Source organism: Thalassobaculum litoreum DSM 18839, from assembly GCF_900102465.1.
Classification (GTDB): domain Bacteria; phylum Pseudomonadota; class Alphaproteobacteria; order Thalassobaculales; family Thalassobaculaceae; genus Thalassobaculum; species Thalassobaculum litoreum.
In genome coordinates, this window is sequence record NZ_FNBW01000011.1 from 113,270 (window position 1) to 170,940 (window position 57,671).

At 63.6% G+C, this 57,671-nt stretch carries 45 protein-coding genes and 1 pseudogene (2 of these 46 running past the window's edge); 22 read left to right on the forward strand and 24 right to left on the reverse strand.

The annotated features are described in order from the left end of the window. Together BLS34_RS17715 and BLS34_RS17720 are read right to left on the reverse strand one after the other, a co-directional pair. Positions 1-125: the 5' portion of an ABC transporter permease gene (locus tag BLS34_RS17715; RefSeq protein ID WP_028792918.1), read on the reverse strand. It extends 820 nt beyond the left edge of the window; the window shows 125 of its 945 coding nt (coding positions 1-125); the start codon lies at positions 123-125; its stop codon lies beyond the left edge, outside the window. A 33-nt stretch (positions 126-158) separates the two neighbouring features. Next, positions 159-1,721 carry an ABC transporter substrate-binding protein gene (locus BLS34_RS17720; RefSeq protein WP_093152427.1) on the reverse strand — a complete coding sequence of 521 codons (1,563 nt, stop codon included), beginning with the start codon at positions 1,719-1,721 and terminating at the stop codon, positions 159-161. 195 nt (positions 1,722-1,916) lie between these two features. Here BLS34_RS17720 and BLS34_RS17725 point away from each other — a divergent pair, with 195 nt between their 5' ends. Both BLS34_RS17725 and BLS34_RS17730 read left to right on the forward strand, forming a co-directional pair. Beyond that, on the forward strand, positions 1,917-3,131 hold the full coding sequence (locus BLS34_RS17725; protein WP_281241215.1) for a Zn-dependent hydrolase: 1,215 nt from the start codon (positions 1,917-1,919) through the stop codon (positions 3,129-3,131). A gap of 116 nt (positions 3,132-3,247) precedes the next feature. Beyond that, positions 3,248-3,856, forward strand: coding sequence for a tetratricopeptide repeat protein (locus BLS34_RS17730; protein WP_093152431.1), 609 nt, complete (start codon positions 3,248-3,250; stop codon positions 3,854-3,856). On the opposite strand, the gene BLS34_RS17735 is transcribed toward BLS34_RS17730, so the two are convergent. The 6 genes from BLS34_RS17735 to BLS34_RS17760 all read right to left on the reverse strand — a co-directional run bounded on the left by BLS34_RS17735 (position 3,832) and on the right by BLS34_RS17760 (position 9,931). Next, entirely contained in the window at positions 3,832-4,542 is a 711-nt protein-coding gene (locus BLS34_RS17735) for a hypothetical protein (protein WP_093152433.1), read from the reverse strand. The genes BLS34_RS17730 and BLS34_RS17735 overlap by 25 nt on opposite strands. Then, positions 4,543-5,382 (reverse strand): ABC transporter permease, encoded by an 840-nt coding sequence (locus BLS34_RS17740; RefSeq protein WP_028792922.1) that lies wholly within the window; start codon positions 5,380-5,382, stop codon positions 4,543-4,545. Then, positions 5,379-6,581: an ABC transporter permease gene (locus BLS34_RS17745; protein ID WP_093152436.1), complete on the reverse strand. Its 1,203-nt coding sequence runs from the start codon at positions 6,579-6,581 to the stop codon at positions 5,379-5,381. The genes BLS34_RS17740 and BLS34_RS17745 overlap by 4 nt, the downstream gene beginning before the upstream one ends. Beyond that, a complete protein-coding gene (locus tag BLS34_RS17750; RefSeq protein WP_093152438.1) occupies positions 6,574-7,665 on the reverse strand; it encodes an ABC transporter ATP-binding protein in 1,092 nt (363 codons plus the stop codon). Before BLS34_RS17750 ends, BLS34_RS17745 begins: the two co-directional genes overlap by 8 nt. Before the next feature lie 68 nt (positions 7,666-7,733). After that, positions 7,734-8,846 (reverse strand): extracellular solute-binding protein, encoded by a 1,113-nt coding sequence (locus BLS34_RS17755; RefSeq protein WP_093152440.1) that lies wholly within the window; start codon positions 8,844-8,846, stop codon positions 7,734-7,736. A gap of 311 nt (positions 8,847-9,157) precedes the next feature. After that, the gene (locus BLS34_RS17760) at positions 9,158-9,931 is read right to left on the reverse strand and encodes a PRC-barrel domain-containing protein (RefSeq protein WP_093152442.1); all 774 of its coding nucleotides are present in this window, start codon (positions 9,929-9,931) and stop codon (positions 9,158-9,160) included. Between the two features lie 621 nt (positions 9,932-10,552). Here BLS34_RS17760 and BLS34_RS17765 point away from each other — a divergent pair. The 3 genes from BLS34_RS17765 (at position 10,553) to BLS34_RS17775 (ending at position 14,382) form a co-directional block, all read left to right on the forward strand. After that, positions 10,553-10,933 carry a c-type cytochrome gene (locus BLS34_RS17765; protein WP_093152444.1) on the forward strand — a complete coding sequence of 127 codons (381 nt, stop codon included), beginning with the start codon at positions 10,553-10,555 and terminating at the stop codon, positions 10,931-10,933. 25 nt (positions 10,934-10,958) lie between these two features. Then, the gene (locus BLS34_RS17770) at positions 10,959-12,581 is read left to right on the forward strand and encodes an alpha-glucosidase family protein (RefSeq protein ID WP_093152446.1); all 1,623 of its coding nucleotides are present in this window, start codon (positions 10,959-10,961) and stop codon (positions 12,579-12,581) included. A 97-nt stretch (positions 12,582-12,678) separates the two neighbouring features. Continuing rightward, positions 12,679-14,382 (forward strand): alpha-amylase family glycosyl hydrolase, encoded by a 1,704-nt coding sequence (locus BLS34_RS17775; RefSeq protein WP_175474277.1) that lies wholly within the window; start codon positions 12,679-12,681, stop codon positions 14,380-14,382. Positions 14,383-14,524: 142 nt separating this feature from the next. Here BLS34_RS17775 and BLS34_RS17780 read toward each other — a convergent pair whose 3' ends face one another. From BLS34_RS17780 to BLS34_RS17795, 4 genes are all read right to left on the reverse strand, one after another. After that, positions 14,525-15,520: a tripartite tricarboxylate transporter substrate binding protein gene (locus BLS34_RS17780; protein ID WP_028792929.1), complete on the reverse strand. Its 996-nt coding sequence runs from the start codon at positions 15,518-15,520 to the stop codon at positions 14,525-14,527. Positions 15,521-15,626: 106 nt separating this feature from the next. Further along, positions 15,627-17,186 carry a tripartite tricarboxylate transporter permease gene (locus tag BLS34_RS17785; RefSeq protein WP_093152451.1) on the reverse strand — a complete coding sequence of 520 codons (1,560 nt, stop codon included), beginning with the start codon at positions 17,184-17,186 and terminating at the stop codon, positions 15,627-15,629. Positions 17,187-17,210: 24 nt separating this feature from the next. Continuing rightward, complete coding sequence (locus BLS34_RS17790; protein ID WP_028792931.1) at positions 17,211-17,660, reverse strand: tripartite tricarboxylate transporter TctB family protein; 450 nt, start codon at positions 17,658-17,660, stop codon at positions 17,211-17,213. 359 nt (positions 17,661-18,019) lie between these two features. Then, entirely contained in the window at positions 18,020-18,433 is a 414-nt protein-coding gene (locus BLS34_RS17795; RefSeq protein WP_028792932.1) for a carboxymuconolactone decarboxylase family protein, read from the reverse strand. Between the two features lie 299 nt (positions 18,434-18,732). On the opposite strand from BLS34_RS17795, the gene BLS34_RS17800 reads away from it, so the two are divergent. Both BLS34_RS17800 and BLS34_RS17805 read left to right on the forward strand, forming a co-directional pair. After that, the gene (locus BLS34_RS17800; RefSeq protein WP_093152454.1) at positions 18,733-19,419 is read left to right on the forward strand and encodes a GntR family transcriptional regulator; all 687 of its coding nucleotides are present in this window, start codon (positions 18,733-18,735) and stop codon (positions 19,417-19,419) included. A gap of 105 nt (positions 19,420-19,524) precedes the next feature. Next, complete coding sequence (locus tag BLS34_RS17805; protein WP_093152456.1) at positions 19,525-20,340, forward strand: N-acyl homoserine lactonase family protein; 816 nt, start codon at positions 19,525-19,527, stop codon at positions 20,338-20,340. 269 nt (positions 20,341-20,609) lie between these two features. Here BLS34_RS17805 and ehuD read toward each other — a convergent pair whose 3' ends face one another. From ehuD to ehuA, 4 genes are all read right to left on the reverse strand, one after another. Then, the gene (gene ehuD / locus BLS34_RS17810; RefSeq protein WP_093152458.1) at positions 20,610-21,266 is read right to left on the reverse strand and encodes an ectoine/hydroxyectoine ABC transporter permease subunit EhuD; all 657 of its coding nucleotides are present in this window, start codon (positions 21,264-21,266) and stop codon (positions 20,610-20,612) included. A 2-nt stretch (positions 21,267-21,268) separates the two neighbouring features. After that, positions 21,269-21,937, reverse strand: a complete 669-nt coding sequence (gene ehuC / locus BLS34_RS17815) for an ectoine/hydroxyectoine ABC transporter permease subunit EhuC (protein ID WP_038013088.1) — start codon at positions 21,935-21,937, stop codon at positions 21,269-21,271. 79 nt (positions 21,938-22,016) lie between these two features. Further along, a complete protein-coding gene (gene ehuB / locus BLS34_RS17820; protein ID WP_093152462.1) occupies positions 22,017-22,868 on the reverse strand; it encodes an ectoine/hydroxyectoine ABC transporter substrate-binding protein EhuB in 852 nt (283 codons plus the stop codon). Between the two features lie 59 nt (positions 22,869-22,927). Then, entirely contained in the window at positions 22,928-23,755 is an 828-nt protein-coding gene (ehuA, locus tag BLS34_RS17825) for an ectoine/hydroxyectoine ABC transporter ATP-binding protein EhuA (RefSeq protein WP_281169148.1), read from the reverse strand. Positions 23,756-24,001: 246 nt separating this feature from the next. Here ehuA and BLS34_RS17830 point away from each other — a divergent pair, with 246 nt between their 5' ends. Beyond that, a complete protein-coding gene (locus tag BLS34_RS17830) occupies positions 24,002-24,517 on the forward strand; it encodes an Lrp/AsnC family transcriptional regulator (RefSeq protein ID WP_093152464.1) in 516 nt (171 codons plus the stop codon). Here the strand turns inward: BLS34_RS17830 and BLS34_RS17835 are convergent. Both BLS34_RS17835 and BLS34_RS17840 read right to left on the reverse strand, forming a co-directional pair. Further along, on the reverse strand, positions 24,483-25,538 hold the full coding sequence (locus BLS34_RS17835; protein ID WP_093152467.1) for a diaminopropionate ammonia-lyase: 1,056 nt from the start codon (positions 25,536-25,538) through the stop codon (positions 24,483-24,485). The genes BLS34_RS17830 and BLS34_RS17835 overlap by 35 nt on opposite strands. Before the next feature lie 397 nt (positions 25,539-25,935). Next, entirely contained in the window at positions 25,936-26,682 is a 747-nt protein-coding gene (locus BLS34_RS17840; protein ID WP_051243695.1) for a GntR family transcriptional regulator, read from the reverse strand. A gap of 247 nt (positions 26,683-26,929) precedes the next feature. Here BLS34_RS17840 and BLS34_RS17845 point away from each other — a divergent pair, with 247 nt between their 5' ends. The 6 genes from BLS34_RS17845 to BLS34_RS17870 all read left to right on the forward strand — a co-directional run bounded on the left by BLS34_RS17845 (position 26,930) and on the right by BLS34_RS17870 (position 36,876). Beyond that, on the forward strand, positions 26,930-27,853 hold the full coding sequence (locus BLS34_RS17845) for a TauD/TfdA dioxygenase family protein (protein ID WP_028792939.1): 924 nt from the start codon (positions 26,930-26,932) through the stop codon (positions 27,851-27,853). A 243-nt stretch (positions 27,854-28,096) separates the two neighbouring features. Then, entirely contained in the window at positions 28,097-29,503 is a 1,407-nt protein-coding gene (locus BLS34_RS17850) for a tripartite tricarboxylate transporter TctB family protein (protein ID WP_175474278.1), read from the forward strand. Then, entirely contained in the window at positions 29,500-30,993 is a 1,494-nt protein-coding gene (locus BLS34_RS17855) for a tripartite tricarboxylate transporter permease (protein ID WP_028792941.1), read from the forward strand. Before BLS34_RS17850 ends, BLS34_RS17855 begins: the two co-directional genes overlap by 4 nt. A 12-nt stretch (positions 30,994-31,005) precedes the next feature. Continuing rightward, positions 31,006-31,977 carry a Bug family tripartite tricarboxylate transporter substrate binding protein gene (locus BLS34_RS17860; RefSeq protein WP_093152471.1) on the forward strand — a complete coding sequence of 324 codons (972 nt, stop codon included), beginning with the start codon at positions 31,006-31,008 and terminating at the stop codon, positions 31,975-31,977. A 331-nt stretch (positions 31,978-32,308) separates the two neighbouring features. Continuing rightward, complete coding sequence (locus BLS34_RS17865) at positions 32,309-35,782, forward strand: response regulator (RefSeq protein WP_093152474.1); 3,474 nt, start codon at positions 32,309-32,311, stop codon at positions 35,780-35,782. Then, entirely contained in the window at positions 35,779-36,876 is a 1,098-nt protein-coding gene (locus tag BLS34_RS17870) for an HD-GYP domain-containing protein (RefSeq protein WP_028792943.1), read from the forward strand. Before BLS34_RS17865 ends, BLS34_RS17870 begins: the two co-directional genes overlap by 4 nt. Positions 36,877-37,236: 360 nt before the next feature. Here the strand turns inward: BLS34_RS17870 and BLS34_RS17875 are convergent, their stop codons facing one another. Next, on the reverse strand, positions 37,237-38,130 hold the full coding sequence (locus tag BLS34_RS17875; protein ID WP_245565542.1) for a LysR family transcriptional regulator: 894 nt from the start codon (positions 38,128-38,130) through the stop codon (positions 37,237-37,239). Positions 38,131-38,270: 140 nt separating this feature from the next. Here BLS34_RS17875 and BLS34_RS17880 point away from each other — a divergent pair, with 140 nt between their 5' ends. Further along, positions 38,271-38,723: a (2Fe-2S)-binding protein gene (locus tag BLS34_RS17880; RefSeq protein ID WP_093152476.1), complete on the forward strand. Its 453-nt coding sequence runs from the start codon at positions 38,271-38,273 to the stop codon at positions 38,721-38,723. Positions 38,724-38,725: 2 nt separating this feature from the next. Beyond that, positions 38,726-40,918, forward strand: coding sequence for a xanthine dehydrogenase family protein molybdopterin-binding subunit (locus tag BLS34_RS17885; protein ID WP_175474279.1), 2,193 nt, complete (start codon positions 38,726-38,728; stop codon positions 40,916-40,918). A 190-nt stretch (positions 40,919-41,108) separates the two neighbouring features. Here BLS34_RS17885 and BLS34_RS17890 read toward each other — a convergent pair whose 3' ends face one another. Beyond that, positions 41,109-41,393 (reverse strand): HigA family addiction module antitoxin, encoded by a 285-nt coding sequence (locus BLS34_RS17890; RefSeq protein WP_093152480.1) that lies wholly within the window; start codon positions 41,391-41,393, stop codon positions 41,109-41,111. Between the two features lie 9 nt (positions 41,394-41,402). Then, a pseudogene (locus BLS34_RS17895) lies at positions 41,403-41,558 on the reverse strand (type II toxin-antitoxin system RelE/ParE family toxin); the annotation flags it as partial. Between the two features lie 220 nt (positions 41,559-41,778). On the opposite strand from BLS34_RS17895, the gene BLS34_RS17900 reads away from it, so the two are divergent. The 6 genes from BLS34_RS17900 (at position 41,779) to BLS34_RS17930 (ending at position 49,430) form a co-directional block, all read left to right on the forward strand. Next, positions 41,779-43,575, forward strand: coding sequence for a thiamine pyrophosphate-binding protein (locus BLS34_RS17900; RefSeq protein WP_093152483.1), 1,797 nt, complete (start codon positions 41,779-41,781; stop codon positions 43,573-43,575). Positions 43,576-43,584: 9 nt separating this feature from the next. Beyond that, positions 43,585-44,283, forward strand: a complete 699-nt coding sequence (locus BLS34_RS17905; protein WP_028792949.1) for a GntR family transcriptional regulator — start codon at positions 43,585-43,587, stop codon at positions 44,281-44,283. Between the two features lie 442 nt (positions 44,284-44,725). Beyond that, complete coding sequence (locus BLS34_RS17910) at positions 44,726-45,898, forward strand: tyrosine-type recombinase/integrase (protein WP_093152554.1); 1,173 nt, start codon at positions 44,726-44,728, stop codon at positions 45,896-45,898. Next, positions 45,864-46,808 carry a hypothetical protein gene (locus BLS34_RS17915; RefSeq protein WP_093152485.1) on the forward strand — a complete coding sequence of 315 codons (945 nt, stop codon included), beginning with the start codon at positions 45,864-45,866 and terminating at the stop codon, positions 46,806-46,808. The genes BLS34_RS17910 and BLS34_RS17915 overlap by 35 nt, the downstream gene beginning before the upstream one ends. A 356-nt stretch (positions 46,809-47,164) precedes the next feature. Beyond that, positions 47,165-48,043 (forward strand): bifunctional DNA primase/polymerase, encoded by an 879-nt coding sequence (locus BLS34_RS17925; RefSeq protein WP_093152490.1) that lies wholly within the window; start codon positions 47,165-47,167, stop codon positions 48,041-48,043. After that, positions 48,036-49,430, forward strand: a complete 1,395-nt coding sequence (locus BLS34_RS17930; RefSeq protein ID WP_093152492.1) for a phage/plasmid primase, P4 family — start codon at positions 48,036-48,038, stop codon at positions 49,428-49,430. Before BLS34_RS17925 ends, BLS34_RS17930 begins: the two co-directional genes overlap by 8 nt. A gap of 625 nt (positions 49,431-50,055) precedes the next feature. Here BLS34_RS17930 and BLS34_RS26690 read toward each other — a convergent pair. The 3 genes from BLS34_RS26690 to BLS34_RS25955 form a co-directional block, all read right to left on the reverse strand. Further along, positions 50,056-52,389 carry a YecA family protein gene (locus tag BLS34_RS26690; protein WP_093152495.1) on the reverse strand — a complete coding sequence of 778 codons (2,334 nt, stop codon included), beginning with the start codon at positions 52,387-52,389 and terminating at the stop codon, positions 50,056-50,058. 432 nt (positions 52,390-52,821) lie between these two features. After that, the gene (locus BLS34_RS17940; protein WP_093152556.1) at positions 52,822-56,760 is read right to left on the reverse strand and encodes a CHAT domain-containing protein; all 3,939 of its coding nucleotides are present in this window, start codon (positions 56,758-56,760) and stop codon (positions 52,822-52,824) included. Positions 56,761-57,099: 339 nt separating this feature from the next. Beyond that, positions 57,100-57,671, reverse strand: the 3' portion of a protein-coding gene (locus BLS34_RS25955; protein ID WP_215906150.1) for an MEDS domain-containing protein. It continues 367 nt past the right edge of the window; the window shows 572 of its 939 coding nt (coding positions 368-939); the start codon falls outside the window, past its right edge — the gene reads right to left on this strand; it ends in the stop codon at positions 57,100-57,102.

A 57,671-nucleotide genomic window follows, 5' to 3' on the forward strand; every position in this document is an offset into this window, starting at 1 on the left:
TAGCTGCCGAGGATGGCGGTCGCCGGGTCGCCGGGGATGGCGGCCATCATCGCGAAGACGATGACCGACAGGCCGAGCAGGATCGGGACGGTGGCGAGCAGCCGTTTGCCGATATAGAGCCACATCGCCCCGATCCTCCTCTCGTTGGGTGCGAACGGTCAGTTCTTGGTGACACCGTCCAGCAGCAGGAAGAACGACGGCTGCAGCTCGAAGCCCTCGACCCGGGTGCTGGTCACCGCGTTCTGCTTCCAGTTGGCGATGAAGGCCCAGGGCGCATCCTCATGGACGATCTCCTGCATCTCCTTGTAGAGCCTGGCCCGCTCCGCCTGGTCGGTCGCCTTGCGGGCGTCCTCCAGCAGGGTGTCCACCTCCGGATTTGAATAGTAGCCCGAATTGAAGCCGCCCTTGTCCGGGAAGGCGTCGGTGCGCAGGGCGAGATACGGCAGGGTGTCCGGATCGTTGGTCATCCAGGCCATCTCCGCCATGTCGGCCTTGCCCTCCAGCCCCGGGTTCACCTTGCCCAGGAAGGTGTTCCACTCGTAGGTCTCGATGGTGACGTCGAGGCCGACCTCGGCCAGATCCGCCTGGATGGCGGAGCCCATGGCGATCGGGTCGAGCATGCCGGACCCGCCCTCGGTGACGTAGAAGGTCAGGCTGGCGCCCTCGGCTCCGGCCTCCTTCAGCAGCGCCTTCGCCTTCTCCGGGTCGTGCGGATAGGGCTCCAGCGCCTCGTTATAGGCCCAGGCGAAGGCCGGCGGGGTCGGACCGGCGGCGATCGCCGCGGTGCCCTGCAGCACGTTCTCCACCAGCGCCTTCTTGTCGATCGCGTAGTTCACCGCCTGGCGCACCTTCCTGTCGGCCATCGGGCCTTCCTTGGCGTTCAGGATCAGGAACCACAGATGCGGGCCGGCCTGCTCGAACACGGTGTAGGAGGCATCGTCGGCGAAGGTCGACAGATTGTCCGGCGGCACCTCCACCATCACGTCGATCCCACCGGACAGCATCTCGGCGACCCGGGTGTTGGCGTCGGTGATCGGGCGGAAGACGACGGCCTTCAGATCCGGCGCCCCGCCCCAGTAGTCCGGATTGGCCTCGACCACGACCTTGGCGTTGGACTCCCACTCGACGAACTTGAAGGGACCGGTGCCCGACGGGTTGCGGCCGAAATCCTCGCCATGCTCCTCTACCGCGGCCGGCGAGACGATCAGCCCCGTCGGATAGGCCAGATTGGACAGGAACGGCGCATAAGGCTCCTTCAGCCGGAAGACGACGGTCTTGGGATCGGGCGCCTCGACGCTGTCGACCGAGCCGAAGAAGAAGCTCAGCGGAAACGGCCCGGTATCGTGGAACGGATGGGACTCGTCGAGCATGCGGTCGAAGTTGAACTTCACCGCCTCGGCGTCGAGCGCCGATCCGTCATGGAAGGTCACGCCGTCGCGCAGCGTGAAGGTATAGACCGTGCCGTCGTCGCTGACCGTCCAGCTTTCGGCCAGTGCCGGCTCGACCTCCAACGAGCCCGGCTTGTAGCGCACCAGGCCGTCATAGACGTTCATCAGGATCCGGAAGTCGTTGACCGCCGTGACCGCGTGCGGGTCCAGCGATTTCGGCTCGGCGATCTGCGCGACGATCAGGACCCCCGGGGGAGTCTGCGCCGCCGCGGTCGCGCCGAACGCCCCGAAGGCGGCAGCCACGACCAGCATCCGTCGAATGAGTGAGAACATCGGAAACTCCCCTGTCGTCACCGCGCTCCGAGACGCGGCTTGGATGATCCAGGTTGGACTGTGGTTAATTATTCATGATAAATTTATCTTCGTCAAAAATTGATCCTAATAAACCGATGCCTCGGTGATCATCGGACGGGAGGCGAAGCCCAATTGGCTGACTCAGAAGCAGAAATTGAAATTCCACCACTCGAGGTGGATCTCTCCCGATTGCAGGCGGATGTAGATGCGGTGAATGCGCTCGGCGTCGCGCCGGGGCGTGCGGGGATAAACCGGGTCAGTTTCTCCGATGCCGACATGGCAGGGCGGCGCTGGCTGATGACACGGATGGCCGATGCCGGTCTCGCCACGTGGATGGATTGCATCGGCAACGTGTTCGGGCGCTGGGACGTCAGCGACGGCCCGGCGGTCATGGTCGGCTCGCATCTGGACACGGTGGTCATGGGCGGCCCGCTCGACGGCACCCTCGGCGTCTGCGCCGGGCTGGAGGCGGTGCGGACCCTGCAGGACGCCGGACTGACCCCCAGGCGGTCGATCGTCGTGGTCTCCACCGCCGACGAGGAAGGCCGTTTCGGTGGCATGCTCGGCAGTCAGGCGATCTGCGGCGAGGTCGGGCCGGACTGGATCGCGGCCGCCGCCGACAGCGACGGCAACCGACTCAGCGATGCCTTGAGCACCCAGGGCCTCGATCCGACCGGTCCTGTGGCCTGGAGCCCGGAGAGCATCGCGGCCTTTCTGGAGCTGCATATCGAACAGGGCCCGGTCCTGGAGCGCGCCGGCGAGGCCATCGGCCTGGTCGATGCCGTCTCCGGGGTCTTCAACTGGACGGTGACCCTGACCGGTGAGGCCAATCACTCCGGCACCACGCCCATGGACCATCGGCGCGACGCCTTCCGCGGGCTGGCGGATTTCGGCCACGCGATCGACCGGATCATCGCCGAGGCGGGCGGCGAACAGAGCCGGCTGACGGTCGGCAAGGCCACCCTGTCGCCCAACTTCCCCCATAGCGTCGCCGGCACCGCCAGCTTCTCCATCATCGGCCGGGACGCCGACGAGAGCGTCATGGAGGCGCTGGCCGAGGCCTGCCGGTCCAGTCTGGCGGCGGCGGCCGAGCGTCACGGGCTGGGACTGGATATCGTCAAGCACAGCTGGCTGAAACCGACCCGCCTGGACGCCGGGATCCATCAGCGTCTGTGCCGGCTCTGCGACCGGATGGACGTGCCCTACCGGACACTGCCCTCCGGGGCCGGCCACGACGCCCAGACCTTCGCGCGACACGTCCCGGCCGGGCTGGTCTTCGTTCCCTCGGCCGGCGGCATCAGCCATGCCCCGAACGAGCACACCGAGTGGGAGAGCATCCGCCCCGGCGCCAATCTGCTGGCACAGGCGGTCGCCGACCTCGCCCTGTGAGGCATCGGGCGAGAGCCAGGCGGCGGTCGGCTTTCGCACGCCCTGACCGCGCTTGATCGGACCGCCGGCCGCAAGGCAGAGTACGGCGGACCCCGCTCAGGACAGGCAACGCCCCCATGCCGATGGACCCCCAGACGCTCACCACCCTCCAGGCCCGCGCCCAGGCCGCCCTGGGTCGGGCCGACTGGCCGGCGGCCGACGCGGCGCTGACCGGACTGCTGGGAGCGGCACCGGGCTCGGCCAGCCTGCTCTACAACCGCGGGCTGGTGCGCAAGCGCCTCGGCAACCCGACCGACGCCCTTGCCGATCTGGAGGCGGCGCTGGCGATCGAGCCGCAGCACGCCAACGCCCGGTTCGAGCGGGCATCGACCCTGCTCGACATCGGCGAGTTGGAGGCGGCGGCGGAAGGCTTCGCCGCCTATCTGGCGCTGGTGCCCGACGACGACGATGCCCTGCTCAATCTCGGCCGTCTGCAGCTTCGGCTCGGTCGGCCGCATGCGGCGTCCGACACCCTGGCCCGGATCGAGGGCGACGCGCCGACCGTGGTGCTGGCCCGGGCGGAGGCACTGCGGGATCGCGGCGATGTCCACGGATGCCGGCGGCTGCTGGCGGAACTGGACGGGCACGGGGCGGAGATCGACGCCGCCCGGCTCAAGGTGGCGACCCAGGGTGCCGCCGGGCGGATCAGCCTCGACCCGGCTCAGCTTTTCGCGCCGCCGCGATAGCGCTTGCGGTACAGGCCGGGCTCGGCCTGCAGTGCGTCCTGCACGTCGAGATGGTCGGCGAGCCGGTCCGGCGCCATCTCCCCGATCTCCAGTTCCAGGGCGTCGCGCGGGACAGGGAAGCCCTGGGCGACGGGCGTGCCGGCCGGCAGCGTGCCTTCGAAGTCGGGGTCGCTCCAGACCGCCGGGAAGTGCACGGCGCCGTCGCGCCAGGCATCGCAGTCGACCAGACCGGAGACCGTTCGGAACGGCAGGTCGAGCCGGTTGACCGGATGCACGAACAGCATCGACCAGCCCTCGGGCAGCTCGACGGTCCAGAAGTTGGTGAACTTCACGATGAACTGGCCGGGACGCTCCAGCCCGGGAAACCCGGTCGCCTGCTCCGGCAGATGCACGCCCACGGGCGCGCGGCTCGGCCGTGCCCGCGCATGAGGCGGCAGGTTCCAGTCCCAGGACAGCGCGCCGCCCGCGACAGCAAGATCGGCGGCGAGCGGGAACAGGATGCCGCCCTGCATGGCGTCGATGAAAGGCGGGCACTGCTTGACGGTTCGGACCGGCGCGTCGGACAGCAGCGGGGCCGCCGCCTCCGCCGGCATCGTGCGCAGCCAGTCCGGCAGGGCTGTTCGGGCCAGCCTGGGTTGCGGCAGGTGGTCGGCATATCCCGGCAGGCAACGCAGGGCGATCCGCATTCAGCGCTTCCGCCGCTTCAGCAGCACATGGGTGACGGCGGCGGCGATGGTGATGGCGACGAAGATCACGCCGATGGCGTTGATCATCGGCGACAGGCCGAAACGCATGCGCGCGCCGATCTCGGTGACCAGGGTCCAGTCGCCGCCGATGGCGAAGAAGGTGGTGTTGTAGTTCTCGATCGACTGCAGGAAGGCGATCACGCAGGCCGTGGCGATGGTCGGCATCAGGAACGGCAGGGTGATGCGGCGGAACACCAGCACGGGCGAGGCTCCCAGGTCCAGCGCCGCCTCTTCCAGAACGCGGTCCTGGCGCTGCAGGCGGGCCATGAACAGGAGCATGCAGTATGACGCGATGAAGGTGGTCTGCGCCACCATGGCCGTGAACAGCCCGGCCTGGACGCCGAAATAGTCCCGCCAGAAGATCATGGTGGTCACGCCGAGCACGATCCCCGGCATCAGGATCGGCGAGACCAGCACCGTGTACAGCACAGTCGTGCCGCGCGACTGCAGCCGGGTCAGGATGAAGGCGCCGGACAGCCCGAGCGGGATGGCGAAGACGATCACCCCGAGCGCGATCGCCAGGGAATTCAGCAGCCCCTGCACGAAGCGCGCATCGCCCGGCAGCTCGACGAACCAGCGCAAGGTGAAGCCCTGCCAGTCGGTCACCGACGGGGTCGGCGCCGCGTTGAAGGCGGCGGCCACCATGAACAGCAGCGGCAGGAACATGTAGGCGAAGAACAGCACCAGATAGCCGCTCATCACCGCGCCGGCCCAGTCGGTTTCGCGCTTCGGCGCGAGGCGCGGGGCCACGATCGTCGTGTTGTCCGTCGCCGCCGTCATTTCGCGATATCCCGGATGCCGACCTTGAAGATCGCCATGTTGACGAGGATGAAGGCCACGCAGGCGACCAGCAGCGCCACCGAATAGGCCGAACCCTGGTTCCAGCTATCCGCCTCGAAGAAGCGCCGGTAGATGAGCTGGGAGAACCAGTCCGGATGCAGGCCGCGGCCGACGATCTCCGGGGCGGCGATCGATCCGGCCGAGAGCATGAAGGTCATGATCGAGCCGACGGCGATGCCGGGCTTGGCGTGCGGGATCACCACGCGGGTATGGATCTTCCAGACCGACGCGCCCAGGTCGCGGGCCGCCTCGATCTGGTTCTTATCCAGGGTGTCGATGGTGTTGTAGATCGGGAACACCATGAACAGCACATAGGCGTAGATCATCACCGTGAAGACGGCGCCGTTGGAGGCGACGAAGCGGAAGCCCTCGCCGGCGTCCATGCTGATGATGCCCAGCGCATCGAACAGCCAGTTTAGGATGCCCTGCTTCTCCAGGATCATCACCCAGGAGAAGATCCGCAGCAGTTCGTTGATGGCATAAGGGATGACCAGGCCGACCATCAGCAGGGTCAGCTTCTCCTCCGACTGCATGGTCGCCGCGGCATAGGCGACCGGATAGCAGATCAGGAAGCACAGCACGGTGACGCAGAGCGCATAGAGCAGCGTCATCACGAAGATCTCGACATGCACCGCGCTCATGGTGGTGAAGTTGTCGAGCGAGTAGCTCTCCTTCATCCCGGCCTCGCCGGAAGAGGTGTCCTCCTGGGCCTCAAGCTCGGCGATCTGGGCGTTCAGCTCGCCGATCCTGGCTTCCGCCCCGACCCGTTCGGCCGCTGAGAGGCCGCCGCCGGCCCCGCCCGGCGAGGGGGTCAGTCCCGGTGAGGGCGTCAACCCTGGTGAGGGAGTAAGACTGGGCGCCGGAGTGGGGCTCGGGGTCAGCGAGGGCGACGGGAGTCCGGAACCGCCACCGCTCCCCTCGCCCGCCTTCAGGCGCTGCTCCAGCTTGAATTTCTCGGTGTAGAGCCGGTCGATCTCCAGGGCCAGCATGGCGGTCTCGCCGCCGCGATCCTCGTAGATGAAGGCACGCTCGATCATGCGGATCTGCGGCACCAGGATCAGCCCGACGATCCAGGCGACGATCAGCCCGACGAACAGCGCCGTCAGACCCCGTCCATAGGTGCGGACCAGTTCACTCACGGGCCAGCTCCCCCGTCGGCATCACCACCGCGTCGCCATGGTCGAAGCCGACCGTCTGGATCCCGGTGAACTCCTGCCCGGCCGTGCCGGAATTGGTCAGATGCAGCGCCAGGCTGTGACTGCCGGCGCGCACGAACAGGTTCACGAACGGCCCCTCCAGGTCGCGGCGCTCGACTTCGGCCTCGATCCGGTTGGCCGGGTCGCCGGTACCGTTGGCGATCCGCATCCGTTCCGGTCGCACGAAGATCATGGCGTCGGTGCCGTCGCTCAGGCCCCGGTTGTCGACGCCGAACAGCCGTCCCAACGGCGTCTCAAGGCAGGCATAGCCGTTCTCGCGCCCGACCACCCGGCCGCGCAGCACGTTCTGCTCGCCGACGAAGGTGGCGACGAAGGGGGTAGCCGGGGCGTTGTAGATGTCGGCCGCGGGGCCGACCTGCTCGATCCGGCCGAGATTCATCACCGCGACCCGGTCGGACATGGTCAGCGCCTCGCCCTGGTCGTGGGTGATATAGATGAAGGTGACGCCGGTCTTGCACTGGATCGCCTTGAGCTCGGCGCGCATGTGCTGGCGCAGCTTCAGATCCAGAGCGGACAGCGGCTCGTCGAGCAGCAGCACCGCCGGCTCGACCGCGAGGGCGCGAGCGACGGCGACGCGCTGACGCTGACCGCCGGAGAGTTCGGTCGGTTTCTTGTCGCCCTGGCCGGTCAGCGCCACCAACTCGAGCAGTTCGTCGGCCCGCTTGCGCCTGGCGGCCTTGCCGACGCCGCGCGCTTCGAGCCCGAAGGCCACGTTCTCCCACACCGTCATCAGCGGGAACAGCGCCAGGTTCTGGAAGATCAGGGCGGTCGGTCGCCGGTTCGGGCCGATGCCGTTCATCTCCTGGCCGCCGATCGCCACCCGGCCCCGGGTCGGGTCGATGAAGCCGGAGATCATCCGCAGGATCGTCGTCTTGCCGCAGCCGGACGGCCCCAGGATCGAGAAGAACTCGCCAGCATGGATGTCGAGATCGGTGTCGTGAACGGCGGTGAAACCGTTCGGATAGGTCATGCTCACGCCCTTGAGGGCGACGTCCTGCCCGTGCATCGCTGCGGCCCCACTCAAAGAGGACGCCCGGGGCCGACACGCGGCCCCGGGCGAGGATGGCAACGCGATCAGGCGTTGGTGATCTTGTCGACGTATTCCTGGCGCAGCGGCGCGAACCACGGGGTATCGGCCTGCCACCACCACAGGTTGGCGAGGTTCTGCGCGTTGTAGACCTCGTTGAACTGGGCCTTGTACTCCGGGCCCGCGTGCTCGGCGGCACCGGCGACGGCGGAGTTGTAGCCGGTGTTCTTGGAGAACAGCCCGGCCATCTTCGGGTCCAGCATGGCGTTGATGAAGGCATAGGCCTGCTCGATGTTCGCCGCACCGGACGGAACGCCCATGGAATCCATCCAGGTGATGCCGCCTTCGGTCGGCATCCGGTACTTCCACTTGGCGTCCTCGCGGTTCAGCAGGAGGCCGGTGGTGTCCCAGGTCTGGCCGATATTGGCGCCGGCCTGCTTGAAGGCGTTGGTCGCCTCGGTCGCGTTGTTCCAGAACGCCGCGACCTTGTCCTTGTTGGCGATGATGTAGGCGGCGCAGGCGTCCCACACGCGACGGGCGTCCTCTTCGGACTTGTAGACGTCGAGCATGCGGTTCGACTTGATCTCACCCTTGGCGTCCAGATACAGGCCGACGCCCATGATGACCGACTTCTGCCGGAACGCGGACTTCGCGCCGTCCTGGAACAGCGAGCCGTAGGAGACCTCGTCGAGCGGCATCGCGTTGCTGTCGAAGGTCACCGCCTCGGTGCCCCAGTCGAACGGCAGCAGCATGCGGTCGCCACGATAGGTGGCGCCCAGCGAGACGCTGTCGCGGACCATGGACGGGATCAGCTTGTCCATCTCGACCTTGGACTCGTCGAGCGGCTGCAGCAGACCGTCGGGATAGTAGTTCGGACCGTTGGTCACGGACGGGAAGATCACGTCGAAGCCCTTGCCGCCGGCGGCCTTCAGCTTCTGTTCGGCCTCGTCGTTGGACCCGAAGGTGGACAGGTTGATCGTGATGCCCGTGTCCTTCTGGAACTTCTCGATCATGTTGGCCTGGATGTAGTCACCCCAGGCGAAGACGTTGACGGTGCCGGAGGACGCCAGAGCGTCCTGGGTTTTGAGGATCGCGGGCGCGGCGAGCGCGACACCGGCGATCGCGGTGCTTTTCAGCAGCGAACGGCGGGAGATCGTCATAACGGATGGCTTCCTCGAAAATATCTGCCCCTGACCGAACCGGGCGGCTCGATCCGGGAGATTCCTAGCGCCAATCGGCAACCGAACCGTTTCAACTCGGAGACGGTTTGGTGACAGTTGGCGTCAGAGCCGACCCGGATCGGCCGGGCAGAGCCCCGCGCCCGCCGCAGGGCCGCGGATCAGCCATGGACCTTATCGGGGTCCGGCCGTCCTCGATCATCGCGACGAGGCTGAGCAGGTGCCCGTTCGCCCGCCTCGGACGCTTGACGATTTCGCCATGGGCTGCATGCCGGTGAGCGGTGACGGCGCCGTCACATCCAGTAGTATTTCAAGGCATAGTGGTCGTGCAGCGCCGCCTCGACATCGCGGGTCAGCGGCCCCGGCTGGTCGGGGTCGTAGGCCGGGCTGTTCTTTACCTGCTCCCGGGTCAAGCTCACGCTGGCCGAGCGATCGGCCCAAGTGATGTCGCTTGCCGATGCCGGCGAGATCAGTACCTTGCGTCCGCCCGGCAGCCAGTTGCGCGTATCCACCACGAAGTAGCGGATCACCCAGGCAATCTCGTCCACCATGAAGTCCTCGACATGGCCGATTTCGCCATCGGTGGCCTGGATGTCATAGCCCTCCACCTCGTCGGCGCTGCGCAGATTGGGGTCGCCGCGCCCTTCCGCCTCTTCCCGGACCCGGCTTGGCGGCGCATCGTGGCCCGGCAGGACATCTTCGGTCAGCGGCACGGCCGGCGCTCCCATCACGCCGGCGGGATACACCTCCCAGTACGGTTGCCAGCCGTAGTGGCCGTGCAACGCGACCTCCTCCTGGCGCGAGACCGGCCGGTCGGTCTCCACGCCGGGCGCGTCCTCCACCTGCTGGCGGGTCATCTCGACCGCCACACTGGCGCCGCCGATATTCACGCCGGCGATCGACTGGGGAGAGATCAGCACCTTGCGGCCGAACAGCCATCCGGTATCGACGACGAGGTAGCGCACCGACCAGGTATGATCGTCGAAGAACAGGTTGCTGACCTTTCCCAGCGATCCGTCGGTGGCGGCGATGTCGTATCCCTTCAGTTCACTCAATTTGAGAGCCATTTGTCCTCTCCGCGTTCTGTTCCGCGCGACCCTGAGGCAGGCCCGTGAGAGCCGACCCGGGGGCAGACCCCGGTGCGCTCCAGCGGACCGCGGAGGCCGCGCATGTGTTTCGGACAGGCCGTTGCGGTCTTGCTGACGACCGTCGGAGAGCCTTACCGGCCTGTAGCGGCCCAGGTGGATATTGAAGCCCTCGGCGACGCCCGACCTGCAAGCGTCCCGTCCGATTTTCGGGGAAACGTCGTGCCGAAGCCGTGGTTCCAAGACCCGGCCGCCGATGGCCGCAGCCGCCGTTCACATCGGCACAAGAGGAGCCGTGGCAGAGCCAGTCGGCGAAGCCCGCCGCCAGCCACAGCGGGATCACACCTTAGATCAGGATCAGGGCCGCGGGATCGGACAGCAAGACAGTCCTCAGTTTCGATGATGCGCCGCCGCTGAAGGCACAACGGGGGATCGCCCCCCGGCTGCATACGGGTGGCCGCGTTCTTCGGATTCTCCCGGAACCGACTTCCGTCCGTGCCGTTTCCCTTTCATGAAAACCGGGAGATCCGATCATGCAAATGCTGCGTCGATCGTTCCTTCTCGGGGTCTCCGCTCTGGCCCTCGCCGCGGGGGCTCAGGCGCGTGAGTATCGAGGAGGCGGATCGCGAGGACGGCAACCGACCGGACGACACGGTCATGCGGCTCGGCTCGGAGATCTACGCCACCCAGTGCGCGGCCTGCCATGGTCCGGAGGGCAAGGGGGTGCCGGGAATGTTCGCGACCCTGGCCGGTTCGTCCCTCGTTCACGCCCGCAATCCGACGACCCTGATCCGGCTAGTGCTCGACGGCGCCCGGGCGGTGCCGACGGACCGGTACCCGACCCCGGTCGCCATGCCGGCCTTCGACTGGAAGCTCAGCGATGCCGAACTGGCCGCAACGCCGAGCTATGTGCGGAACGCCTTCGGCAACGACGCCGAGGCGGTGTCCGAAGAGGCTGTCGCGGACATCCGCGGCGGCGAGTGAATGAGTTTGCACGATTGAGGACCCGATGACGGAACGAGAACGTGCCGAGGACTGGTGGAAGGGCGCGATCATCTACCAGATCTATCCGCGCAGCTTCCTGGACACGACACGCAACGGGATCGGCGACCTGCGGGGCATCACCGGGAAGCTGGACTATGTCGCCTCGCTCGGTGTCGACGCGATCTGGATCTCGCCCTTCGTCAAATCCCCGATGCTCGATTTCGGCTACGACGTATCCGACTATCTCGCGGTGGACCCGCTGTTCGGCGATCTGCAGGACTTCCGCGAGTTGCTCAACGGCGCCCACGACCGGGGCCTGCGGGTGATCATGGACCAGGTGCTGTCGCACACGTCCAGCCATCACCCCTGGTTCCTTGAAAGCCGCGAGTCCCGGGACAACCCGAAGGCCGACTGGTACGTCTGGGCCGACAGCCGCGACGACGGCACCCCGCCGAACAACTGGTTATCGGTGTTCGGCGGATCGTCCTGGCAGTGGGAACCGCGGCGCGGGCAGTATTATCTGCACAATTTCCTGCGCGAGCAGCCCGACCTGAACTTCCACAATCCAGAGGTTCAAGAAGCGATGCTGGCGGTGTGCCGGTTCTGGCTCGATCTCGGCGTGGACGGCTTCCGACTCGATGTCTGCACCTTCTACGCCCACGATCAGCAGCTGCGGGACAATCCGCCCAACCCCGAGGTGCCGGAAGGCGAGGCGTTCGAGTTCAACCCGTATTCCAAGCAGCTTCACGTCCACGACATCGTCCGGCCGGAGACCGTCACCTTCCTGGAGAGGCTGCGGGCGCTCTGCGACGGTTACGGCGATCGTGTGCTGCTGGGCGAGTTGAACCAGAGCGACGCGGTGAACACGCACCGGGAGTACACCGCGGTCAGGCGCCTGCAGCTCGCCTATGGCTACTGGCTGCTCGGCGCCCACGAAATCCCGCCGTCCCTGCTGCGCAGCGTCGCGCAGGATCTCGGACATGGCGCCGAGAGCGGCTGGCCGTGCTGGGCGCTGGACAACCACGACTTCTCCCGCGCCGTGACCCGGCTCGGGCGGGAGTCCTGTCCGGAGGCGGTGACCGTTCTGCTGGCGGCTCTGTCCTGCATGCGCGGAGCCTGCTGTCTGTACCAGGGCAGCGAATTGGGTCTGCCGCAGGCCGAGGTCCCGTTCGACAGGATCACCGATCCCTACGGTCGCGAGTTCTGGCCCGCCTATAAGGGACGCGACGGTGCCCGCACGCCCATGCCCTGGCAGGCGCAGGCGCCCTATGGCGGCTTCTCCGAGGTCGAGCCGTGGCTGCCGGTGGTGCCCTCGCATCTCGACCTGGCCGTGGACCTTCAGGATGCCCTGCCGGGATCGACCCTCAACCGGATCCGACGGTTCCTGACCTGGCGCCGCGAAGAGCCGGCGCTGAAGGCGGGCGGCATGGATTTCGTCGAGGCCGATGAGCGGGTTCTGGTGTTCCGCCGCACCCTCGGCGAGGAGACGATCACCTGCGCCTTCAACTTCACCGATGCCGAGATCGCTTTGGAGATGCCGGAAATCGAGGTGGGCGTGCCCCTGGAGGGGCATGGCTTCGGTGGCGTGAGACGGGAGCGGGAGATCCATCTGCCGGCCTGGGGCGCGTTCTTCGCAAAGGCGGCATAGGGAATATCACCATCAGAAGTGCATATCGGATCGTGTGATTTTCCCCTGTCTTCGGTGACTTGAAGACGGCGTTGCGCCAAGGGTTATGAGGAGAGCGATGAAACTTCGGAAGATCGGCAAAGCGGAAACCAGCGACTATGAGCAGGCATGGTGGCGTGGGGCGACGATCTACGAGATCTATGTCCGCAGCTTCCGCGACAGCAACGGTGACGGCATCGGCGATCTCGGCGGCGTGCTGGAGAAGATCGACCACATCGCGTCGCTGGGGGTCGACGCCGTCTGGCTGTCGCCGTTCTACAAGTCGCCGCAGAAGGACTACGGCTACGACATCGAGGATTTCCGCCTCGTCGACCCGAGCGCCGGCACCATGGAGGACTTCCTGCGGTTGCGCGATGCGGTGCACGCCCGGGGCATGCGGCTGCTGCTGGATTTCGTGCCGTGCCACACCTCCGACCAGCACCCCTGGTTCCAGGAGAGCCGGTCGAGCCGGGACAATCCGAAGGCCGACTGGTACGTCTGGGCCGATCAGCGGGCGGACGGCTGTCCCCCGAACAACTGGCTGTCGTCCTTCGGCGGGACCGCCTGGACCTGGGAGCCGCGCCGCTCGCAGTACTACTATCATCCCTTCCTGACCGAACAGCCGGCGCTGAACCTCCACAACGAGGAGGTCCTCGACCACATCATTCAGGAGATGGAGTACTGGTGCTCACAGGGCGTCGACGGGTTCCGCATCGACGCGGTGCAGTGCCTGTCCTGGGACAGGGATCTTCGCGACAACCCGCCGGTCGGCCGCGAGGGATCGCATGTGATGTTCGGCGGCGGCCCGACCAATCCGTTCGCCCGTCAGCACCACCTCTTCGACCGCAACGCCGAGGGCACCGAGGAGATCCTCGCCCGGTTCCGACAGTTCGCCGACGAGCAGGAATGCGTGCTGATCGGCGAGCTGGCCGATATCGATACGCCCCTGGCCGCGCCGGACCTGACCGGCCAGGGACGCCGCCTGCATGCGGTGTACGATTTCAACCTGATCAACTGCCCCTCCGATGTGGAGGCCCTGACGGAGCAGCTTCGGCGGCGCGAAGAGCTGATGGGCGCGAGCTGGGTCTACAACGTACTTACGAACCACGACTCGACCCGCGCCCTGAGCAATCTCACCTATTTCGCCGTCGACACCTATCCCAAGCAGGCCGCCAAACTGCTGCTCTTCATGCAGCTCACGCTCAAGGGCGGCTGCATCCTCTATCAGGGCGAGGAGCTCGGGTTGCCGCATCCGCACCTGGAGTATGAGGATATCGTCGACCCCTGGGCCAAGGCGTTCTGGCCGACCTTCGAGGGCCGCGACGGCGCGCGCACCCCCATCCCCTGGTCGGCCGACGCACCGCAGGCGGGGTTCTCGGACGGCAAGCCCTGGCTGCGGGTGCCCGAAGAGCATCTGTCCTTCGCGGTGGACAGGCAGGAGGAGGACGCGGACTCGGTCCTGAACTTCCTGCGCCGTCTGATCGCCTGGCGCCGGGACCAGCCGACACTGCGCTTCGGCGACGAGCAGATCTCGCGTTGGGAGCGGGCACCGATCATCACCTGGCGCCGCTGCCACGCCGGCAGCGAGCTGCGCGCCATCGCCAATTTCGCCACCGATCAGGCGTTCCTGCCTCTCGACGAATTCTGGCGGCCGATGCGGGTGCCCGGCGGGGTGACCCGACGCCAGGAACATGGCCTGTCCCTGGGGCCGCTGGAATTCGCGGTAGTCACCGCGGACAACCAAGGAGGAACGAAACCCGCCTCCGCGTCAGACGACACGTAGAGCAGATCGTGGGGTGACGGGATCGCGTCAGCTTGCGTGGCTCCGCTTTATCGTATTGTCTCCACCGGGCGCGATCGGTGAAGCCTGACATGCGAAGGCCGGCCCCGAAGGACCGGCCCTGCAAGCCGCCAGGAACGGAAGCTCAGTTGGTCGCGCCGACCGTCTTCACGAGCGCCTCGTAGGTCTCGCGCTCCTTCATCATGACCGCCGCCGCGGCATCGCCGCCCCGGTAGGTCATGTCCATGAACCGCTTCTCGCCGACATTCTGAACCATCTCGCTCTGCACCGCCGGCTCCAGCGCGGCTGCGATCTTGTCGACGATCTCCTTCGGCGTGCCGGCCGGGGCATGCAGGGAGATGTGGGACGTCACGCCGAACGGGAAGCCCAGCTCCTTCATGGAGATCAGGTCGGGCGCCAGCTTGAGGCGCTCGTAGGAGGCCGCGAACAGGGCCTTCGCATCCCCCGCCTTGACGATCGGCGCCCAGGAGCCGCCGGAGAACGCCACGTCCACGTCGCCGGCCATCACCGCCTGCACCGAGCCGCTGCCGCCGCTGACCGGCACCGGGATGAATTCAACGCCGCGCTCCTTGGCGATGTACTGCATCACCAGCCGGTCGAGCGCCAACTGGCTCGCGCCCTTGATCGCCCGGTTCTCGGATTTCACCGTCTCGATCAGGCCGTCGAGCGTGTCGTAGGGCTGCTTGGTGCCGGTGAAGAAGGCGTTCTGGAACTCGCCGATGATCGCCACGTGCTCGAAGCTGTCCATGTCGTACAGCGCCTTCTGCACGAGCGGAGCCAGGGTGATCGACGTCGAGTTGGTGGCCAGAAGCGTGTAGCCGTCCGGCTTGTCCTTGGCGACCTTGGTCGCCGCGACGCCGCCGCCGGCACCCCCCACGTTCTGGACCAGGATCGGCTGGCCGAGCTTCTCGCCCAGGGCGTCGGTCAGCGCGCGGATCGAGATGTCGGTGCCGCCGCCGGCCGGATAGGCGACCACGATGGTGATCGGTTCCGTCGGCCATTCCGCCGCCCGTGCCGTCGAGCCGGGCGCCGCCGCCAGGGCCACGGCCGATCCGGCCAGAGCGGCCATCGCCATACGTCGCGTCAGGAGCCGTGTCGCGGTGTGAAGATATCGTTTCATCATTTTCCTCCATCTGATTCGTGTTTTTGATTGGTATGCGCTTCCAGTCTCTTCGCCCGGCAACCGCAGAACATCGCGACGCGGGTACCGGCTGCGTGCCTGCCGCTTAGCGGTCTCCCCCTTCTGGCGGTGTGTCGCTCGGTTCGTCGGTCGGCGTGGCCGCCCGGTCGATCTGCATCGACCGCGCGCCGGCGATCGCGAACCGCCAGATCGAGAACACGGCGAGCAGAAGGAACAGGATCGCGATCGGGTGATCGATCAGCGCGGCGGGGTTGGAGTCGGAGATGATCAGCGACTGCCGGATCGTCAGCTCCGCCATCGGGCCCAGCACGTAGCCGACGACGAACGTCACGAACGAGTAGTCGAACTTCTTCATGAAGTAGCCGACGAACCCGAACACCAGCATCAGATAGACGCCGAACATGCCGCCGGCTTCCATGTAGGCGCCGACGATGCACAGGAAGACGATGACCGGCAGCAGCACGCTTTTGCGGATCTGGATGACCATGCTGAAGATGCGCTGTCCGAACAGCCCGACCAGCAGCAGCGCCGCCGAGGCGAGCAGCATGCCGAGATAGATGCCGAACACCACGGAGCCGCTCTCCTTGAACAGGAACGGCCCCGGGGTCAGTCCGTGCATCATGAACGCCCCCATCAGCAGCGCCGTCGACAGGCTGCCGGGCACGCCGATCGCAAAGACCGGGATGAGGGCCGCCGGCACGGTCGCGTTGTCGGCCGATTCCGATGCCGCGACACCCTCCGGCGCGCCTTTCCCGAAGGCCTCCGGCGTCTTCGAGCTCTGCCGCACCCAGGTATAGGCGAGGAACGACGCCAGCGTCGCGCCTAGGCCCGGCAGAATGCCGACCAGCGTGCCGACCAGCGAGCCCCGCAGGATCGACGGCGCGACCTGCACCGCATCCTTCATGCCGAACACCGGCTCGGAATCCTTGGCCTTGTCGGCGGCGACCTGCGGATAGCGGTGGTCGCCGCGCCAGCCCTCGTCGATCTGCACCAGGATCTCGGACAGGGCCAGCGTGCCGATCGCCACCGCCAGCAGCGGGATGCCGTCATAGAGCTCGAGCAACCCGAAGGTCATGCGCGGCAGCCCGGTCTCGATATCGATCCCCGGTGCCGACAGCAGCAACCCCAGTATCCCGGCGATGAGCGCCTTGTAGAAGGAATCGCCCGAGACCGCGGCGATGAAGGTGATCGAGAAGATCAGGATCGACGCCAGCTCGATCGGCCCCAGGCCGATGGCGAAGCGTGCGACCGGTTGCGCCAGCAGAATCAGGACGACGGTGGCCAGCAGGTCGCCGACCACCGAGGCCACGAGGGCGATGACCAGCGCCTTCTGCGCCTTGCCCTGCTTGGTCATTGGGTATCCGTCGTAGGTCGTGACCACGGCGGACGGCTCGCCCGGCACGTTCAGCAGGATCGCCGACACGGCGGCGCCGGCCGCCCCTCCCTTGTTGATGCCGATGAGGAAGGACAGCGCCGCGGCCGGCGGCATCGTGAAGGTGAACGGGATGGCCAGGGCGATCGCCGTCGTCCGGTTCATGCCCGGCAGGGCGCCGACGATATAGCCGATCAGCACGCCGAGGATGATGTATCCGATCACCGTCGGAGTGAGGATCTCTCCCGCAGCGATGGACATGTATTCGATCATGTTCGCCTCAGGGCCATGGTCGCTTCAGGGGAGCGGCGCGCGGAGCACGTAGGTCGCCAGCAGATAGACCGCCGCGACCGGCAGCGTGGCGGTCGCCAGGACCCGGATCACGCTGCGCTCGCCCAGGAACAGCATGAAGGCCGCGATCAGCAGAGGGCCGCCGACGATCATCCCGAAGAAATCGATGACCACGGCGCCGGCGACCACCAGCGCGGCGGCGATAGCGAACATCAGCAGATTGCGCAGGCGTATCGGCGCCTGCTGCAGCGTGCCGCCGGCCCGGAGCCGGAACCAGGCCTTTGTCGCCAGAGCAATCGCGAGCAGCGTCAGGCCGATGGACAGAAGAGTCGGGAAGAATGTCGGCGGCAGGCCGAAATACATCCCCTCCTCGGTATCGAGGGGGATGACGACGAAAATCAGAAGTACGCCGACGAGCGCAAGAGCAATGCCGCCGGCCAGATCAGCCTTCTCCACGACCTAGACTTCCTCCCGACCGCCACGCGTTGATTTTTTATTGGAGCGGTTTGATTTGGCTGGAACCGGTTCGCGGACCGGGTCCAAAACCATAGTAAGAGGCGATTAGGGTATGTCAATCAGCCAATACTACAATCTGAACCGGCACGACCGGCTGGAACCGCCGCAAACCGGGACGATCGAGGCGCGGCGTTTTCGCCACCCGCACGGCACCCGGCACGGATAACGCGAACAGTCTTGTCGGATAAGGGATGCGACGACGCGAGGCGTCGCATCGGATGACTCTCTCCGGAACGCCTAGCGCCGGCGGCCACCGACATGGCTGACGGCGAACGCCCGGCGATGCGCTGGCCGTCGGCTCAATCCGCGGCGCCGACTTCCTTGCGGTAGTCCTCGATCGTCTCCGCGACCGTGCGCATGCTGTCGAGCGCGGCCGGGAACCCGCAATAGATCGCGGTTTGCAGGATGATTTCCACGACCTTTTCCTCGGTGACGCCGTTCCGCAGCGCCCCGCGGACATGGGCGCGCAGCTCGTGCGACCGGTTCAAGGCGGTCAGCATGCCGATGTTCAGCATGCTCCGCTCCTGCTTCGACAGCACCGGCCGCTGCCAGATGTCGCCCCAGGCCCACTCGGTCACCATTTTCTGGAGGGTGGCCGTCAGGTCGGTCACCCCGGCGAGCGAGCGGTCGACATGCGCGTCGCCCAGCACTTCGCGCCGCATCGCGACGCCCTTCTCGAACAATTCGGTCTGGAATTCCGGCCTCGTGCTCATCGCGGTTCCTCTCGTCAGCTGGGATCGGTGTCGGACAGAGAACGATGATGCACGGCCAGATCGACCCGCGCCACCCATCACCATATTGTATGATGAGAATATTGTCGAACGACCGGCGTGAGCCAATAGACCAGCCGTCAGGCCGGTGGCGCACCTGCCGCTGGCTCGCATTCCCGTATTATTGTATGATCTGAAACCGATGGTCCGGTGCTGCGATGCCGGGCGAAGGCGACACGACAGGTCCCGCCGGGGGGATAGCGGCGGACACAGCGACGGGGCAGCGAACGGCAGATGCGACTATGACTGATTCCGATGCCGCTTTCCGCGTCGAAAAGATCGCGGCCCCGCTGCGCTACAGCGTCACCGAAAGCATTCGCAGCGCGATCGCGGCCGGTCGGTTCAAGGCCGGCGACCGCCTCCCCGAACGCGAGCTGTGCGAGCTTACCGGCGTCAGCCGGACCCTGGTCCGCGAGGCCATGCGGCAGCTGGAGTCCGAAGGGGTCATAACCGTCGAACCCCATCGCGGTCCGTTCGTCGCCCGGCTCTCCCGCGCCCAGGCCGAGGGCGTCTACCAGGTGCGGATCGAACTGGAGGGGCTGGCGTGCCGGCTGTTCGCCGAGAACGCGACCGACATCCAGCGCCAGGCCCTGAAGGACGCCTTCAAGGATCTGCAGGCGGCGGCGCGGCGCGCCGATCCCCAGAACCGCCTGCGCACGAAGAACCAGTTCTATGCCTGCATGATCGAAGGCGCCCAGAACGAGGCGCTGGGGAGCTGCCTGCACATTCTCAACTCGCGCATCAGCCTGCTGCGGGCGACGTCGATGACCGCCCCCGGGCGCATCAAGAAGAGCATCGCCGAGCTGTCGAGCCTGATGGAGGCCCTGATGGCGCGCGATGGCGAGCGCGCCTGCCAGCTCGGGCAGCAGCATGTCCGCATGGCCGCCGAGGCAGCGCTGAAGCTGCTGTCGACCGATGAGGCCGACTGACAGCCGCCGCCCGTCCCGATGCTCTCCTGAGCGCGCCGCCGCGGCCGTCGTTTTCGCCGCCGTTTTCGCCGCCGTTTCCACCGACGACCCAGGGACTGTATCCGCATGCCGACCACAGCCACACCGGAATACGAGCTCTTCGCCATCCGCTACGCCACCCGCGATGCGCAACGCCGCGACCACTTCATCGGCGGCGATCCGCATGAGGGGCCGATGCCGATGGACTATTTCGTCTGGGTCGCGATTGCCGATGGCAGTGCCATCGTCATCGATACCGGCTTCAAGGAGGACGTGGCGATCCAGCGCAAGCGCACCTTCCTGCGCTGTCCGATCGAGACGCTCGGACGCCTCGGTGTCGATCCGACCCGTGTCTCCGACGTCGTGCTGACCCACCTGCATTACGATCACGTCGGCAATTTCGATCTGTTCCCCAGCGCGGCGTTCCATCTCCAGGAAACCGAGATGCACTACGCAACCGGGCGCTACATGCGCTATCCGCGCCTCGCCCATTCCTTCGAGGTGGAGGATGTCTGCGGCATCGTGCGGCTGAACTTCGCGCGCCGAGTGACCTTCTACGACGGCGACGCCACGGTCGCGCCGGGCATCCGCGTGCACCGCGCCGGCGGGCATTCGGCCGGGCTGCAGTTCGTCAGCGTCAACACGCGGCGCGGCTGGGTCGTGGTCGCCTCGGACGTCACCCACTTCTACGAGAACATGGAGTCCGGCCGGCCGTTCGTCACCGCGTTCCATATCGGCGAGATGCTGGAAGGTTTCGACCTGCTGCGCGCGGTCGCGCCGACGCCGGATCACATCGTCCCCGGACACGACCCCCTGGTCATGAAGCGCTATCCGGCCGCCGCACCCGACCTGGACGGCATCGCCGTGCGCCTCGACGTGGCGCCGGTCGCCGAGACAGGATGACGTCCCGGCGTTGACAGGCGATCAACGCGGCTGGATCGGCATCGGGCCGGAAGACGGCCACCCAGCAAGCTGGAAGCCGGCCGGGATGACCAAATATCCCCCATGCCGGCCGGCCAGCGGCGGCTCGCGGCCAGATTTTCTGACATCACACCAAACAGTGCTTTGTTGTCCCCCAGCGAATGTCCGCCTTGGGTCGATACTGTTGAGCAACGGTCATCGGCCAAAGATTTGACAATGCCCGACCGCAGGGCCGTCCCAGTTCTTCGATCTCACGCCTTTCGGCGGAAAGCGTTCTCCAGCCTGATCGCCAGGGCCGCCGCCGGGATCGAGACCAGCAGGAAGAACGTTCCGACCAGGGTCATCGGCTCCAGATACTTGTAGTGGCTGTTGGAGTAGATATTGGCCGCGTTGAACAGTTCCACCACGGTGATCGCAGCGAGCAGCGGCGTCTCCTTGAACATGGTGATCAGGTAGTTCGCCAGTGGTGGGATCATCGGCGGGATGGCCTGCGGCAGGACGACGTGGCGCCAGGTCTGGATGGTGCTGTAGTTCAGCGAGCGCGCCGCCTCCCACTGCCCCTTGGGCACGTTCTCGATCCCGGCACGGAACACCTCGGAAGTGTACGTGCTGAAATGCAGGCCGAGGCCGATCACGCCGGCGGCGAATGGCTCCAGGAAAATGCCGAGATCCGGCAGCACGTAGAACAGGAAGTACAGCTGCACCAGCAGCGGCGTGCGGCGCACGAACTCCGACGACCAGTAGGAGGACCAGGCCACCAGCCGGTAAGGCGACATCTTCAGAATGGCCAGCGCCAGTCCCAGCACATAGGCCACCAGCGCGCCGACCAGAGTGGCTTGCACGGTGACGATCAGGCCGGCAGCGAGGCGCGGCATCACGTCATAGGCGACGGACCAGCTCCACTCCATGCTCAGGCCCCCTGCCGGACAATGGTATTGCGGCCCTTTGAGGTCCGGCGCTCAATCCATTTCATGCCGCCGATCAGAACCGTTGAAATCAGGAAGTAGATGACCAGGATCGCCAGGAACGGCTCCAGCGTAAGGGCCGTCTGGGCCCGGATGATCTGGGACATGTAAGTCAGGTCGTTGATGGTGATCAGCGACGTGACCGCCGTCAGTTTCAGCAGTTCGATCAGCAGATTGCCGAAGGACGGGAGCATCATCGGTATGGCCTGAGGGATCAGGACGTAGCGATAGCGCTGATAGGTCGTGTAGTTGAGGGCGATCGCCGCCTCGTGCTGCTGCTTGGCGACCGACTGCAGCGCGCCGCGCACCACCTCCGAGCCGTAGCTGCCGAGGTTGCACCCGCAGGCGATGATGCCGGCCAGGATCGGCGGCAGGAAAATTCCCCACAGCGGCAGAACGAAATACATAAAGAACAGCTGCACCAGGGCCGATGTGCCCCGGAAAAACTCCAGGTAGACGATCGCCAGCCAGCGCACCGCACGGTAGGGCGACAGCCGCGCCAGTCCCACGACGAAGGAGATGACGAGAGCGAGCGCAGCACTGGCAAGGGTCAACTCGACGGTCGTGACCGTGCCCCGCCATAGCAACGGTGCGTATTCAAGGACCGCATCCATGCGCCTCTCTCCGACTGGTCATCCGTATGGCTCCCGGCGGCGACGCATCGCCGCCGGGTCTGTCAGGCTGCAGCGGGGCTCAGTTGCCCGGGCAGAAGTCGTCGCGCTTCACCGCGAGCGTCGCCTCGGCCGAGAAGCCGTAGGGCGCGACGATGGATGCGAACTCGCCGCTTTCCTTGAGCTCCTTCAGCGCCTTGTCATACATGTCGCGGAAATCGTCGTCGGCGGAATTGAACGCGGCACCGGCGCAGCCCATCGGCACGCCCTTGACCGGCATCACCAGCTCAAGGTTCGGGTCGTTGGTCTTTTTCAGAAGATCCTGAGTGCCGAGACCGGACAGCGCGAACACCTGAACGCGGCCCTGCTGCAGCATCTTGATGCCGCTGGGCGGATCGGTGAAGACCTTGATCTGCTCCGGCTTCACGCCTCGCTCCAGAGCGTAGGCTTCCTCTGCGCAACCGGCGCAGGTGGTCATGAACAACTCCGGGTTCGCCGCGATATCCTCATAGGTCTTCAGGTTGTGCGGGTTGCCCGCGGCGACGGCGAAGGCCTCGGCGCCGCAGAGATCGGGCTCGGAGTAGATGATGGACTCGCAGCGCTTCGGCTTGATGTAGAGGCCCGAGGTGGCCATATCGACGCGCCGCGCCTGCAGGGCCGGGATCATCGAGCCGTAGGGCACGAGCTGCGAGCGCAGTTCTGGAACGCCGAGTTTCTTCATCACCGCCCGGGCAACGTCCGGAGCTGCTCCGGTCACAAAGCCGTCCGGCTTGATGTCGCTATACGGCGGTTCGTTGGCGACGGCGACGATGGCGTATCCGCGCTCGCGGATCTCGTCCAGCGTGCCGGCGCCGGCCGGCGTGACGGCGGCTGCGAGTGCGGCCACGGCGATGACGGTGGCTCCGAACAGCCCCCCTGTTCTGACGTGCTTCATCGACTTCTCCATTCGTTGATGATCGACAGTGCCCCCTGTTGAGCCTTCTTGTTGTTCAGCTAGTTGATCCCGGTGAGGAACTTGCGCAGGAAACTGCGCGTCCGTTCCTCCTTGGGATTGGTGAAGATGTCCTCGGGCGAACCCGCCTCGACGATTTTGCCCTTTTCGAAGAACAGGACCCGGTCGGCGAAGTCGCGCGCGAAGTTCATCTCGTGAGTGACGGTCAGCATTGTGGTGTCCGTCTCTTCCGCCAGCTTGCGCAGGACATTCAGCACCTCCTCGACCAGTTCCGGGTCGAGCGCCGACGTCACCTCGTCGAACAGCATGATCTTAGGGTCCATCGCCAGCGCGCGCGCGATCGCCACGCGCTGCTGCTGGCCGCCCGAAAGCTGGTGGGGATAGTGGTCGCGCTTGTCGACGAGGCCGACGACCGACAGCATCTCGGCCGCCTTCTCCCGGGCCGCTGCCTTCGACTTCCGGTGGGTAAGAACCTGCGGCTGCTCGATATTCTCTGTCGCTGTCAGGTGGGGGAACAGATTGAACTGCTGGAACACCATGCCCACGCCATCGCGCATCTTGCGCAGGTGGTGCTCGCTCGCCCTGACCCGCTTGCCGCCGCGCATCTCATGCCAAAGGGGTTCGCCGTCGAGCAGGATCTCGCCGGCGCTGATATCCTCCAGGGTCATCAGAATCCGCAGGATCGTCGTCTTGCCGGATCCACTGGGTCCGATCAGCGCCAGTTTCTCGCCGGGCACGACATGCATGTTCAGGTCGTCGAGCACCTGCAAGCTGCCGAAAGACTTAGAGACGTCCTGAAACTCAATAATATTCTGCATTTGCCCCCGCAAGTCAGCATTGACCGCTTGCGCTCGCGTCCCCGCGAACACACAGACAACTCCAACCTCCCTCGTGATATTTTTTCGAGATACGGAAGAACGAACCGCCCTCGACATTGCTTTATATTCTAATGAGCGCTTTTTGCGCCGCCCTGTATTCCGTGACCTTACCGATTTTCTGTAGAGAAACCGTTGATCATCTATTTTTTTATGGTAACAAAGAAATCTGCATGCATACGGTCTAGATAAGCATTGAGACGGGAAAAAATGCCAACACCAAGCATTCGGTGACCGGAAATGCCCAACTCGGACCTTTCACCTTTGGACAGGACGATCCTGAGGTTGCTACAGGACAATGCCCGTGAACGGCTGGAGTCCATCGCCTATGAGACAGGTCTGTCCGTCTCCACGGTTCAGCGCCGGATCCGATCCCTGCGCGATGCCGGCGCCATTCTGAGCGAGACCGCCCAGATCAATCCCGCAACCGTCGGATATCAGATGACCTTCATTATCCTGGTCGAGCTGGAGCGGGAACGGATCGACCAGCTCGACGCCTTTCGACGCCAGGCCAGGGCGGAACCGCAAATCCAGCAGTGCTACTACATCACGGGCGACGCGGACTTTGCGCTGATCGCGCTGGCAAAGGACATGGACGACTACCGAGACCTGACGCACCGACTGTTCTTCGCCAATCAGAACGTCAAACGCTTCCGGACCAACGTGGTCATGGACCGCACCAAGGTCGGCATGGCGGTTCCCTTCAGCGATGACGCCGACGCTACGGAAGATCCTCCGGCCCCTCTGAAAGGATGATCAGGCACCGGTCTTGATCGCTGAGATCGAGATGGGCGAGTGCGGCAAAGCCGGCGGCCCCGCTCGGTGTTGTCGGGTGACCGACCTCGCGCAGGCGGTCCGCCGCTATCGTCGCCTCATGATCCGAGATCGACACGAAGGTGTCGGCATCCCCGCGCAGACTCTCATAGGCCAGCAGCGAAGCGTCCTTACAATCCAGCCGCCCCATGTTCGACAGCGCACCCGTCGCTCGCGTCAACTTTCCGGCGCGCGCGCTTTCCTGCAGGCAGGCGGCCCGATCGGGTTCCACGACGGTGATGTTCGGCTGAACGGCCCAGGCATCGCGGATGTGACCGGCCAGGGCGGCCGCCATGCCACCTACGCCGGCTTGCAGCACGACTTGGCTCGGCCAGGCGTTCTCCTGCTCGAATGACTGGCGACACTCCTCGGCGATAACCGTGTATCCCTCCATCACCAGGGCCGGGCGCTCGGTGTAGCCCGGCCAGGAGCCGTCCGCCAGCAGCAGCCAGCCGTTCGTACGGGCCAGGTACTCCGCCGACGCCACGCTCTCCTCGTAGGTGTCGCCGGCCCGATAGACATCTCCACCCGCCCGGCGTATCCGGTCGGCGAAACTTTCCGGCACGCTGGCGCTGAGCACGATACAGGCCGACGCGCCGAATAGATGCGCGCCCGCGGCCAACGACAGGCCATGGTTTCCCGCACTCGCCGTCACGAACGTCATGGCGGCAGCAGTCGCCCGCGCCGCCGGGGTCCGAATCCCGGCACCACCGGCAGCGTCGGAGATCATCTGGACGACGGCGAAGGCGCCGCCGAGGGCCTTGAAACTGCCGAGCCCCATGCGCTGGGATTCGTCTTTCACCCAGAGTTTCCGCACGCCCACCGCAGTAGCGAGATCCGGCTGGCAGCAGAGCCTTGTCGGTTCATAGACCGGACAATGACGCAACAGAGCCAGCGGCCGGTCCGCGCGTGCCCGAAAGCCCCGGTCAGGCGTTATGCGATCTGTATGTTGATAAAAAATCATATGGCTAGTTTGCCGTGCCAGCGGCACCAACACTGTGCGCCAGGGAACCAGCGCGTCGGTATTTTTTGCAGGAACCGCGCCCCCAATGACCAAGGACGGTCAGAGTAGGCCATCGGAAGTTTATCGTGGCCCCACGCCCCTCCGGTTTCCGCTCGCCTCGTAGATCGGACCGGATTGATCTGAGCACTGCGAATTCCTCCAGATCCAAGGATAGGTCGCCCACCTTCTACACCTTATGAAGCTTGCAAAGAGACGATAGCGTCCGCTCTGAGTCGGATCACGCGACGAGCTCAGTGATTGTTTTGGGTCAATGAATTTGTCTCTAAAACAATGAGATGGAATAGATTCACGCACGTTGACGCGATCACGGAGTGATCCCGTCACCGCACGATCCGCTCTAGGTGTCTTCGCTGATGTCGTCGCGCGGCGCTTCCTGCCCGAGCCGGGACAGGTTGGAGCCCACGCGCTCGGCCGAATGGGTGAGAAGCTGGCGGGCCGCGCGCTCTGCCCGTTGCTGGCTGCGCTGGGCGACGGCCTCGACCAGTTGCCGCCAGTCGGCCGCCGACTGGCGCCGGTCTTCAGCCGTCAGGAAGCTGACGGCCCGGCCGCGGATCAGCTGCCACGTCCCCATCCCCGCCAGACGCTCGTACAGTTCCGGAAGGCGCTGATTGCCCGAATAGTGGACCAGCAGGTTCTGGGCGCGGATCGACTGGTTGGAAAAGGTCTGGGGATCCGCGCTGTCGTCGGCAGCGGTGCGTTCCAGATCCTCCACCGCCCGGCCCAGTTCGGACAGCATCGCCGGATCGTTCAGGCGGGCGCATCGGCCGGCGGCAACGCCCAGCAGAGCGGCCCGGATCTCGAAGATATAGCTGACATCGGCCTGGGAGTACTCGGCCACCCGGGCGCCCGAGCGCGGGATGCGGACCACATATCCCTGTCTCTCGAGTTCGATCAGCGCCTCGCGGACGGTCGCACGACTGACGGCGTGCCGCTGCGCCAGGGCCTCCTCCTTCAGCCGGTCGCCGGGCGCCAGCTTTCCGGTCATGACCTCCGCCAGCACGATATCGGCAAGCTGGGCCGGAAGGGACTTGGCGGATTTTCCAAGCGGGACCGCGCTCACCTGATTCTGATCCTGTCTGTCCATCACTCGTTCCACCTGAGCGGGTGTCCCCGGTTGCGCCAGTCCCGCGCGAAGCCCGTACCATCCCGCGCGGAAGGTGCCCACGCTGGTGGTGACATGCGCCTTCGTTCACAACCACTTTTAGGCATCTAGCGGCCTTATCGGCAAGGCGAAAGCACCCTCCACGATCCGATTTAGAATCATTATTGTCAGACAATCGACAGTCGGTTACTGATTCAGAAAGCAAGAAGTTCAAACCTGAGGGATGGAAATGAGTGACCTGAAAATCACCCCGATGGGCTTTGCCGCTGGTGCCCAGGTAACCGGCGTCAATCTCAGCAAGCCACTGTCTTCGGCGGATCGGGAGGCCGTTCACGCGGCCTGGCTGAAGCATCTCGTGCTGGTCTTCCCGGAGCAGGATCTCAGCCCGACGGAGCAGATCCGCTTCTCCGAGGATTTCGGCGATCTGGACCCACAGACCAGTCAGGCCTCCTCGACGCTGCACCCCGATCACAGCCAGATCCTGGTGCTCTCGAACAAGATGGTCGGCGGCAAGAAGTCCGGTACCCACAATTCCGGCCGCAACTGGCACACCGACCTCAGCTACACGCTGCGGCCGGCTAAGGGCGCGACCCTGCACTGCCGGGAAAAGCCCCCGGTCGGCGGCGATACCATGTTCGCCAATCTGTACCTGGCCTATGAGACCCTGGGGCAGCGCATCAAGGACCTGCTCGAAGGTCTGGAAGCGGTGCACGACGTGACGTTGATCCGCGGACTGGAGCAGCGCGAGCCCGAGGTCATCGCCGAGATGAAGCAGCGCAATCCCCCGGTCATCCATCCGGTGATCCGGGTGCATCCGGAAACCGGTCGGAAATCCTATATGGTCGGTGAGCGTATCCGTGGCTTTGTCGGCATGAGCGACGAGGAAAGCCAGGCGCTCAAGGACCTGCTGAACCGGCACGCCTCCTCGCCGGAGTTCGTGTACCGCCACCGCTGGAGCCTCGGCGACGTGGTGATGTGGGACAACCGCTGCACCTGCCATGTCGCTCTGGGCGATTTCGATCAGACCAAGCCGCGGGTACTGCACCGCTGTTCGCTCGAGGGCGAGCAGGAGACCGGCCGTTTCGTCGACCGCGGCAATACCGGCGTCACGGACCGCGCCGCGATGGTCCAGGCCGTCGCCGCAGTTTCCTGAGGCCGGACCGGGCGCGGGTCGGTTCCCGCGTCCGGGTACGTCCAGGCCGCTTGATCGGGACTGACGGAGCCTCACGGACCCATCCGAGGGGGCGCCCGCATCCGGTTTCGCCCCAGCGCGGGTCGCCGGATTGCGGCGGGCCGCCCTCGGGCAGTTCGGAGCGGCACGATCTTATCGGGACAGGTTGATATGGTGGAGAGCAGGCCTTCCGAGGGAAGACCCGAGTGGCATGACCCTCCCGTCATGGACACGGTGGCGGGGCAGTGCACGCCCGGGCGCTATCCAAGAATTACCGGCGACACCGGTCCGCTGCCGGCCGAACGCTCCTCCTATACCAGCCGGGGCGGGTCAGGGCTGGAACTGGCCTTTCTCGGGCTGGTGTGGGTCCTGGACGCAGGCCTGCTCTGGCATGGCCTATCGCTCGAGCTCTGGCGCGACGGCACCATCGGGCCCGGCGCGTATCCGGTGTTCGCGCTGGCCGGTCTGCTCGGGCTTACGACGATTCTGATCGTCAAGGCGCTCAGAGTTCGCGAGCTTCTAATCTACTCCCCCTTCGTGCCCGGGCTGCTGGACGACACCCGCCTGCAGCGGATCGCCGCCACCATGGGCCGGCAGATCGGCATCCGCGTGCGGGTCGTGACCAAGGATGGGGAGGGCCGGTTCTCCGCCCTCTGGGCCGGCGCTCGGCGGGGCGGGGCCGACAGCGCCCTGACCGTCGTCGGATCCGACCTGACCACGTTGCCGAATTTTCACGCTTCCGCCCTGTGCGACGGTCGGCTGGAGCCGATCGGCGGGCTGTTCTTCGATCCCGACCTCCTGGTCGTCGCCGCCGACAGTCCCTGGCAGGACGCGAGCGACCTCGATCGGACGGAAGGTCGTCTGCGGCTCGGCTTCGGACATCACGAGGATGTCGACCACGCGCTCGATCGCTGGCTCGCCGCGACCCAGGGTTTCGCCTTCGACGCCTCCTACAGCGAGGATGCAGGCGTCCTGGCCGAGGCGCTGGCCGAGGGTCGGTTGGACGCCGCCGTGCTTCGGCTGTCCCAGATCCGTCAGGCGCTCGGCACCGGCGCGCTGCGCTGCATCGCGATCTTCTCGCAGCCCCATCTGCACCCCGGCGCCGACGAGGTCTCGCGCTTCGGGGGCTGGGAGTATCCGGTCGCCTCCGGGCACTGGGCGGCGCTGATGGTGCCGGCGGACATGGCGGCGGCGAAGAGAACGGTGCTGGAGAAGGCGCTGGCGGATGCCATGGCGGAGCTGCCGGCGGATGAAGCCAGCCTGCGCGGCTGGTCCTATCTACCGGCCGAGACCATGCACCGGGTCATGGACAGTCAGCGCGCCAATCTCGGCCGGCTTCAGGATGCCGCCACAGCGCCGCACGCGCCGCGGGGCAAGATCGCCGCCCTGGTGGCCGCGATTGTCGGCCTGGCCGTGTTCCCGTTCGTCATGGTGGAGATCGGCTTTGTCGTCACCGCCTTCGTCTATGTGGCGGCGCTGATGCTGATCCTGTGGCCGAAGCTGACGACCCGTAGGGCGGTGCTGTCCCTGGTCTGCGCCGCCGGTCTCGCCCTCGGCACGTATCTGCTGTTCACCAAGGTGTTCAGCATCCTCCTGCCGGCTTCCGATCTGATCGAGGGGATCCTGCGATGAACCTGCTGGTCGATGGTTTCTCCGCCGTACTGGAGCTGCAGACCCTGATCTATCTGGCGGGCGCGGTGCTGCTCGGGATCATGGCGGGCGCGATCCCCGGGATCTCCGCCACCATGGGCGTGGCGCTGCTGGCGCCCCTCACCTTCACGATGGATCCGCTGATCGGCATCCTCAGCCTGGTCGGGGTCTATTGCGGCGCGGTCTATGGCGGCTCGCTTTCCGCCATTCTGCTCGGCATTCCGGGCACACCCGGCGCAGTGGCCACCACGCTCGACGGCTACGCCATGTCGCGTCAGGGCAAGCCGGGCATCGCGCTGGGCATCGCCACCCTGTCGTCGTTCCTCGGCGGCACGCTGAGTGCCGTGGCGCTGATGCTGCTGTCCTATCCGATCGCCGATTTCGCGCTGGCCTTCGGGCCGCAGGAATATCTGGCCCTGGTGGTCTTCGCCATGACCGCGATGGCGGCACTGTCCGGCGGCGCCTTCCTGAAGGGGCTGTTCGCCGGCTTCATCGGACTGTTCCTCGCAGGGATCGGCATCGACGAGACCTACGGCGTGTCGCGCTACCATTTCGGCTACCTGATGTTGATGGGCGGGATCTCGTTCATTCCGGTCACCATCGGCCTGTTCGCCATTCCCGAGACGCTGCTCAGCATCGAACGGATCGGGCTCGCTCCGCGCCGGGCGATCCGGGTCAACAAGATCCTGCCGGGACGCCGCATCCTCCTATCGCTCCTGCCGGCGCAGCTCCGCTCCGCGGTGATCGGCACCATCGTCGGTGCCGTTCCCGGCGCCGGCAGCGACGTGGCCGCCATCGTCGGCTACAGCCAGGGCAAGGTGCTGTCGCGCCATCCGGAGCGGTTCGGGACCGGTTCGGAAGAGGGTATAGCCTGCGCGGAATCCGCCAACAACTCGGCCACCGGCGGGTCGCTGATCCCGTTGCTCACCCTCGGCATCCCGGGCGGCGCGGTAACGGCGATCATGCTCGGCACCTTCATGACCCACGGCCTGCAGCCTGGACCGCTGCTGCTGCACAACAACGCGGAACTGGTCTACCAGATCTTCGCCGGCGTCTTCGTCGCCAATATCCTGCTGCTGGTCTTCGGCCTCAGCGGTTCGAAACTGTTCGCCCGCGTGCTGCAGATCCCGGAGAGCATCCTGATCCCGGCGATCCTGCTGTTGTGCGCCATCGGCGCCTTCGCCATGCGGACCAATCCGGTCGACGTTCTGATCATGTTCATCGCCGGCATGGTCGGCTACGTGATGGTCAAGACCGGCATTCCGCGCGCCCCGCTCATCATCGGGCTGATTCTGGGCCCGATGCTGGAGGGCGAGCTCGCCCGCTCGCTGATCCTGATCGGAAACGACTGGACCGGTCTGTTCACCCCGATCAGCAGCGTGATCTGGCTGCTCGCCATCGCCCCGTTCGTTCTGCCGCTCGCCCGCCGCGCGACCCGGCAGCTTCGAAGCCGCATCAAAACGAAAAACTAGAGGGAGAAGACAATGCGATTGAACCACCTTACCGGCGCCGGAAAGGCGCTTGCCCTGGCCGGCGTAGCGCTCGGCCTCGGTTCCGCGCCCGCGCAGGCGGCGGATTACCCACAGAAGCCGGTGGAACTGGTGATCCCGTTCTCCCAGGGGGGCGGCACCGACCAGGTCGGGCGGATCTTCGCCCAGTATGCCGAGCCGTATCTCGGCACCGAGATCTTCGTGAGCAACCGCACCGGCGGCAGCGGCGCGGTGGGCTTTGCCTACGGTGCGGCGGCGAAGCCGGACGGGCATGTCATCACGATGGTCGTGACCACCCTGGCGGCCGCCCCGCACACGATCGACCAGTATCCGGTGAGCTATGAGGATTTCGCCCCGGTCTGCCTGCTGACTGCCCCGCCGGCGACCCTCGCGGTCCATCCGGACAGCGGCATCACCAGCCTGGAGGACCTGATCGCCAAGGCGAAGGCCGAGCCGGGCAAGATCACCATCGGCACGGCCGGTCCGGGCAGCAACACCCACCTGATCGCCGCCTCGCTGGCCGACCAGGCCGGCATCGAGGTGCGCTATGTGCCGAACAAGGGCTCCGGCCCCGCGCTGACCGCGACCTACGGCAAGCACATCGACGTCGCCGTCGCCGACAAGGCGGAGGTCGCGCCGTGGATCTCCGACGGTCGCCTGAGAGCGATCACGGTCTTCACCGATGACCCGGCGAACAGCATCGACGGCGTAAAGATGGCCTCGGAGAGCGGATTTAACATCGATATCGGCTCGTTCCGTGCGATCGGCGCGCCGAAGGGCACGCCGCAGCCGGTTCTCGACGTCCTGATCGAGACCTGCCGCAAGACGTCCGAGGATCCGGCGTTCGTCGAGCACATCACCAAGACCGGCACCGAACCCTACGTTCTGCTGGGCGAGAAGTTCGGGACCTGGCTCGCCGGCAAGCACAAGGCGTTCGGTGACGCGGTGAAGGCCGCCGGTCTCTGATCCGCGAGGCCGGCCGACCCGTCCGAACACTCAAACAGGGAGCCGCCCGTCTGCCGGGCGGCTCCCCACCAGATAAGACCGACCGGCTTACCGTGGCTCCAGTGCCGTACCTGTCGCTGACGGCGCCTCCAACGGCAACTGCAATTGCATCTGCACAGGGCTCGCCGGATCGCCGTACCGCAGACGCGAAAGAAAAAATTAACGTCCGCTTCCATAAAATATCGTTGTCGGGCCTCGCCTGACCTCGAGCGATCCGACCTGAGTGAACCTCTGTTCGCGGCCGGACATCGGGATATCCAGCCACTCCGGCCCACGGCAGATTGACGACATAATGCAGCTAGACCGGCTCCTCCTACCGGCCGACTCGATCTTCAATCCTGCCGCCGCTCTACCGGGCACCTACAGCCCGGGGCTGGTCGGGCTGTCGGTCTTCATCGCCATCCTCGCCGCCACCGTGGCGCTGTCGACCTCCGAGCGGGTCTCCGCGGCGGCCAGCACCGGCGGTCGTGTCGCCTGGCTGGTAGCGGGCGGAGGCTGCATGGGCGGAGGCATCTGGGGCATGCACTTCGTCGGCATGCTCGCGTTTTCCCTGCCCTGCGGCATCACCTACGACCCGCTCATCACCCTGGGCTCCATGGTTCCCGGCATGATCGCCAGCGGCACCGCCCTGTGGGTGATCAGCCGGGGCAGTTCTGCCGGTCTCGCCGACCTGATCGGCGGTGCCGGTCTGATGGGTGCCGGCATCGGTGCCATGCACTACTCGGGAATGGCGGCCATGCGGCTGCCGGCCGTGCTGACCTACGACGCCGTCATGGTTGCGGTCTCCGTGGTCGTGGCCGTGGTGCTCGCGTTCATCTCACTGACGGCCCTCTTCCTGCTGCGCCGGAGCGCCGTCCTGCGCCCTCTCGCCATCCCACTAGCCGCCGCGATCATGGGCTGCAGCGTCGCCGGGATGCACTACACCGCGATGCAGGCGGCCCTGTTCTTCCCGCTGCCCGGCGAACAGGCCGTCACCAGTGCCTTCGATCCCACCGTCATGGCGATCGTCATCGCGCTGCTGATCGTATGCTTCGGAATCGCGACCCTGGCCGCGTCCTTCGCCGGCCGGCAATTCGACACGGCGGTGCATCTGCGCGAGGAGATGGCCCGGCGCACGGCGCTGGAGCAGGAGGCGCGGGCCGGCCACACCCGACTGCAGACCATCATCGACAACGTGCAGGAAGCGATCATCACGATCGAGGAGTCGGGCACGATCGTTCACTGGTCGCCCGGCGCCACCGCCATCTTCGGCTACAGCGCCGAGGAGGTCATCGGCCGGAACGTCTCCCTGCTCATGCCCGACGAGATCGCCCGGGATCACGACACGCATATCGACACCTATCTGCGCACCGGCGAGGCCAAGATCATCGGCTTCGGCCGCGAGGTGGAAGGCCGCCGCCGCGATGGCTCCCCGGTGCCCCTCGAGTTGACCATCAGCCGGGCCGATGTGGACGGACGCACCCTGTTTACGGGAATCATGCGGGACATCACCGAACGCAAGCGGATCCTTGAGGAGCTCATCAGCGCCCGCGAGCAGGCGGATGCGGCGAGCCGGGCCAAGTCGATGTTCCTGGCCAATATGAGCCACGAGATCCGCACGCCGCTGAATCCGATCATCGGCATGGCCCACCTGCTTCAGAAGACCGATCTGGACCGGCTGCAGGCGGAATACGCCCGCAAGATCCACCAGTCCGGCCGCCACCTGCTGAAGATCATCAACGACATCCTGGACTTCTCCAAGATCGAGGCCGGGCAGCTGACTCTGGAGCAGACGGCGTTCGACCTGGACGAGGTACTGGAAAGCATCGCCTCCGTGGTCTCCGAGCGGGCCTCGGCCCAGGGGCTCGAACTGGTGTTCGACGTGCCGCTGGACATCCCGCGGCACTATTGCGGCGATCCGCTGCGCCTGAGTCAGATCCTGATCAATTTCGCCAACAACGCGGTGAAATTCACCGAGGCGGGCGAGATCGAGGTCAGCGTCGCGCTGCTGGAGGATACCGCCGACACGGTGCGGCTGCGCTTCACCGTGCGCGACACCGGCATCGGCATCACCGAGGAGCAGCAAAGCCGCCTGTTCCAGTCGTTCCAGCAGGCCGACGAGTCGACGACCCGCCGGTTCGGCGGCACCGGCCTGGGCCTCGCCATCTCGCGACGCCTCGCCGAACTCATGGCCGGACAGGTCGGGGTCGACAGCACCTTCGGCGAGGGCAGCCGTTTCTGGCTGGACGTGCCGCTGAAGAAGAACAGCAAGGACGCCTCGATCCTCCTGCCCGAACCCACCTTGCGCGGCTGCCGGGCGCTCGTCGTCGAGGACAATCCCTCGGCCCGCCAGGCGCTCTGCGACATGCTGCGGTCGATGACCTTCACAGTCGATTCCTCGGCCAGCGGCCCGGAGGGCCTCGAGCAGGTCCGCACCCATCCCGGCTACGACGCGATCTTCGTCGACTGGCGCATGCCCGGCATGGACGGCATCCAGACGATCCGGACCATGAAGGGCCTGGCGTCGCAAGGCTTGGCCTCGGACCGGCCGGCGCCGGCCTATGTTCTGGTGACGGCGTATGGACGCGAGGATGTCCTGCGAGAGGCAGAGATCGCCGATGTCGACGACATCCTCATCAAACCGCTGAACCCGTCGCAGCTGTTCGACTCCGTCGTCCGGGTTCTGCGGCACCGGGCCGGGATCGCGGACGAGGCAGCAACCGTCCGGGGCGATACCGCGCCAACCGAACGGCTCTCCATGGAGGGCCGTCGGGTGCTCGTGGTCGAGGACAACGACCTGAACCGCGATGTTGCCATCGACCTCCTGGAAGCCGTCGGCCTCAGCGTCGACACCGTCGAGAACGGCGCCCTCGCCCTCGATGCCCTCGCCGAGGCCTCCTTCGACGCCGTCCTGATGGATGTGCAGATGCCGGTGATGGACGGCTACACGGCCGCCCGGGAATACCGCCGCCGCATGCCCGACAGCGACCTGCCGATCATCGCCATGACCGCCAACGCCATGTCCGGCGACCGGGAGCGCTGTCTTGAGGCCGGCATGAACGACCACGTGGCCAAGCCGATCGATCCGGACGATCTCTACGCCGTACTCACCCGCTGGCTGGGCACGGCACCGACCGCCGATCCCACGGCCCAGTCCGCGGACGACGCCGGGGCGATCCCCTTTGTCCATGCCGAGGTCGACGCGGAAGCCGGACTGCGCCGGGTCCTCGGTCGCCGGGACCGCTATCTCGAGATGCTCGAACGCTATGCCGACGGTCAGGCGGACGTGGCCGACCGGATCGCCGGCCTGGTCGTGTCCGGGAGTATGGCCGCAGCCGAGCGCGAGGCACATACCGCCCGCGCCGTCGCGGGCAATATCGGTGCCGCCGGGATCGCGGGCCGGGCCGAGGCGATCGAGAAAGCGATCCAGGCAAGCCGGCCGACCCACGAGATCGCGCCGTTGATCGACGCCCTGCGGAGCCTGATCCCACCGGTCCTCGACGGTATCCGGGCGCTGTGCGGGCCGTCCTCGTCGGCAGAGACATCGGCCTCCGCGCATGGCGCCGCCGAAATCGACGCACTTCTGGCGCGGCTGCAGCGGCTGCTGGAGGAAGACGACGCCGAGGCCCTCGACCTGCTTACCGCCGACGGCCCGACGATCCGCGCCGGCATCGGCGACCGCTTCTACGCGCCGCTGGCCAAGGCCGTTCAGGCCTTCGACTTCGAGGCCGCGCGTCGCCTCTGCGGTCAGGCCGCAGAGGCGCAACGCGAGGGAGCCGCCTCATGACCTCTACCGGTGACAACCGGCGCACCGTCCTTGTCGTCGACGACACGCCCGACAACCTGAGCCTGATGAGCGGATTGCTGAAGGATACCTACCGGGTCAGGGTGGCCAATGGCGGCGAACGCGCCCTGGTGATCGCCCGGTCCGACCCGCAGCCGGATCTCATCCTGCTGGACGTGATGATGCCGGTGATGGACGGGTACGAGGTCTGCCGCCAGTTGAAAGCGGACCCGGCCAGCAGGGACATTCCCGTGGTCTTCCTGACCGCACGGACCGACCAGGTGGACGAGCAGATCGGTCTTGAGCTCGGGGCGGTCGACTACATCACCAAACCGATCAGCCCGCCGATCGTCGTCGCCCGGGTCCGCAACCATCTCCAGCTCAAGCACGCGAGCGACGTGCTGCGGAACCAGAACGCGTTCCTGGAGGACGAGGTCGAGCGCCGCACCAGGGACGTGCGCGCGATCCGCGACGCCGCCATCGTCGCCATGGCGTCGCTTGCCGAGACCCGCGACAACGAGACCGGCAATCACATCCGGCGCACCCAGCACTACGTCGGTATCCTGGCGGACGCGATGGCCGCCATGCCGAGGTTCCGGGACATTCTGGTGCCGGAGACCGTCGACCTGCTCTACCGCTCGGCCGCCCTGCACGACATCGGCAAGGTTGGCATCCCGGATTCCATTCTGCTGAAGCCCGGCCGTCTGACGGATGAAGAGTTCGCCACGATGAAGACCCACACGGTGCTCGGCTACGAGGCGCTGAAATCCGCCGAACGCAGCCTGGACAACACCGACATGTCGTTCCTGCGCTACGCCCGGGAGATCGCGCTGACCCACCACGAGCGCTGGGACGGTGCCGGCTATCCCCAGGGCCTGGCCGGTGAGGCGATTCCGTTGTCCGGACGGATCATGACGGTGGCCGATGTCTACGACGCGCTGATTTCCGAACGGGTCTATAAGCCCGCCTATCCCCATGAGGTCGCGGTGCGGCAGATCGAGGACGGGCGCGGCACCCAGTTCGACCCGGACGTGGTGGACGCCTTCATGACGGTGGCCGACAAGCTGAGAGAAATCTCGGAGTCTTTCGCCGACTGAGCCATCATTATCCGTGCCACCAATCGCCGAGAAAGACGGGGACGGAAGACAGGGACATTGTCTGCCGTCAGCGATCATGGGGCCGTTCCACAGTGCGAGAACGGTCGCCTCCAGAACCGACGGGCTGCGATCCGCCTGACGCGCGGCGATACGGGCATGGGACTCGTCTGCCGCGGCACGGCTGGCCGTGGAGGCAGGCTCAAAGAACGGGATATGGTCGTCCTCAAGCGTGTTCACGGCCTTAATGCCGGTTGCAGAAAGATCGGTGCGGCTGCGGGCCGAGTGGGGTGGTGCCGATCAGGATCGCGTGGCTGACCCGCTCGGGGCGCAGGACGGTGAAGATCTGGGCGGCGAGGCCAATCAACGCGGCTGCGCAGACCGGATGTAGCTCAGGAACGCCTTGAAAGCCGGCGGGGCCTGCCGCCTGCTCGGGTAGTAGAGGTGCCACTTTCCGATCGTCGGCGACCAGTCCTGGAGAACGCGGATCAATCGGCCGTCGGTCAGTTGCGGTTCGACATACGGCAGCGCGAGGCGGGCCAGACCGGATCCGGCTTCCGCCGCAGCGCGCGCGTAATGGGCATGGTTGACCGTGAGGCGGCCGTTGGGGGTCAAGGCCACGTCCACGCCGTCCCGGGCGAAGCGCCACGTGAAGATGCTGCCGCCGGGAAACCGATGGCGGATGCAGTCATGTGCCAGGAGATCGTCCGGATGCTCGGGCACGCCTCGGACCTCGAGGTATCCCGGCGAGGCCACGACCGCGTACTCCACCTCGTCGGCGAGCGGAACGGCGATCATGTCCTGCGCCATCTCCAGGCCGAACCGGATGCCGGCGTCATATCCGTCGCGGACGATATCGACATATCCCGCGTCCTCGATGATCTCCAGGGAGATCTCCGGATAGGTAGCGAGGAAGCCGGGAACGACCGGCATGAGGATGTGCTCGATCGGCGGCGCCGGCGCGTTGATCCGGACCCGGCCGGCGGGGCGACCGCCGAGCGAAAGGACCTCGTCGACGGCGGCCTCGATGTCGGCGAAGGCCGGTGTGAGTCGGGCCTGCAAGAGGTCGCCGGCCTCCGTCAGCGCCACGCTCCTGGTGGTCCGGTTCAGCAGCCGGACCTGCATCCGCTCCTCCAACGCGCGCAGGGATTGGCTGAGCGCCGAGGGGGTCACGCCGCGGTCGGTGGCCGCCTGGCGAAAGCTCCCGGCGCGGGCGACGGCAAGAAACGCTTCGAGATCCTTGTGACGAATATCCACGGGTCGGCCTCCAGCTATTTCGTTAGTTTTTCTAAACACCAAAGTAAGAAAGGCGAGGATTTTCTTGTCAATCGATCCGCCCCAAGTTGGGTTCAGAACCGCTCGTTCCGTTCCAAGACCGCATGCGAGGAGGCTGTATCGTGATCCGATTGACCGTCAACGGCAGGGCCGTGGAGGTGGAGGCCGCACCGGATACCCCCCTGCTCTGGGTGCTGCGTGACCACCTGGGGCTGGTCGGCACCCGGTTCGGGTGCGGGGCTGGCATGTGCGGTGCCTGCACCGTCCATCTCGACGGGGTCGCCACGTTCTCCTGTCTGACGGCGGTGGAAGACGCCGCCCACCAGCAGATCACCACGATCGAAGGCCTATCCCCCGACGGATCGCATCCGGTGCAGCGCGCGTGGGTCGCCGAGCAGACGCCGCAATGCGGCTACTGCCAGTCCGGCCAGATCATGCGGGCGGCAGCACTGCTGGCCGCCAACCCGACCCCGAGCCGGGACGAGATCGTCGGCGAAATGTCCGCCAATCTCTGCCGATGCGGTACCTATCCGCGGATCATCCGCGCCATCGAACGCGCTGCGCGGGAGGACTGACCATGACCGTCACGATCCATCCGAGCCGGCGTCGCTTTCTCGCCGGTGCCGGCGGCCTGGCGTTTGCCGTTCTGTCCGGCGGCGGCATCTCCGTCCTGAGGCCGTCCGCCCAGGCGGCGACCTCCACGGAACCGGGCGTTCCAGTGGACGCCTGGGTCACCATCTTTCCCGACGACCGGGTGATCATCCGGTACGGCGCGGCCGAAATGGGCCAGGGCGTCAGCACCTCGCTGCCCCTGATCGTCGCCGAGGAACTGGACGCGGACTGGGACCGGGTCACGGTCGAACAGGTGAGCCAGGATCCGCAGAGGCTCTTCGGCAACCCGGCCTTCGGTGGAAACCTGTTCTCCGCCGGCAGCACCTCGCTGGAGGGATACTTCACCGCCCTGCGGATCGCCGGCGCGACGGCGCGGCGGGTGCTGATCCATACCGCGGCCGCCGCCTGGGGCCTGCCGGTCGACGAGGTGTCGACGGAGCCCGGCGTGGTAGTGCATGAAGCGAGCGGCCGGCGGCTCCGGTTCGGCGAAATCGTGGCGCTGGAGGAGATCCGCACGGACGTTCTGCAGGTCTTCGAAGACGACCTCAAGCCCCGCGAGGCGTGGCGGCTGATCGGCTCCGGTGTCGGGCGCCGCGACATTCCGGGAAAGACACGGGGTGAGGCGATCTATTCGATCGATGTGCGCGTCGACGGCATGGTGTATGCGGCCCAGCTGCTGGCCCCTGTGGAGGGCGAGGCGCCGACGGTCGACAACGACGCCGACGCCCTGTCGGTTCCCGGTGTCATCGCGGTGGTGCCCCTGGCCAACAGCATTGGGGTGGTCGCCGATACCTTCGAGGCGGCGCTGGCCGGGCGGGACCGGCTGCGGGTCTCCTGGTCCACAGGATCGGACTTCCGGTCGGCGGACAGCGCAGACGAACTCGCCCAACTGGCGCAGGCGGCCGACGATTTCTCGACCGAGCCGGTGACCTGGGAGGCGCGCGGCGACGCGGCCGGCGCGTTGAGTGCGGAGGGTCGGCGCACCGTCACCGCCCACTACACGACGGAGCATGTCTATCACGCCCAGATGGAGCCGCTGAACGCCGTGGCCTCGGTGGATCACGACGGAAAAGGGGCTGATGTCTGGGTCGGATCGCAGAGCCAGACGATTTCCCTCGCCGTCGCCAGCCATGTGCTGGACACCACGCCGGACCGGATCCGGTTTCATGCCATGCAGATGGGCGGCGCCTTCGGCCGCCGCACGGTGTTCGCGCGGGATCTGCTTCGGGACGCGCTGCTGCTGTCAAAGACTGTCGGCCGTCCGGTGAAGCTGATCTGGACCCGCGAGGACGACGTGAAGAACGGGTGGCTACGCCCGGCGACCGTCCATCGCCTGGATGCGGTGCTCGACGAGACCGGGCGCCTGGAGGCGCTTCGCCACCGGGTCGCCAGCCCGTCGATCATGCAGTTCGCGTTTCCCAACCGTTGGGATCCGGAGTCCCGGCGGGATCTTCTGGTCATGGAGGGCACGGAGAGTGCCGACTACGCGATCCCCAATCTCCTCGCCGAACAGGTCCTGGTGGACCGCCGATCCCGGGTGTCGGCTTGGCGCGGCATCGGCTGGGCGCCCAACTGCTTCGCCCGCGAATGCTTCCTGGACGAACTGGCGGACGCTGCCGGCAGCGACCCGGTGTCCTTCCGCCGGGACCTGCTGCGCGACAGCCCGCGGGGCCTAGAGGTGCTCAACAAGGTCGTGAAGATGTCCGGGTTCGGCAACCCACCGGAGGGCCGTGCCCACGGTCTGGCCTTTGCCGGATACAAGGCGACGCTCGGCGCCGGGGTGGCGGAGGTCTCGGTCACCGAGGGGCGCCTGCGCGTGCACCGGTTCTGGGCCGCCGTCGATCCGGGGATCGTCGTGCATCCGCTAAGCTATGTGGGCCAGGTCGAGGGTGGCATCATTTTCGGGCTGTCGAGCCTGCTGGGCGAGCGGTCGACCTTCACCGACGGGATGATCGAGCAGAACAACTTCTACGATTACGAGATCCTGCGGATCGACGCCGTTCCGGAGATCGAGGTGGCCTTGGTGGAGTCGGGGTCCCCGCCGAGTGGCGGCGGTGAGATCGGCGTGCCGATGACTGGCGGCGCCGTCGCCAACGCGGTGCGCAGGCTCACCGGCACCCAGCCGCGTCGGATGCCGTTCGACCTTGGAGACGCCTAGCGCGGCCGTTCTCGCTCGGTTTATTGAGTGCCCCGACCTGAACCTCCAGGAACCTCCGCACTCTTTGGTCAGTCTGTTCCTCTGATGGAGAGCACCGCGCGGAATCTCGGCATCGAAGCGGACGATGCCCTGATGTTCTCCGAGCGGACAGAACTTTAGGGTCGGGGCCGTTGGTTCATGCGATCGACCGTCAGTGTCCGGCGACCGGGGGCGTGACGCTGCCCTCGACATCGCCTTTCTTCTCGCGAACGGCGCTGCCGAGATCATATCGAGCTTGGAGATCCATCCAAAACTCGACCGAGGTTCCGACATAGCGCGCAAACCGCAAGGCGGTGTCGGCGGAGATCGCCCGCTCCCCGCGGAGAATGACGGTGATCCGGCTTTTCGGCACATGGACATCCTTCGACAGCCTGTAGGCTGATACGCTCAGGTGCTCCAGAGGAATTGCCGGAGCTGGCCTCTCTTCCAAGCTCATGCTTCCCCCTCAGTGACAGTCGACCAACTCAACATTCTCGGCGCCGCCATCGGACCAGTTGAAGCAGATCCGGTATTGGTCGTCGACGCGGATGCCGTACTGACCTTCACGGTCTCCCCACAGCTTCTTCAACGAGTTGCCCGGCGGAACGCGAAGGTCTTCGACATCCCGCGCCGCAGCCGCATATGGCGTCTACTGTCCGCTTGAGAGGACGAAATGCGGTGAGGGCAATGTCATCAACACGAAAGTCCCCTCACCCCTGACGGCAATTCGCTGCGGTAGACCGCTTGCATGAATAACTGACATACTAGCATACCACTTGAAAATTGTTGCTAAAGCTTAACGAAAAGCAGCGAATTCAACCAATTCCATGGAGGGAGTTCTAATGTCCGAAACTAATGCGCTGAATGGCGGCCAGATGATCGTCGACTACCTGATCTGCAACAACGTTCCGTACGCGTTCGGGCTCTGCGGCCACGGCAATATCGGCTTCATCGACGCTCTCTACGAGCGGCAGTCGGACATAAAGACGATCTCCACACATCACGAGTCGGTTTCCGGCTTTATGGCTGACGTCTACTATCGGGTTTCGGGCCAGCCAACGGCGACCTTCACCTCCTGTGGTCCCGGCTCGGCGAACATGCCGATCGCTCTCGGCAACGCCTTCCTAGACAGCGTTCCCTTTCTGGCCGTAACCGGAAACGTGCCGACGTCGCAGTTCAACCGAGGCGCTTTTCAAGAATTGTACCGCCACTATCAGGCTGACTTCCCGTCGACAGTGCGCGCCTATTGCAAGCGTGTCTTCCAACCGACCCGCGGTGAACAGATGCCGCACACCATCCGTGAGGCGTGGAAGACCATGGTCACCGGACGGCCGGGGCCAGTCGTCCTTGATGTGCCGTTCGACATTTTCAAGGAGAGCACCGGCGCTGAAACGCCCGATCCCCGCGCTTGGGTCGAGGGCATCAGTTGCAAGGTCGGCGCCGATCCCCAGGGCGTCGACAAGGCGGCCAAGCTGCTGATGGAAGCGGAGCGCCCGGTTGTCCTCGTCGGCTCCGGCTGCCGTTTCGGTGAGGCCTCCAAGCGCCTGATCGAACTGGCGGAAAAGTACCGCATCCCTGTCGCAGCCTCTGCATCCGGCCTTGGTGCGTTGCCGGCCGAGCACGAGCTGGCGCTGGGTCTGGTGGCCCGCAACGGCATGTACCAGGCCAACCAGGCAACCCGGCAGGCCGATCTGATCCTGGCGCTGGGCGTCCGGTTCGACGACCGCACAAGCTCAAGCTGGATCCCAGGCTACTCGTTCAATATTCCGCCAACCAAGCTGATCCACGTCGACATCGACCCGGAGGAGATCGGCCGAAACTATCCGGTCGAACTCGGGTTGATGGCGGATACCACGACGTTCCTGGGCCAACTTCTAGACGCCCTGGACAAGTACGAGTCCGGCGCGACGCCGCAACGCAAAGCCTGGCTGAGCTCCATCGATGGCTGGCGCAAGGAATGGGACGCATTCGTCGAGCCTGGGTTCAAGGATCCGGCCTCACCGATCAACCCTCAGCGCGCGGCCCGCGAGATTGACCTCGCGATGCCGGATGACGGCATCCTCGTCTCCGATATCGGCATCCACCACAACTGGCTGATCCAGTACTGCAAGCCGAAACGGCCGGACAGTCTGATCGGCTGCATGGGCTTCGGGCCGATGGGCTTCGGCGTGGCAGGTGTGCTCGGCGCCAAGCTCGCGGCACCGGAACGGCCCTGCGTCGCCGTGGTTGGCGACGGGGCATTCTTCATGCACAACACTGTGCTCGGCACCGCGGTCGAGTACAATATTCCTGCCGTCTGGGTGGTTTGGAACAACTACGCCTATGCCTCGATCCGCGGCCTGCAGCGCGGCTATCTGGAGGGGCGAGAACTGGCGACAGATTTCAAACATCCGGAGACCGGACAGCCCTATAACCCGGACTTCGCCGCCATGGCACGGAGCTGCGGCGTTGACGGCGTGTCGATCGACCGACCGAAAGACCTCGCAGACGCAATTCGCCAAGCTATTGCCGCCAACCGGCCTTATGTCATCGACGCCAATATCGGAGCCGAGTCCAATCCAGGTGGTGCGGGTATTTGGGACCTACCTGGTCTTGGCCAGTCAAAGCCGATGTTTGGTGGACGGCACGAGCTTGGCTAGGATCGGTGTATGTCATCGGCTCGATTTCCAGCGTCACTTGCCACGCTTGTCACCAACCGTCTCAGACAAGAGATCGTAGAAGGTGCGTTCGAACTGGGGCAGGCTCTGTCGGAGGCTAAAATTGCCAAACGTTACGAGGTTTCGCGCACCCCCGTGCGCGAGGCCTTCGCACGGCTCGAGCTGGAAGAACTCGTCCACACGGAACCACAAAGCGGGACATACGTTTTCACCATTGACCGGCACCAGTTCGAGCAGATCAGCGAGGCCCGTTCCATCCTGGAGGGTGCCGCTCTCCGACTCTCGTTCGACCGAAACCATGGGCACCTTGTCGAGCACTGGCGCGCCTTGGTGATAACGATGGAGAGCGCCGCTGAAATGGGGGACACAAGAGCCTATTCAGCGGCCGACGGGCAGTTCCACGATGTCCTGTTCGAACTCACCGACAATCCCTATCTGGAGACCGCACGTCGGCCTTTCGCTGCCCGACTAGCAGCCATCCGGAACCGCCTGGGGCTATCACCCGAGCACGTCGCAAAATCTCGCACCGAACATCGAGACCTGCTTGCACACGTGGAAGCAGGCAATCTCGACGCGGCAATAACCCTATTGCGTTACCATATTGTCGAAAAGGGGGCCACGTTCTGGTCCGTACCAGCAGCGAAGCCCGATCAAGTCCGGCGAAGAGCGCTCCAGATTTCGAGCCGGTAGAAAAACGCCATGTCCGTCTTGGGTCGGAGTGAGCGGCGATCGAGAACATCCGTTCAGGATGGAACCGAGCAGCTAAGCACATCGCGGAAGCGTACCTCTCGAGGATATCGCCTCGTTGTGATGTGCTCGCCGATTTGTCCCCGTTCAGAAGTTAATTCTGTTCCGGTTGTGGAGTGTTTCCGCGCAACAAAAAACGGCCTAGCCCGGTATGGCTAAGCCGTTGGATTCTTTGGTTGCGGGGGTAGGATTTGAACCTACGACCTTCAGGTTATGAGACAAATTTCAGTACTACAGCTATCCTATTGATGCGTTGACAGATTGTCAGCGTGCAGAGATTCTATCCGTCTTATGAGAATGTTAGTGGATGACACATGGCGTCACTGCGCGACACGGTATGCAAGACATCCGCAGCAGTTTCGTTGACACAGTGTTGACAAGGGCAATGACCAAGCGCCTTACGGATCAGATCGTCAGACGGGCATCAGCCGGCAACCGGCCGCAGGTCTTCTTCTGGGACGACCAGGTGAAGGGCTTCGCGTTGCGCGTGACCACACGTGGGGCGAAGGCCTTCGTGTTAGACTATCGGGTGAACGGCCGTCAGCGCCGGATAACGATCGGCAGCTATCCGGACTGGTCCGTTGCAGCCGCCCGCGAGAAGGCGAAGGCCATGAAGCGGGAGGTCGATCTCGGCGCCGATCCGATGGGCGAGCGCCACGACGAACGGACCGCACCGACGGTCAAAGATCTTTGGTCGCGATACAGCTCTGAGCACCTGGCTCTTAAATCTCCCCGGTCCCAGGCGGACGAGACGGCGATGTGGCGCGATCTCATCCTGCCGCAACTCTCGAAGGAGCACGTCCGGGATATCTCGACCGATCATGTCGAGCGCCTGCATCGACGGATCTCTGTTGAACGAGGAACGCCGGTGCGGGCGAACCGAGTTATAGAGGTCTTTCGGAAAGCTCTGAACCTCGCGATCCGCTGGCAGTGGCGCTCCGATAACCCGGCGACCGGCATCCGGAAGAATCCAGAGCACAAGCGGGAGCGCTATCTTTCCCTGGATGAGATCGCCCGGCTGAACAAGGCTCTGGCTGATCACCCGGAGCAGACCTCGACGGATGCCATCCGCCTGCTGATGCTTACCGGCGCGAGGCGCGGAGAGGTGCTGAACGCGACCTGGGACATGTTCGACCTGGATGCCGGGGTATGGACGATGCCGAGCGCCCATACCAAGCAGCGTCGTCTCCATCGCGTTCCGCTTGCCGACGCCGCGGTCGAACTGCTCCGACGCATCAAACGGTCAAATGAGAGCGTCTACGTGTTCCCGGGGAAGAGCTCGGACAATCCTCTGACCGACATCAAGCGGACGTGGCAAAGCGTCTGCAATAAGGCCGGAATCCAAAACGCCCGAATCCACGATTTGCGGCACTCCTTCGCGTCGATTCTCGTCAGCCATGGCGCGTCGCTTCCGCTCATAGGCGCGATGCTCGGCCACACACAGGTGCAGACGACGCAACGCTACGCGCACCTGTATGATGAACCCCTCAAAGGTGCAGCAGAGCTAGTGAGCCAGGCGATCAATGGCGCGTCCTACGGACCAAACATCGGGGATTGAGCAGATCCGGGTTCGGGCGCTGGTGGATGATCCACGTGCAGGTCATTTCAAGGCCGGCGAGGTCTTCGAGATGGATCGGCCGAAAGCGCTGGCCCAGATGGAGCAAAATAACGTCGAGCCAGTGCTCAAGATCAGGGATCGGCTACCGCGGATGCCAAGCGAGGGCTGTTCCTTCAAAGATGCCTACCTACTCTATATGCGGTCGTATCCAGAGATTGCCGCGTATCTCGATGAAGATGCCAGCGCGATCGGCAAACTGAAGTTCTCCGCCAAGCACTGTCAGCACCGCCCCAAATGGCCGGGTATATCGGTCCAACAGAACGGACGAATATTTCGGTCGACTTGGATGGCCGATACCCTCGGCAGAAGACCCGGCCCTCGACCCAGACCGACCACACCGACTGAGATCCGCTTCAAGAATGCCGAACGCCAGTACAGGCTGAGCTATGCACGCTTTCGGTTCTTTGAACTGCTGCGGCAGGGGGAGCTGCGTGCCACCGGCATCCGTGAGGACATGCGATACGAAGCAAAGCGAGTGGCGATTCCCGAGAAGTGGTGGTTCTGGGATATCGGTGTCGACATTCAGGGTGGAGAGATCCATGAAAGAACGGCCGACGGCAAAGAGTACACGCGGGCTTGGCGGGGCGTTTGGGTGGAGCGAGCGATCGAGCAACCGAAGCGCGATCGCGGCCGCGCCGGGCGCCCCTCCTCGAAACCCTTAGTCGTGGCGGAGTTCGAGCGCCGAGTGGCTACGGGGGTTGTCCTGGATACACTCTCTGAAGAGACCCACGCATTGGCTACCTGGCTCGCGAATCAGCATCCGGACGCGGCTCAGGCACAGGCCAAGACGATCGAGGGTCACATCCGCTCAGCGTACAAAGCCTATTGGGCCAAGAAATCAGCCCCCTAAAACCAAGATCTTCAGGGCATTTATAGGGTCTTTTTCTGACTCGGCAGCCACTCTCCCCTCCGTCGCAGACCGCGGCGATCGCCGCCCAAGCGATGGAGGGCCATTGTGGAAAGAGAGAACGCCGGCGGATCCGCCCCGCCCATATTCGACGGATACATTTCCGAGGCGGAGTACGCTGCTCAGCGCGGCGTCAGCATCAGAACTTGCCAGCGGGATCGTGCGATGCGGCAGGCGCCGCCGCACATCCTGATTGGCAAAGCGGTCTACTATCGGGTCGAAGCGGTCCGTGAGTGGCTACTCCGTCGCGAGACCAACTTTGAGAAATCCCTCTCCTCTCGTCGCCACGGGAGGAGCAGATGACAACGCGAAACCTGCTCGATCACGCGCTGATGTTCGCGGGGTTTGGCTTGGCTGTGTTTCCCGTCAGCCGACCCATTCGCACGTCGACGGGGCTTCGCTGCAATTGCGGGCGCCAGAACTGCCCTTCACCGGGAAAGCATCCGGATGGGCGGCTCGCTCCGCATGGTTTCAAGGATGCGAGCGCTTCAAGCGAGACTCTGGCGCGTTGGTTCGGTAAAGGCCCCACAAACATTGGGATCGCAACCGGCTCGGTGAGCGGGATCTTCGTTCTCGACGTCGACGAGCGTCATGACGGTTTCAGTAGCCTCGCCACTTTGGAACGCGAGCACGGCGCCCTTCCACAGACTTGGCGCTTTCTGACCGGTGGCGGCGGCGAACACATCCTCTTTCGCCATCCAGAAGCAACCGTCCGAAACAGTGCCGGCGCACTTGGACGGGGGTTGGATGTCCGCGGCGACGGCGGCTACATCGTCGCGCCCCCTTCCCTGCACATTTCCGGACGCGAATACGCTATTTCCGTCGACCATCACCCGGATGATGTCGCGCTGTCAGAGGCACCAGCGTGGTTGCTGAGGTTGCTCCAAGCCGCACCTTCCGCCAAGAGCCCCGCCAAGCCGATCGTGTCATGGAGGGAAACGGTTCGTTCCGGCATTGCCGACGGATCGCGGAACCAGACGCTCACACGGATCGCCGGCCACCTAGTCGGTAAATCCGTCGATCCGCACGTCTGTCTGGAACTCCTCCTCTCGCTGAACAGCCGGCGATGCAAACCGCCCCTGCCAGAGGAAGAAGTCTGCCAGCTCTTGAAGAGCATCCTGCTTCGGGAGCGATACAAGCGCTCCGGCCGCCGGATCGGAGGTGCGGCCGATGTCTGACCTGCACGACGATCTCGAGCAAGCGCTCGAACAGGCCGCTGGGCTCGAGGCTGACCTGCCACCCGCGTTTTCCGAAGAAGCCTTGGCGCGGCAATACACTGCCGAGTTCGCCGACAGCCAAAAGTGGGTCGAGGTCTGGGGCGCGTGGATGATTTGGACCGGAACCCATTGGGCACGCGACACCACGCGCCTGGCGGAGAACGGAGCACGTCTGATCGCGACGCGCGCGGCCGGCGAGTTCCAGAACCAGGATCCTCGTGCTTTGAATACGGCCCGCCGGATTGCCAGTGCGAAGACGGTCCAAGCGATCGAAAGGCTGGCCAAATCCAGCCGCGAGTTCGCATCCAGGCCGGAAGACTGGGATGCGGATCTCTGGGTGTTCAATACACCCGCCGGGACCATAGACCTCCGGACAGGCGATATGAGACCGCACGCGCCGGGTGACTTGCTAACCAAGGTTGCAGCGGTCGGCCTCGGTGGTGCGGCTCCGAGGTGGCTCGCGTTCCTGAGCGAGATCTTCGACGGCGACCAGGAGACGATCGACTACGTGCAGCGTATCTTCGGCTACGCCCTCTCGGGCTCGTGCGAGGAACACGCCCTGTTCTTCTGCTACGGGACCGGCGGCAATGGGAAGGGCGTCCTCCTGAACACGGTCCAGAAGATCTTCGCCAGCTATAGCGCCACAGCGGCAGTGGAGACGTTCACCAGCGGCCGATACGAGCGACACCCGACCGAGCTCGCCATGCTCAAAGGCTGCCGTCTTGTCATCTCCCAGGAGACAGAGGAAGGGCAGCGTTGGGCCGAGGCACGGATCAAGGCGGTCACGGGCGGCGACGAGATCACCGCGCGCTTCATGCGTCAGGACTTCTTCCAGTTCACGCCGCAGTTCACCCTCGTCATTGCCGGCAACCACAAGCCGGCGCTGCGGAACATCGACGAAGCGATCCGTCGGAGGATGAACCTGATCCCGTTCAACAAGACCATTCCCGCCCACAGGCGCGACCCGACACTGCCATACCTCCTCAAGGAGGAGTGGCCTGGGATCCTCTCTTGGATGGTTACCGGCTGCTTGGATTGGCAACGGAAGGGTCTCACCCCTTCCCGAAACGCCAGGTCCGCCACAGCCGAATACCTCGACGAGGAAGATGCGTTGGGTCGCTATCTTCTCGAACGCTGCGAAACGTCCAAGCTCGTCGAGGATCGGCCGACGCCCACCCAGACCCTATTCGAGGACTGGAAGGATTGGTGCGAAGCTGCCGGTGAGTACGCGGGATCGCTAAAGCGCTTCAGCCAGAGGCTTGTCGAGCGCGGGTTCGAGAAACGCCTCCATCCCGTAAGCCGGCAGTCGTGCTTCAGCGGTCTGCGTCTGCGCGACACGCCTCGGTGACCACTTCGAAGGGATCGAAGAGGTATCTCGGTAACTCCCTCGCGCGCACGCATGCGCGAGTGTCTAAAGCCGCGACGTCCTCTCGAACCCTTCGCCCAGGCAACCTTGGAAGGACGGCACCGGTTATTGGGCGGCTTTTGGCCCGTGGGTCCTTCTGGGAGACCTGAAACGGTATGCGGGGCGGCAGCGCATGCCGCGCATAATTGAACGCAAGAAAACAAACCTGCGCTTGTTGTTATTGTTGATAGCATCTCGAAAGAACAGTGAGGTGCTTTGGGCTCCAGTCCATCCGATGACCAATCGCTTTGGGTGGGAAGCGGAAGCTCGCGGTGCGGAGCGTGATCCGAAGCGACGGGTAGAGAGCCGACATTCGTCGCGTGACGCTCGATTGGAAGCGGTGGGTCGGCAGGCATAGCAATTATTCGGTTGTTCATTGGGGAGCCACATTGAAATTGAACGCCCAACCATGAAATATATTTCAAATTTTCAATGCGAGTTCGCAGACTGTGCAGGATATCGATGAGAACTACGCCTACGCCATTCCCCCCATAGCCCCTCCCAATAGATAAGATACGAGATAGCAGCATCCCTTCTTTAAAAGTCAATTCTGTTATTTGGCGCGTTCCTAACGGCCGTGACATTTCTTATACTTTATACCGCTGCCGCAGGGGCACGGATCATTCCGCCCTGGCCTTTTGGCCTTCACAGGAGGGAGGACTCGCTTCTGATGGTTGAAATTCACAGACCGCGTGGGTTGAGCCATTCGCGCGGCGTCCTCGTAAATGTGGGCGTTTTCTGGCGTTCGCTCTGTAGGCACGTGGACCGCGAAAGGCTGCGCCCGATGGTAGGTTCCGTCGGCACTAACCTCTGCGACGATGCCGATGATGTTAGAAGCCTTGACGGCCAACCCAGCTGCACTGGCCTTGTCATTCACCCTGGTCCAGTCAATTTGGTGATCTTGTTGTTGAAGCCAAACTAAGAGCGGCTCACCCTCCCCAGCCAAAATAAAATATCGGGCCGGATGCTGGTCCAGGGTTTGGCGCAGGTCGGCCAGCATCTTGGCCAGATTACTCCGACCTTCGTCTCCAAAGTCACGGATATGGCTCTCCGCCGAAAGCCACCCGCGTGCTCTGGTGGTATTGAGCGCCCCGAGCAGCTTCAGCACCTCGTCCGGGAAGTCCTGCGTAGGAAGCGGTCTGGTTTCCCAATCCTCACCCTCAAAGGTCCTGTCGACGATGTCGCTCATGCCACCCCAGATGAGCATATTCACCTTGCCACCCTTCATCTGCTCAGCAATGTCGTGATCGAAACGGTTCTTCTTCAGATACGCGCCCAGGTGGTCGAACTCGTCGAAGAGAAGACTGTGGCGCATCCCCGCCACGGCCTGTCGCACCTCCATGTAGTGGACGAACTCGCCGGGGGTAGGCAGGAGTCGCTTGAGCACAAATAGCTCGTCGATGGACAGCGAAACGAAGGCATGCCTTCCAAGTAGCGGCTCAACTTGCGGCAGCTCCTTGCAGTATGTGGAAAAGGGCGCGAACGACTCGACCGTCAACCCGACTGGCACCATCACGCGGTAGTGGGAGCGGCGGACACGTCCGCACTCTTCGTATTTGCCGTTCACTAGGTGGTAGAGAGGCACCTCATCCGCCGAATTCAGATAATTGAAGAAGCGCTCACATTGCTTGTAGGCCTTGAGTACCAAGTCCTGTACGGATTGGGCGTGGCGGTCGAAATCTAGCGCTGGAGATGCGATGGTCGCAGCCGCACCTGCCTTCGCTTCAACCAAGAACAGCACGTCATCTACCAGGATAAGGGTGTCGTTTTCGGACCACTGCTTGCTGGCAGGGTCCTTGTAATAGACCTCCTGAAAAACCGTGGCGCCAGGAAGCTGGGCGGCCAGAATATCGGCAAAGGCGGCTTCGCTCATCGCCTTCTGTCGATCTTCGAAGGCTTTCTTGTAGTCCGGCTTTCGCCGCAAGAGATTGTAGAGTAGAGCACGATACCCAGAGTCGCGAGTGAAGCACGGATCGATGGCGTAATAGTCCGATCCAAGCTGGATTAAGGGTTTCTTCCGGGCGGGCAGTGTCCGGTAGGGCGTCCCCGCAAAATCTCCCGCAGCGAAGAATTCAGTTTCCTCTCCGCGCTGGTAAGCCAAGTCCTCTAGCAGCGTCGCCGGCAGCCTAGTATGACGGCTTACATTGGCAACGCCGCCGCGAAACATGTCATCCATCGCCCATCCGGCGGCTCTCGATTGCTTCTCATTGGCCGCAACCCACGCCTCCATAACGTCTCCCAGAGGCTTGCCCTGTGCCACAGCGAAGGCCTTTGCCGCTTCAAATTGCTTCATCATCTCAATGATGGCATCGGCATGCCCAGAACGCGTGGCGTCGGCCATGGCCTGGAAGCCTTCCGCGATATCGGCGGCACAGATATCGTAAACTTCTTTCAGGACATCATTGTGAGGTGTCAGAACGTAGCGGTAAAACTCGCCTTCCAAGACTTGGTATCGATGCCCGCGCAGCATGACCCAGGTCGATTTGGCGTGGAATTCAATGTCGGCCGTGTCGGGACCAAAGAGGCCTTCCTTGGTATCGGCAGCTGTGGCCATGGCGAAAAACATGGCTTGCTCTCGCAGTCTACGGCTAAGTTCAAATAGCTCGGCGCATTGAGCTTCGTCGAACCTAACGTCCGTAAAGGCAGCATCTGACGCGAGCACCGCGTGCACGTACTCCAGCAAGAACTGGATTTCGCTGATTTGGTTATCCGGGCCGTCCGATTGGCGTTGCTCCTCAGCGGTACTTTCGTCCGCAATCGCTTTCATCATGAGTTGGGCGTAGATGTAGCCCAGCAGATCATGTGGGGGCATGGCGACGATCCGCCCGCGCATCCGAGCAGCTGTCGCTTCCATGTCTTTTAACAAGGAAGCAGCGGCCTCCTTCCGCTTTGGCTCATCCATGATCGTATGTTCTCGATATTTTCCTTAACAACCGTACTACACAATTTCCTTAGGGTGGGAGCATTCCGCATCGGGGGCTCGCGTAGCGTCGCCGCGTCGCCCTGCCGCTTGCCGGGCGTGCGGGGATCGGCTGCGATATCGAGCGATAGAGGTAAGCGGGGGTGTTCGGTGGGCGAAAGCCGATGAAACCAAAGAACCACGTCTACGCTGTAGAAATCCAAAGTTGAGGGTCAAGTGACTAGCGGCAATGGGTCGAACGCGCGTAGGAGCTTGTTGTCGCTGTGCTGCAGATGCCAGTGGGAGCCGACATTTGCCACGCGAAGCACGATCGGGAGTGATGGGCGGGAAGCGGCCGTCAGTGCGAAGTGTTGATATCCCAGCTTGTGGGCATGGGATTGATATGCCTGATCAACATTTTCAGCTGTGGCCGTTCTATCGATCGGACTTTCTCAAAATTGGATTCCCGAAGACAGACATCGCCAGCCCGTGCGCTGGGTTCAGTCCGAAAGCGGCATCCACAGCGGAATTCGCCCGAAAGGTTGCATCGATCAATGATATTCCTTGATCCCAAGCCTCAAGGAACACTGGCAACCAGTGCGACGGAACCCGAGCGTCGAGAGGCCACGGTGAAGCAATCACCGCCAAGCAGCCCCGATCTAGAACTTGTTTGGCCAATCCAAGTATCGTGTTTGCCCCAGGGTAACGATCAGACCTACCACCACTACACACAAATAGGATTGCAACACCAATATTTCGTAGGGAGTTGGCCAAGTCCTGTGCACTGACTCTCAGATTCTCTTCATCAGCTACAACCTGAAAATACTGATGTTCCAGATGCACTCCGCCGTGCGCCGCAATCACCACCAGTTCGGCCCCAGAAAAATCCTCTGGCAAGACGGCTCTCTGATCAAATTCAATCCCAAACTTCTCTAGAGTTGGCGTCAAGCGCTCAGCTAGCATGTCGAGAGTGTTAGCCCGTACGCTAGATTCACTGTCGCTGACTATCGAGCTAGTAGGAGACGACGAGATCCAGGCGCATCGTCTTCCATCCCCAATTGCTTCGATCTGAACTGCATGTGCAAGCCATGACAGCGACGGGGCAGCCGCTATTGGATGCATTCGACCAGCAAAATTGTTATTTGAGAAAAGCAGATTGACGGGAAAAGACTGAAAGTCGACATCACCGACAATGACAATCGGTCCACTTGGCAGTGGACTGATTTGTAGCCCCATAGTGCTCGTATAAAAAATATTTGGGTCATCATCTTCGACGCCGTAGGCATACGGAAATCGCTCTTTCCACTCGTTGTACCGTTCTTCCGAAATTAATTCACTCGGCTCGCGCTCTGCGGGGCCTATGGAGCCTTCCGAGGAATACAGTCGGACCATCCGCCCGCGGGCGTCCCATCCAAGCTGTACAACAGAAATACCTTTCTCGGATATTCGACGCGCAGATTCCCCAACTTCTGATACAATAGTTGGCCTCGGAGGAGGTGTTGCCGCTTCATCCCAGCTTGGAATGGCTACCCCTCTATCCGCCAGTACCTCTAACGCAAAACTGACGTCATCAGGTGAGGACAAAAATTCGTCACGTGCGAGGAGTTGTCCAGCAAGAATTGCCACGTCCCGTCCTTCAAACCCCACGTCCTCCGAATATCGAGTTGCCCTACCTCTCGGAAGCATTGCCAAAAGATCGTTCGCTGTTGCTTTCTCATTCTGGGCTCGAAGAATCCGTGCAAGGCCCGGGTCCGACAACGGCATCAATCGAGATAACAATAGCAGCGCTGAATCAGGAACCGGATCACCCGTTTCCTCGGCATGGTACTTTAAGCTTTGCAGAAGTGACGCAATGGGCTCGGGCTGTTCGTTGGCCTCAATAACTCTTTCAGCTAGGATGATCGCTCGATCAAATAGGGTTTCAAGAGATTTTTCGGGTTTCTGTTCATGTTTGTGGGCCAAGATATCGACTTGGAGGTCCATCGTATCGATGACGATTCTTAGATGGTCGCTAATGGGCTCCTCATCCTCGAATTTCCGCAATTGTTCAATGCCGCTGCGGGCAAGATCGAATAGCCCTATGTCTCGGAGAATTCGTACGAGGCACAAACGCTCCCAGTATATGTGGTCATGATGCGCTTGGCCGGATGCAGCAAAGCAGCACGCGAGTGCAATCAATGCTTCACCGGGGTTGCGGCAACGCTGATAAACATCCGCCATCGTGAACCAAGCGAGTCGCCTGCGATGAGGCGATTCAGCAGACCCCAGAAGAGCCTCTTCGACCAGATCGCGGGCCTCCTGCTGAAACCCGGCCCCCACCATTCTTTCCGTAGCCAAACGAAGCGCGACTAAATCATAGTCTTGATAGCTGGTGTGTTTAGCAATCGCCATTGCAAGCGCTAGCTGTGTGAGTAACGCATTGATATCTTCCGAATCGGCAATCGGAGCATTTTGAATATATTCAATAAGTCCTGAGAATATGTAATCTGGTGGAGCCGGCAATGCATCCTCTGGCAAACAAAACCTGCCTACCATCACCATATGTTCACGTTCGGCGTGTTCCATTAGTGAGGTTATTGTGTTCTTATTCTGGCTAAGCCATTTGAGGCCGTTTGGTTTCAGAACTACACGCTGCTTAACCTCCACGGGTCGACTCGCTAGTTCCAGCGCAACTCGCGCAATAAGAACTAACCCGGCGCCTCCAGAGATGCTGGGATTAAGAGCACGTTCCATTCGAACCCGCAGAAATGGTTCTGTTGGACGACGGGCTAGATAATGAATCATCCAACTAAGTTGCCCGTCTACGCCGATAAAATCGCTCAAGAGGTCGCGTCCGGGATCACGGGATAGAAAAATTAACTTAAGCAACCTCGTGAGTGCTAAATATATTCTCCACTCTATTTTTGCATTCGGTGTATCAATTGCGTAAATTAACGATAGTAATCGCTGAGAAACCTCAGGTAGCCCACGATCCATTGCATCGTCTATTGCTGAAAGGGTAACGTTCACTCTCAGTGAAACGTCGTCACCTGCATCTGCTATCATTGAGTCATAGTCAGGAATTGCAGATGAAGGTGTTTCTGTTCCTGTATAAATTATGTTATCATCAATATACTTTGACAATATTTCGTATAAGTTCTTGGACTCTTTTCGATCCGAATTATCTTTTAGCATCAAGGCTAGAGCGGAAAAATTTTTCTTAATGAGTAGATCACGTTCACGATAAGCCCGAAGCCCAACGCTGTCTGGATAACGTTCCTGGAGAATATTTGCTAATTGAGCCCCAATGTCGGGTGCATCAATTTCGTCCGAAACGTGGAGAGCAAGCTCTAGGGGTTCGAGTTCTTTTAAAGTTTCTATAGCTGCTACTAGAAGTTCCCTTGCGGTTCGGTTGGCGCCCCCCCGAGCCGCGATAGCTGCGAGTTTGACGCGGATGAACGCTGAAATGTCCTTCGTCGTTTTTTGAATTTCGCGGACAATTGCGAGCGCCTCTAGTCGCATACCAGCGCGGTCCATGACCTGCACTCGAAGCAATGCCTTATTGTCGTCTGAGAGTCCAGTAAGGCCGTCTATCTCTTGAAGAACGCGTCCGACCCGGTTCTCTGCAATCCATTCATCCCACTGGGCGAGATGTTGGACTAAGATCGCATCAGGATCAGCCTCGTCTGGTACTGTGAATACGCCGCAGTTGTCGATTGAGCAGAGCAGATCCAAGGATTGGGAGCGTACAGGCTCTACCTCATGCACATCCAGAAGAAAATACAGAGCTCTGTCAGCAAATTTTGTAGCAAGGCTTTGGGCGAGGAGATGGACCTCTGGAATCCATATATCCTCGCCGATCCGGACGGTTTCCGTAGAAGTTCTCGCACGATTATCTCGGAATCTATAAGCATTCGCCTCCTCAATAATCACTGCTGTGCCATCTGATAGACCGTGGACTAGGTCAATAAGAGATTCTGAACCGGCGTGAGGTGAAACGATAACTTCAATACGCTTTCGAAGGACCGTTCTCTCTCCCTCTGTTAATGGGTTATCCAACGAGCGATTTGTTATTTCATGGAATGAGGTCTCGATTAACTCAAAAAATCGACCGTCCTTCGATCGTGAATCACTACCGGGCGGCAAAATTACAAGAATTTTTCGAATGATTGGTTTTTGATCTTGATCAAATATGAAAAGCATAGATGTTGCGAAAGCGGCGGACCTCAGATTACGCTTCCATCGTCCTAATACGGCAATGTCTCCACCTCCGAAAAGCGACTGAGATTGCATCAAAAATTCAAGATATGTTTGGGTCAGGTCTGAAAGAGTTTTGACGGGAGTCAAGGGATCTTTTCTGATAGCGCTTATCTGTTGATCACCCTTCGAAGTCATTTGATTGACCTTTCAGATTTCGATGGAGATTATATCTAACTTCTAGTGCAGGCGGACACTCAGAGAAATCAGTTCGCTGATTATTAATATCGATCAATCGACGTTTCTCGCTCGTGCAAAATGGGTCCCTTGATAGGGATAGGGTACTTGATCTGAACCTCACATTTTATTCTAGAAATGGATGGATGCCACCTGCTGCTGTGAAGTACTCCTAAACGTGCGCGAGCGGCCGCTTTTGAGCAAACGGGGTTGTGGCGTTCGGTGACCGCTTTGGGTCGATGGTTGAAGAACTCGTACCATCACATGCTGGGACTAAACATCTAGCTCAGTCAGAGCGGGTCACTCTACTGCGCCTAGCACCCGGCGCACGAGGTCGGCGGTGTTCCTGGCCCCAAGCTTGCGCATCACGTTGGCCCTGTGGAACTCGACGGTGCGTGGGCTGATACCGAGCATGCGCGCCGCCTCCTTGCTGGAGGCGCCGCGTACGATCTGCGCCAAGGCGACACGCTCGCGCGGTGTCAGCAATTCGTGGCCTGAGAACGGTTTGGATAAGACGCCGAGCGCGTCCTGCAGCCTTCCGATCTCCTGCTTGGCCTGCCGCAACTCCGGCGTAGCCAGGAACTCCCAGTCGCCATTGCGGCGGGCGGTGCAGCAATTATGCGCACGCGCCACGTCTAGCAGGTCGACCGCACGGCTCACCTGCAGCGAGTAGGTGCAAAGCACGACCATCCGCTGTCCGACAAGCGACCGGTCGAGTTCGCGTTCGTATTCGCAGAACGCCTGCCAGTGATTGGACTCGATCCAGAACGCGTTGCCGCTCACCCGCATGCCGTCGAAGCCCTTGGCCAGCGCGCCACGCAGCTTTTCGCTCCAGCCGCCGGTGATCCGTTGCAGATCGAACTCGTTGCCGT

What these genes read in the sequence shown, in the direction of transcription:
- BLS34_RS17720 (WP_093152427.1), bottom strand. Translation starts at nt 1,721, where the DNA reads ATGTTCTCACTCATTCGACGGATGCTGGTCGTGGCTGCCGCCTTCGGG.
- BLS34_RS17730 (WP_093152431.1), top strand. Translation starts at nt 3,248, where the DNA reads ATGCCGATGGACCCCCAGACGCTCACCACCCTCCAGGCCCGCGCCCAG.
- BLS34_RS17735 (WP_093152433.1), bottom strand. Translation starts at nt 4,542, where the DNA reads ATGCGGATCGCCCTGCGTTGCCTGCCGGGATATGCCGACCACCTGCCG.
- BLS34_RS17740 (WP_028792922.1), bottom strand. Translation starts at nt 5,382, where the DNA reads ATGACGGCGGCGACGGACAACACGACGATCGTGGCCCCGCGCCTCGCG.
- BLS34_RS17750 (WP_093152438.1), bottom strand. Translation starts at nt 7,665, where the DNA reads ATGCACGGGCAGGACGTCGCCCTCAAGGGCGTGAGCATGACCTATCCG.
- BLS34_RS17755 (WP_093152440.1), bottom strand. Translation starts at nt 8,846, where the DNA reads ATGACGATCTCCCGCCGTTCGCTGCTGAAAAGCACCGCGATCGCCGGT.
- BLS34_RS17760 (WP_093152442.1), bottom strand. Translation starts at nt 9,931, where the DNA reads ATGGCTCTCAAATTGAGTGAACTGAAGGGATACGACATCGCCGCCACC.
- BLS34_RS17770 (WP_093152446.1), top strand. Translation starts at nt 10,959, where the DNA reads ATGACGGAACGAGAACGTGCCGAGGACTGGTGGAAGGGCGCGATCATC.
- BLS34_RS17775 (WP_175474277.1), top strand. Translation starts at nt 12,679, where the DNA reads ATGAAACTTCGGAAGATCGGCAAAGCGGAAACCAGCGACTATGAGCAG.
- BLS34_RS17780 (WP_028792929.1), bottom strand. Translation starts at nt 15,520, where the DNA reads ATGAAACGATATCTTCACACCGCGACACGGCTCCTGACGCGACGTATG.
- BLS34_RS17785 (WP_093152451.1), bottom strand. Translation starts at nt 17,186, where the DNA reads ATGATCGAATACATGTCCATCGCTGCGGGAGAGATCCTCACTCCGACG.
- BLS34_RS17795 (WP_028792932.1), bottom strand. Translation starts at nt 18,433, where the DNA reads ATGAGCACGAGGCCGGAATTCCAGACCGAATTGTTCGAGAAGGGCGTC.
- BLS34_RS17800 (WP_093152454.1), top strand. Translation starts at nt 18,733, where the DNA reads ATGACTGATTCCGATGCCGCTTTCCGCGTCGAAAAGATCGCGGCCCCG.
- BLS34_RS17805 (WP_093152456.1), top strand. Translation starts at nt 19,525, where the DNA reads ATGCCGACCACAGCCACACCGGAATACGAGCTCTTCGCCATCCGCTAC.
- ehuD (WP_093152458.1), bottom strand. Translation starts at nt 21,266, where the DNA reads ATGGAGTGGAGCTGGTCCGTCGCCTATGACGTGATGCCGCGCCTCGCT.
- ehuC (WP_038013088.1), bottom strand. Translation starts at nt 21,937, where the DNA reads ATGGATGCGGTCCTTGAATACGCACCGTTGCTATGGCGGGGCACGGTC.
- ehuB (WP_093152462.1), bottom strand. Translation starts at nt 22,868, where the DNA reads ATGAAGCACGTCAGAACAGGGGGGCTGTTCGGAGCCACCGTCATCGCC.
- BLS34_RS17830 (WP_093152464.1), top strand. Translation starts at nt 24,002, where the DNA reads ATGCCCAACTCGGACCTTTCACCTTTGGACAGGACGATCCTGAGGTTG.
- BLS34_RS17835 (WP_093152467.1), bottom strand. Translation starts at nt 25,538, where the DNA reads ATGATTTTTTATCAACATACAGATCGCATAACGCCTGACCGGGGCTTT.
- BLS34_RS17840 (WP_051243695.1), bottom strand. Translation starts at nt 26,682, where the DNA reads ATGGACAGACAGGATCAGAATCAGGTGAGCGCGGTCCCGCTTGGAAAA.
- BLS34_RS17845 (WP_028792939.1), top strand. Translation starts at nt 26,930, where the DNA reads ATGAGTGACCTGAAAATCACCCCGATGGGCTTTGCCGCTGGTGCCCAG.
- BLS34_RS17850 (WP_175474278.1), top strand. Translation starts at nt 28,097, where the DNA reads ATGGACACGGTGGCGGGGCAGTGCACGCCCGGGCGCTATCCAAGAATT.
- BLS34_RS17855 (WP_028792941.1), top strand. Translation starts at nt 29,500, where the DNA reads ATGAACCTGCTGGTCGATGGTTTCTCCGCCGTACTGGAGCTGCAGACC.
- BLS34_RS17860 (WP_093152471.1), top strand. Translation starts at nt 31,006, where the DNA reads ATGCGATTGAACCACCTTACCGGCGCCGGAAAGGCGCTTGCCCTGGCC.
- BLS34_RS17865 (WP_093152474.1), top strand. Translation starts at nt 32,309, where the DNA reads ATGCAGCTAGACCGGCTCCTCCTACCGGCCGACTCGATCTTCAATCCT.
- BLS34_RS17870 (WP_028792943.1), top strand. Translation starts at nt 35,779, where the DNA reads ATGACCTCTACCGGTGACAACCGGCGCACCGTCCTTGTCGTCGACGAC.
- BLS34_RS17885 (WP_175474279.1), top strand. Translation starts at nt 38,726, where the DNA reads ATGACCGTCACGATCCATCCGAGCCGGCGTCGCTTTCTCGCCGGTGCC.
- BLS34_RS17890 (WP_093152480.1), bottom strand. Translation starts at nt 41,393, where the DNA reads ATGAGCTTGGAAGAGAGGCCAGCTCCGGCAATTCCTCTGGAGCACCTG.
- BLS34_RS17900 (WP_093152483.1), top strand. Translation starts at nt 41,779, where the DNA reads ATGTCCGAAACTAATGCGCTGAATGGCGGCCAGATGATCGTCGACTAC.
- BLS34_RS17905 (WP_028792949.1), top strand. Translation starts at nt 43,585, where the DNA reads ATGTCATCGGCTCGATTTCCAGCGTCACTTGCCACGCTTGTCACCAAC.
- BLS34_RS17910 (WP_093152554.1), top strand. Translation starts at nt 44,726, where the DNA reads ATGACCAAGCGCCTTACGGATCAGATCGTCAGACGGGCATCAGCCGGC.
- BLS34_RS17915 (WP_093152485.1), top strand. Translation starts at nt 45,864, where the DNA reads ATGGCGCGTCCTACGGACCAAACATCGGGGATTGAGCAGATCCGGGTT.
- BLS34_RS17925 (WP_093152490.1), top strand. Translation starts at nt 47,165, where the DNA reads ATGACAACGCGAAACCTGCTCGATCACGCGCTGATGTTCGCGGGGTTT.
- BLS34_RS17930 (WP_093152492.1), top strand. Translation starts at nt 48,036, where the DNA reads ATGTCTGACCTGCACGACGATCTCGAGCAAGCGCTCGAACAGGCCGCT.
- BLS34_RS26690 (WP_093152495.1), bottom strand. Translation starts at nt 52,389, where the DNA reads ATGGATGAGCCAAAGCGGAAGGAGGCCGCTGCTTCCTTGTTAAAAGAC.
- BLS34_RS17940 (WP_093152556.1), bottom strand. Translation starts at nt 56,760, where the DNA reads ATGACTTCGAAGGGTGATCAACAGATAAGCGCTATCAGAAAAGATCCC.